This is a genomic window from Chryseobacterium sp. CS3K3.1, from assembly GCF_059515165.1.
Genome location: NZ_JCAKRV010000024.1, coordinates 1 through 57,671 on the forward strand (window position 1 = coordinate 1; position 57,671 = coordinate 57,671).

The following is a 57,671-nucleotide window of genomic DNA, read 5'->3' on the forward strand; positions in this document are numbered from 1 at the left end:
TCTGATAGTTCCTGCTCCTTTTGGAGGAGTTCCTTATAATTATAAGTACAATGGGAAGGAGCTCCAAGAGACGGGTATGTATGATTACGGAGCAAGATTCTATATGCCTGATATTGGAAGATGGGGAGTCGTAGATCCGCTCGCGGAGAAAATGAGAAGACACAGTCCTTACAATTATGCGTTTAATAATCCTATTAGATTTATTGATCCGGATGGAAGACAAGCAGATGATTGGCGAAACAAAAATGGACAGTTAGTTTATGACCCCAAAGCTAACGATGGAAAAGGAGCGTATACAAAGTTTGCTACTGATAAAGACAAAGCATATGGAGATGGTTTGAAAAATTCAGGTAATACAGGTGCCAAACAATTTGATCAATTAGTAACTTCAAAGTTACCCACTACTGTAGAATATAGTAAAGAAAACCACCCTTTTTCAATGGGAGAAACGCATCCAATTGAGAAAGATGGCAAACTTGTAGGTTTTGAGATTACAATTTATGAGGGATCTAGTGAAGATGCCTTTAAAAATCCAGACAAAGTTTTAAATTCTGACGAGGCAGATAATGTGAAGAAGGGAAATTTAAGTGCTTTTGATATATCAACTTCAACTTTTGGTCACGAGATTGGTCATGCAAATGAAAAAAATCACCAATTACATAAGAAACAAGAAGAAACTGGTATTGTTGACGCTAAAAATAACAGCGAAACAATGCCAACAGCTATAGGAGAACAGATTCTTAAAGAATTGAGAGATAATAAAATTAAAAATAAATAATTATGAATAAGTACTTTATTATTGCCTTACTCTTTTTAGCTACTTGTTGTAAATCTCAAAATATTACCACGTTTTCTCAATTAGAAAACAATATTAGAGAAGTTCTTTTTCAAAAAGGTTATATAACACAAAATTCGTATTCTCAAAAAAAAGGTTTTACTATTTATGGAACTTATCAAAGAAAAGTTGATGAAACAAAGTTACGAAATGGTATATATGATCTTTATTTAGGAAATCATAGTCCTCAATTCAAATTTATTTACGAGCGAAATAAAATTATTTTTTTAGATATTTATTCTTTCAAGAATTTTTTAGAATCAATGAGAACACAAATGATTTATTTATTTGAACAAAGATATTGTAGAGAAATTGTTGTTGATTATGTAAAAAGATTGATTAGAGCACATTACAGTTTTAATAGAAATCCAAGAGATCTGATTAATAAAAATTGTGAATTTCCAGAAAAAAGAATATCAAGTACATTTTATTTAAATGAAATTAAGAGTAAAATTGTTACCGAAATTGCGCAGAAAGAGGATTTAAAAGAAGAAAATTTGCAACCTGAAAAAATTGAAAACATTGCAGTTAGTGAGTTAAGTGTATATTTTGGTATTAATGAGAAAGAAAAATTGGAAGAAGGAATTTATAGTTATGTTAATATAAATTCTAGTGTTTCTAATAATAGTTATTTTATCCTAAATGGAAATGATATTAAGTTTTTGAAAATGGATTCAGATGAATCATTCATTAAATCAATTCAAGAAATAATTTTATTTGGAGAAAATAAAAATATATGTTCTGAAAAAACTATTTGGTATATCGAACAATTATTTTCAAATTATATGGAAAACTCTTGTCTTTCTAAAGTTACGAAAGATTTGCCGTAACCCTCGCTCGTGCCTACGAATAAATCAGAACCTCTGCAACAGCGGAGGTTTTGATTTATTTTGTCTTAAGAAGCTGTATTGATATATAATGATCCCAGCTGTGCAAAGTCTTCAGACTTTGTGAGATTGTTAAATAAATTTACCCGGTTAACGCGAGCGTCTCACTCGTCTCTCATGGCATATAATAAAGCCATTGCAATGCAAAATAGCAGTGGTTTTTGTGTTTATAAACAGGTTCAAATAATTATATTCCTCCATCAATATAATTATCTAAATTTACCACAAAAGATTACCCAGAACTCAAAAGTAACGGATTATATTTACAGAGCAGACGGAGTGAAGGTAAGAAAGGTTTTCGGAACAGAAACAACCGATTATCTGGATGGCTTCCGGTATACCAATTCTGTATCGAAATTCTTCCCAACGACGGATGGATATTTTAATATGGAGACCGGAAAGTATGTATATAATTATACTGACCACCTTGGAAAGGTTAGATTAAGTTATGCTAAAAATGGAGCAGGATTAGAGATCATTGAAGAGAGTAATTATTATCCTTCTGGATTTAGTGAAGGAAATTGGAACAAAGGAAATCCAACATTTGGCGTAGCATATAAAGATGGTGGTGATAAGGGACGTTCAAAAAGCAATAATGCAATATCTAAGTATGTTTATGATACATGGCTAAAAAATAACGGTGCAAATGATGGGTATGTAAAAATATAATTATAATGAAGCAGTATATACAGGAAAGAAAAAATAAATCAATCTAAATCTATGAAAAAAATACTTTTAATTACTCTTGTTTTCTTTTTTACATTTAATAAAAGTGCTATTAAAAAACAAGATTTACATAATATTATCAAAGGATATATAGAATATATTTCTAAAAAACGAAAAGTTGATAATAGGAATGAAATATTAGCAGTGAGTTTTCACGACCAAACAAAAGAGAAAAGTGAATATTCAATTGATGTAGCTTTTTTCAAACCTGAATTTATGGAAGGTATTCAATATAAGAATGTTTATATATTTGAAGGTTATAAACTTATACTACCTGATAATGAGTGTAAAAGCATAGAGAAAATGTTAAAAAAAACCAAATATGAAAATTTCAATCAAAAGAAAACAATGATTAATGATGATTTTGAAAATTAGCATATTGTTTTAAACAAAAAAAATGAAATAACTTTTTTATCACCAGTTCCGATTTCGGGGTGTATGAAATCAATTTTAATGAATAGAAAATTAAAATTCTCTGATACATACGAAGATATTACATTTTCTAATCCTTCTGCTGATTGCTCGACGCTTACACATTAATACTCTATACAATTATAACAAAAACCCCACCGCAATGCGGTGGGGTTTGTTTTACATAATAGATTGCAATTTAGTTTGTTTAAGAAAAGCATCTAGGAGAGCGAAGACATGCTGTCTATCGTTCTCTTTTAGTTTTTGTATATCTAAAATTTTAGCGATAATATTTTTATCCAGTAGAATATCCGTAGAACCTACAAGATAATCCAGAGACACTTCCAGTGCTTCTGCCAGTTGCGTGGCCATCTCAATAGATCGTTTTACTTCCTCACCTGCGCTCCCGCACGAATCCTTTCGTGTGGCAGATAATAAAAAGACCCGCAATTTGTGAAGTTTTTTGTTTATGGTCTTCTGTCTTCAAATGGAAAACAAAAAGGAAGAGGCATCAAGGTTTCAAAAAGACATACATTATCCAATCACTAAAATTAAACACCTGTTCAATAATTATTCTTAAACATTACCCCTATCTATTGAAAACCAAATATTAATTAACAAATTATATTGGCTTAAATTCAATGATAATCAGAAAATTATTAGTAACTTTAATGGGAACTTAAAACCAATTAACTATGTCACATATATTAGCTGGAGTATTTGGTCATCACAGCGACTACAAAAAACTGGAAAGTGATCTGGAAAATTCAGGATTTGAAAACTCAGATTATATTGTATACCTTACTGATGGTTCCGGTAATTCTCAATATCTGGCAAGTGTTACCGTAAATGACCTTAATCAGATTGATCTTGCACGGAATGCATTTATTCAGAATGCAGCATTGAAATCCTATTTATTTGAAAACATGAAGATCAATGAAACCAATTATGATACCATCAAAAGGTATATTGATGCAAGAAACAGAGCTGAAATCCACAGCAGCCCTGATATTAAAATCAAAACGTCAAGTGACGGTATGAATTCTGAAGTGAAATTCTAATCGATATAAAATCTAATAGCCGGAGATCCGTAGTGTTATACTGCGGATCTTTTATGTTTGAAAAAACTAAAAAATTTCGTATTTTCGTCTAATTATAGGCATGTGCACAAATGAGCTACGATTTAGAACAAGAGAATAAAGAGATCCTTGCCAGATATAAGGACCTGATCTCTAATACATACAGAACATTGGATGAGGAAAACAATAAGCTCATCCGAAAGGCATTCGATATCGCGCTGGATGCCCACAAGGATCAAAGGAGAAAATCCGGAGAACCTTACATCTACCACCCTATTGCTGTTGCTAAAATTGTAGCAACAGAGATTGGTCTGGGTGCTACTTCTATTGCCTGTGCACTTCTGCACGATGTGATTGAAGATTCTGATTATACTTACGAAGACCTGAAAAAAATATTCGGAGAAAAGATTGCCAATATCGTGAATGGACTGACGAAAATTTCCATCATGAACCACCAGAATATCTCTGTGCAGTCTGAAAACTACAGAAAACTCTTACTGACATTATCTGAGGATTTCAGAGTGATTCTGATTAAAATTGCAGACCGTCTCCATAATATGAGGACTCTGGAAAGCATGGCTCCGGATAAGCAGAAAAAAATTGCTTCGGAAACAGTATATATCTATGCTCCGATGGCTCACCGTCTTGGATTGTATAATATCAAATCTGAGCTGGAAGATCTTTCTTTAAAGTATAATAATCCCGAAGTCTATAACGAGATCACGGAGAAATTGGAACTGGCCAAGGAAAGCCGTGAAAGGTACATTGAAGAATTTAAGAAGGAAGTATCCGAAAGGCTTCATGAAGAAGGCTTAAACTTTAAAATCAAAGGCCGCGCGAAAGCTATTTCTTCCATTTACAGGAAAATGCTGAAACAGGGAGTTTCCTTTGAAGAGGTTTTTGATAACTATGCTATCAGAATTATTTATAAATCGGATGCGAAAAATGAAAAATTCCTGGCCTGGAAAATTTACTCTATCGTTACGGATGTATACCACAGTAACCCTTCCAGAATGCGTGACTGGATTACCCAGCCCCGCTCTACAGGATATGAAAGTTTACATTTAACGGTTTTAGGCCCTGATAAAAAGTGGATTGAAGTACAGATCCGTTCCGAAAGAATGGATGAAATTGCTGAGAAAGGAGTTGCTGCACACTATAAATACAAAGAAGGTTACAAACAGAGTTCTGATGACAGAAATTTTGAAAAATGGGTAACCGAGATCCGTGAAGTACTGGAACAGCAGCAGAATCTTTCCACTTCGGAACTTCTGGATAATATTAAGCTTAACTTATATTCCAAAGAAGTATTTGTCTTTACGCCAAAAGGAGAAATTAAAATCCTTCCGACTAATGCTACCGCTCTGGATTTTGCTTTCTCTGTTCACTCCGATCTGGGAATGAAATGCTTAGGTGCCAAGATCAATGGAAAACTGGTTCCTATCTCCTACATCCTTCAAAACGGAGATCAGGTAGACATCCTGTCTTCTCAGAACCAGAAACCTAAATCAGACTGGCTGGAATTTGTTGTGACCTCTAAGGCCAAATCCAAGATTAAAAGTTATCTGAACTCTCAGAAAAACCAGCTGGTAGAAGAAGGAAAAGAAATTCTGCAGCGAAAACTTCGTCACGCCAAAATCAATTTTAATGATGATGAAATTAATAAACTTCAGAAGTTCTTTAATTTAAAATCCTCCCAGGAGCTCTTCCTTAAATTCCAAAGTAATGAACTGGATGTAAGCAGCCTGAGAAAATATATAGAAAGTAAAAACGTATTCAACAACTTACTTTCAAGATTCAGAAAATCGCCCAATAAAAATCTGCATTTTGACGAGCCGAAAGAGGAAAACCTGGACATGATTGTGTTTGGGAAGGATGAAGAGAAACTTAACTACACGTATGCAAAATGCTGTACAGTGATTCCGGGAGACAAAATCTTCGGATTCATAACAATTTCAGACGGAATCAAGGTACACAGTGACAACTGTCCGAATGCGATCAATCTGAGGGCACAGTACGATTACCGTGTCATTCCGGCCAAGTGGGTGAATGCGGAAAGCTTCAAAAACAGAGTAAAAATTGAAATTGAAGGGCTGGACAGAATGGGTATGATTAATGATATTACGACTGTCATCAGCGGAAGTATGGGGATGGATATGAAAAGTATGTCTATTGAATCCAACAATGGTGTTTTCACAGGAAATATCAACCTCGAAGTCAAAAATAAAGGTCAGTTGGAAGAGACCTTTAAAAAACTTAAAAATATTAATGGTGTTTCCAGAGTGAGACGGGTACAATCGTAAACATGAATTTATCTCTTTATTTTAAAAAATTTTTCAACAACAGTCAGTCCTCAGGAATTATTCTTATTTTCTGTGTACTTATTTCATTGCTTATTGCCAATTCGTCTGCTGCAGAGAACTTTCAGCATTTTTTAGACAAAGTGGTGGGAACGCATCTTTTTGGATTGGAATATCCTGTCAGCATCTGGATCAATGATGGTCTGATGGCAGTTTTCTTCCTTCTGGTTGGCCTTGAAATAAAACGGGAATTGGTAGAAGGTGAACTTTCTTCTTTTAAAAATGCCTCCCTTCCTATTTTTGCAGCTGTAGGCGGAATGCTTATTCCCGCTGTTATCTACAGTATTTTCAATACAGGAACGGAATACAGCAATGGCTGGGGGATCCCTATGGCAACCGATATTGCCTTTTCTCTGGCTATCATTTCCATGCTAGGTAAAAAGATCCCCAATTCTATCAAGATATTTTTAGCGGCATTAGCTATTGTAGATGATCTGGGAGCGATCCTCGTGATTGCGATTTTCTATACAGAGCAAATTCACTGGAGCTATCTGCTCTTATCTTTTGGGGTAACAGCTTTACTTTTTATTTTAAACTTTTTAAAAGTAACTAAAACAATATTTTACATCATTCCGGGACTGTTTTTATGGTATTTCCTTCATCATTCCGGAATTCACGCAACGATAGCAGGTGTTTTACTGGCATTTTCCATTCCTACCAATGCTTCGAATGTAGAAATCTCACCTTTGGAAAAACTGGAGCATCAGCTTCATATTCCGGTAAGTTTTCTGATCATGCCAATATTTGCTTTAACGAATACCAATATCACCTTTTCCAGTGAAATGGTGGCAGGAGTTACAAGTACTTTAGGACTGGGAATTATCTGTGGATTGGTATTGGGTAAACTGATCGGGATCAATCTGTTTTCATTGATTGCTATTAAATTAAAACTCAGTTCCCTGCCTCAAAACAGTAACTGGCTTCAGATGATTGGTGTAGGATTGTTAGCCGGAATCGGGTTTACCATGTCTATTTTTATTGCATTGCTTTCTTTCAAAGGAGAAGTTCCTATCCAGGACGAAGCGAAGTTTGCGATTCTTATTGCATCTTTTATTGCTGCTATTGCCGGATTTACCATACTGAGCATAAGCTCAAAAGAAAACCCTGAACTGGAAGAGAATTAATCTTTCTTCCGGTTCTCCAATTTTCTTTTATGTTCCTCATCACTATCAAAGTCAGGTTCGGTAACCTGAGCATGATATTCTGAGGCCTCTTTCTTTATCTCATCAGACAGCAGCTTTTCTATTCTGAGTTTTCGGATTGCCATATTCAGCTCATTCCCGAATAAAAGGAGATATACATTGACATTTACCCAAACCATCAGTAGAATCATACTGCCAATGGATCCGTAAAGAACATTATATCGGGCGATATCCTTTACATAGATGGCAAAAATATACGTTGTAACCACAAACAATACTGTAGTCAGAATAGCTCCCGGAACCGCTTGTCGGAACCTTGTAATCTTCACGGTGCCCAACCAGTAAAACAAGGTCAGAAGTATAAAATAAAAAAGCGGAAAAGAAACAAATCCGATAATTTTAGAAAGGTTATCTACCAGCCAGGTTACATCATAAGCCGGCGTAAAAAGCTTCATTACAACCTCTGCGTAATACACACCAAACAGTGTTAAAAAAACGATGGTAATAAAGCCTATCGTAATAAAAAATGACAGGATAAACTCTTTTACGTCACTTAATTTTTCATCTGTATTTTCATTAAATCCGTTGATCAGGGAAAACGTACCGTTCGTTGCAAAAACAAGAGCCAGAAGAATCGTCAGGTTACTGATTCCTTTCATATTCGGGATGATATTGCTTACAATGTATCCTTTTACGTCGCCTTCCATGTTGGATGGAAAAACATTGTGCATCAGCACATCAAAAATATAAAACTGGAGCTCATCATAAAGCGGCATATGGGGCAGTACAGAAAGCAAAAACAGAATAAACGGAAACAGACTTATGGTAAAACTCCACGAAATAGCCGCCGCTTTTCTCCCTATTTTGCCTTTAAAAATCCCGGAGATATAAATCTGAAACATCTGCCAAAGTGATATTCCCAAAACAGGAATATGGATGCTGTCAAAAAAATCTTGAATCTTTAAAATAAATTTAGGAACCTTTACACTCATCGATCTGTTTGTCTTTATACAAAGGTAGGGGAATTAAATTAAATGGGAAAAGATATCAGGTGATAGGTGGCAGCTAGCAGGAATTTGAGAATTTAAAGTTTAAGGTTAATGAGAAAGTAATCACCTGCAATTCTTTATCACCTAACCCCGCATCCCGTATCCCGTATCCCGTAACCCGCAAAACAATCAACAACAATAACTCTAAACTTTAAACCCCTGAACTTTGAACTTTCCCCTGCGAAGCCCTATCTTTGCCCTCTGAAACTTCTTACAATGCGAATCAGCTTACTTTGTATCGGAAAAACGGATGATAAGGAAATTACCTCTTTAATCAATTATTATCTCAACCGTCTCCCCAAACACTGGAATTTTGAAATTACAGAAATTCCGGATGTGAAAAATGCCAAAAACCTATCCCCTGACCTTCTTAAAAAGGAAGAAGCCAAGTTATTCTTAAACCATATCGACAAAAACGATCTGGTGGTGATTCTTGATGAAAAAGGAAAACAGTTTACAAGCCGTGAGTTTTCACAGAAAATTGACACCTGGATGAATTCTTCTGTCAAGAAAATACATATTCTGATCGGAGGCGCTTATGGCTTCGCCGAAGAAATCTACAGCAGAGCCAATGAAAAAATGTCTTTATCCAAAATGACTTTTACCCACCAGATGATCCGCCTGTTTATTGTAGAACAGCTGTATCGCGCTGATCAGATTTTGCAGGGCAAACCTTATCATAACGATTAAAACAAAAGGTATTATCTCAAAAGTCAAATAATTGTTTTTTGTCATTCTGACAAAGGAAGAATCTCATTGACAAGCAGAAGCATGAGATTCTTCATTACATTTCTGAACTACGTTCGCAGACTTTCAGTCTGTGTCCAGAATGACATTCCTGAAACAATCTCTTTTTTATTTCAGACTCATCTGCCTCTTGGCTTCACCCACCACAAATGCAACGGAATTGGCAATATTAAAGCTCCTGATCAGTTTAGACATAGGAATGGTCAGATGATTTTCAAAACGGTCCAGAACCTCTTTACTCAATCCTACACTCTCCTTTCCGAAAACCAGCCAGTCTCCGTCCTGAAAATCAGTTTCAAGATATGACTTTTCGGCATGGGAGCTCATTAAAAAAACCCGTGACCTGTCAGGGATTGTACTGATCCATTCATCCACATCTGCATACTCAGAAACATCCAAATGCACCCAATAGTCCAATCCGGAACGTTTCAGGTTTTTATCATTAATGACAAATCCAAACGGATGAACCAGGTGTAATCTGCTTTCGGTTCCTACACACAATCTTCCGATATTTCCTGTATTATTGGGTATTTCGGGCTCTACAAGAACAATATTCAACATCTCTTTCTATCTCTTTATTTGTTTTAGTGTGGATTTATTTAATGATTTGGCAGAATTTTTTTTAATTTATTTTTTTTTGACATTTAGCATTATAATCAGTAAGGACTGCTTTTTCATAGCCTAAAGCCACTGCTTTATCCAGATTTTCGCAGGCTTCCTTAAGTTTGGAAGTGTCCATCAGAATCATAGCTTTGCTTACATAAGACTGGGCAAATTTCGGATCTATGGAAATTGCTTTATTAGCATCTGCCAGCGCTTCCTTATATTTTTTCATTTTAAAATAGACGTCTGATCTTCCATTATAAAGTAATGATTCCGGTTTTTCAGCAAGAAGTTGATTATAATCTTTCAACGCTCCATCCAGGTCACCATTATTTTTTTTCAGATTGGCAAGCCCTGTTTTTGCAAAAATGTTGTCCGGAGCAAAAGTGAGAATCTGATTAAGATCTTTAATGGCAAGATCTTTTTTCCCCTGGCTGTCGTAAATTTTGGAACGGGTAAGATACAAATCAGCTGTTTCAGGATTTACTTTGAGTCCTTTTTCTACATATTCCAATGCCTTTACTTTGTTTCCCTTCTGGCTGTAAAGCGATGACAGATTCACATATACAGAAATTGACAAAGGGTTTGCTTTTAAAGCAGAATCATAAGACTTAAAAGCCTGAGTCGTTTTTCCAAGCCTTCTTTGGGCCGTTCCCAGATAATCGTAATATTCTGATTGAAATTTTTGGATCTGTTCTTTTTCGGCCAGTTTTAAATATTGTTCTTCTGCACATTTATAATCAGCTTTTTGGAAACATTCTTCCGCCAGTTTTTTATTCTGGGCATAGAAATGAAGAGCGAAAAAGAGGGAAATTACTGCTGGTAAAGTTTTTTTCATGAGTTTATAGTTTGTTTGTTGATCACTTTTTTGGCGAGTGCACCAAATATCACTCCCAATAAAGATCCAACAAACGCCCCCACCAAAATATCTATCGGGAAATGCACTCCTAAATATATCCGGCTGTAGGAAACCACCAGAGCCCATACAAATATAGCATATGGAAACCATTTAAGCTTATTTTTTAATAAAATACTTAAAAAGGATGCCAAAAAGAATGTATTGGAAGCATGAGCAGAATAAAAACCATATTGCCCACCGCATTTCACGATTCTCATATGATGTTCCAGCGTAGGGTCATGACAAGGTCTCAACCTTGCTACACCATATTTGAAAACACTGGCCAGCTGATCAGAAACCGTCGCACCGATGGCCAGAAATATAAGGATAAAAACTAATGATCTTAGTTGATGGTTTTTGTATAAAAAATAAAGAAATATAATATAAAGAGGTACCCAGATCCAGGTACTTGAAATCAGCATCCAAAACTGATCAAAAGATGAATCCCCCAAATTATTAAGGTAAAGAAATACCTTCTTATCTTCCTGAATGATTTCCTCCATGATTATCTGCTTACAGGTCCTTCATAAGTCTCATCATCTGCAGGCTTCGGTTTTGGCGGCTCATTGGAAGCAACAGAAGAAGAAGGTTCCGTCAGAATATCTTTTTGAATATCATTCATCGGATTGAAATCTTTTGCAGCATCTTTTACCTTCTCAATCTCACGTTTGATTTCAGAAACAGGGTTATCTGTTTCTTTCATAATTTCAGTTTTAATATCTTCCACTGCTCCACGCATCTTTCTTACGCCTGCACCTAAGTCACGCGCAATCTGGGGCAGCTTATCCGGACCGAATAATACAACGATTGCAATGGCAATGAGTGCCATTTCTCCAATGCTTAATTCCATGGCGTAAAATTACGAAAGATTATTGCATTTATGGACTGTAAACTAAAAATTTAAACAAATTTTAAGATTTTATAATGAAGTGCAGGATTCAAGGTTCAAGGTTCAAAGTTTAATGTTTTGTAGACGGGTTGCAGGTTTCGCGATTATTTTGGTGCAGGTTCCTTGGTAGCGAGTTTTGGTGTTATTATGAGGGGCGAGCTGCTGGTTCTTTTTATTCCTGTTACCCACAAAGTTAAACTTAGAACCCTGAACCCTCAGACTCTTCCACTCTCAAACTTAGCTCCTAACATCTGCAACCTCCACTTATTAATTAACAAATATTTAATTCAAAACAATGAGAATTAAATAATATTTATGTATATTTATAATACACAACCAAATCAATATTAATTATGAAAAAACTAGTAACTACTTTTAAAGTTTTTGCCGTGTTGTCGGTGTTGGCACTTCAAAGCTGCCGGAATGAAAACAATGAGGTGAACCAGCAGGAAAAGATTCAAGCTAAGGTAACCGTAGACGATCTGAAAAAAGAGATCACTCCTGCTTCTTCCCAGATGGTTCCTGAAGCAGTACAACATCAGTTGAATGAGTCCGGCAAAAATCTCGACACCTATTTAAAAAATGATTTACAGATTACCGGAGTAACGGTGTTGGGAAAAATTTCGACCCAACAGGGTGTTGAACTTTCCAAAAGCCTTATTACCGATAAAAATCAGTTCATTGCTTCCGGGAACATAATGGATCCATCCTCTGTAAAAATCGGAAAAATCGGAGATTTGTATAACGGAGAGGATTTGACAACTGCACAACAGGGATTAAAAGAAGCCATCACCGAAGAAGTAAAACCGGGCACTCAAGTTATGGAAGTAACATGGAACGGAAAAAGCGGAAAATTTACCACTTTGTGTTTTTATGGGGACTCAGGAATTATCTGGGACAATATCTTCGGAGGTCTTGTGATGATGGATACCCGGGGAAATTCAGAAACATCTGACAGCGAAGCTTCAAAAGTAGCTTCTACATGGTATAAACAGTGGTGGACAGCCAATTGGCTTTGGGGTTCTAAACGAGGTGAAGCCGGATATAAGATTACCATTTATTATTCAGGATCCACCGTTTCCAATGCAGATGTAAGCGATTGGGGGTACATCAGCTTAGGAAAAGCGAAAAGTGAGAGTAAAATTATAAAAAGAACAGGTGCCTACGGACAATGCCGTTATGCCCTTGGACTTTGTACTCCTACAGGTTCTTTAAGCTTTAATTCCACTAATTTCTCTGTGTCATTCTCCGGATTGGGCAGCAATATTGTAAGTAACGGGACAAAATCCCTTTATCCATAGTTATTTTCATAAAAATCAGATTTTAATCAAAACGGGAAGCTCAGTGAGCTTCCCGTTTATTGTATTGATAAATTCTACCAGATTCTGACTTTAGATTTCAATGCTTCTATTGCATTTTCTTTAAGGCCGAAAGTATTCATCAGTATTTCATAGAGCTGTATATCATTTTCTATCGTTACAGCTTCTTTTTCACCATCGCCGGAGCGTATATTCAGCACGTGATCCGTATAGGTATAGCGGGCATTTTCATCTACTTTTGAAAGAATCAGTCTGTTTTTAAAATGGGAATCCGGATGGGTAGACAGATACCAATTGGAAATATCCAGATCAATAAGTTCTACATGCTCAGGAATAAACCGGTACACCGGAAGCCACTCCTCTTTCCACATCCAAAGTGTATAGGTTTCTTCCTTGTGGGAAACTTTAAATATTCCGTTGGGTGTTTGCTGCTGATCTTCTTTATTTAAAAGTATGGGTGAAGTAAGCGTAGCTGTTCCAAATCCGCAATCTACCACATATTGATCACCATCAAAATCCACAATAAGTAAAAGATGAGTCTGTGCCGCCATACTGTCTTCCTGTCTTCCCCACACTACCCTTCCAAGCTGAAGCTTTACATTGAAACCTAATGTTTTCAAAACTTCACTTAAAAGCAGATTCTGTTCATAGCAATATCCGCCTCTGGATTCGATCACCAGTTTTCTGAAAACATCATCTAACTTTAAAGAAGGAACCGTCCCTGTATAAGGATCAATATTCTCAAAGGGTATATGTTTCGGATGGAGCTGATGGATCCTTTTTAATGTTTCCATGCTCAATTCAGGAGTTCCGGAGAAATGAATCCGTTCCAAATACTTTTCCAGATCTGATGTATTCATAATTTGGTTTTTTGTTTCAAAATACATAAAAAAGACTTGTAAAATTATTGAAAGATAACCCGAAAGTCAATTATAGCTCATCAATAGAACTATGACTTATGAAAATCCTTTTCCGAGGTTACATCAACTAAATTTTTATTTTTTTTCTGAAAAGCAGAATACGTAATCACAACACTGACCGCCATTAAAATAAATGCTAAAAAGAAAGGCGCACCGGAAAATTTGAACGGTGCTTCATCATGCGTGAAATAGTAAAACAAGTTCGTCATCATCGGAGGTCCGATAATGGATGTAGCACTCATTAAGCTCGTTAATGCTCCCTGAAGTTCTCCCTGTTCATTAGAGGGAACACTTTTCGTGATAACCGATTGTAAAGCCGGTCCACAGATTCCTCCTAAACAGTAAGGAACCAGAAACACAAACATCATCCAGCCTTCTGAAGCAAAGGCAAACAACAACATTCCTACTGCATAGAAAGCCAATCCGTAATAAATACTTTTCTGCTCGCCCAGCCTGGGTGTTGTATATCTGATAAGCCCGCCCTGTACAAGACCTACCAGCAAACCTACTACTCCCAATGAGATTCCTACCATTCTTTCTGTCCAGCTGAATTTATACATTGTAAAGAAGCTCCAGTTACTCTGTACCGCATGGCCTGCAATATAGATCAATATCAACGAAACAATCAAACCTGAAATTTCAGGGTGCTTACCTAAAAACTTAAATGAACCAATAGGGTTGGCACGTTTCCAATCAAATTCTCTTCTTTTATCTTTATCCAAACTTTCAGGAAGGATGAAATATCCATACAAGAAGTTAAGCAGACAAAGACCTGCTGCGGCATAGAAAGGAACTCTGGCTCCATAATGTCCTAGAACTCCACCCAGAACAGGTCCTATGATAAATCCGAGCCCAAAAGCAGCACCTATCAGTCCGAAATTCTTGGCACGGTCTTCATCAGTGGAAATATCGGCAATATAAGCACTGGCCGTAGTGACACTTGCTCCTGTAATCCCTGCAATGATTCTTCCTAAAAACAGCCACCAGATCGTGGGTGCCAATGCAAGGAAAATATAATCTACTGCAAATCCGAAAAGAGAGATCAGAATGATGGGCCTTCGTCCGTATTTGTCACTGAGGTTTCCTACTAACGGAGAGAAAATAAATTGGGTAAATGCATAGGCAAATCCCAGCCAGCCTCCATATTTTGCTGCCTCACTGATATCTGCGTGAATAAGTTCCTCTATTAATTTGGGAACAACAGGAATGATGATCCCCCATCCCGTAATATCGATCAGTAAAGTAATAAATATGAAGCCTATAGCCGCTTTTTTCTTTGAATTTTCCATGATGGTGCAAAATTAATCAAATCTGAAAAATAATGATTCTAAATTATGATATGAATAGTTAATATGAATACTAAAAAATTGTAAAGCCAACATGATCATGAATAGCTGATCGTGATATTTTTTGACTTTAACTTTAAAAAAAAGGCCGTCTCTTTCGAAACGGCCCTTACTAATTTATTGTAGTTTGTATTACTTTGAAGCAAGCTCTTCTTTAGCAGAAGTGGATTTTCCATGTACCTCTTCTTCTTTTCCTGTTTTAAGGAAGTCGTAAGCAATTGCAGACGCAATAAAGATGGATGAGTAAGTACCGAATCCAATACCGATTAACATCGCAAACATGAATCCTCTTAAGTTATCTCCACCGAAAATGAAGATCGCAAGGATCACCAGAATCGTAGTGAATGAGGTGTTGAATGTTCTACCCAATGTACTTGAAATAGAGTCATCAAACAGACCTGCCAATGTTAAAGATTTTTTCTCTCTCAGGTATTCTCTGATTCTGTCGAAGATAATTACCGTATCGTTGATTGAGTAACCTAATACAGTAAGAATCGCAGCGATGAAATCCTGGTTGATCTCCATGTTGAACGGCATATATTTGTGAAGCAATGAATAGGCTCCTAAAATAATTACCGCATCGTGGAATAGAGCAGCAACCGCTCCAAGAGAGAACTGCCATTTTCTAAATCTTACAAGAATATAGATGAAGATCATTGCTAATGCAGCTAATACCGCATAGATACCGTGAGTCTGGATATCATCAGCCACAGAAGGTCCTACTTTCTCGGAAGAAATGATTCCTGCGTGGTCTTTATCAGCAGATTTGAAATCTTTCAATGTAGTTCCTGCCGGTAAGTTTGATTTTAAACCTTCAAATAATTTCTGTTCGATAATCTGGTCAGCTTTTAAAGATTCATCTTCGATAAGGTAATCTGTAGAGATCTTTAATTGTTTGTTGTTTCCGAAAGTTTTAGCTTCTACAGAAGAGTTTTTACCATCTTCCGTTTTGAATAATGCTACTAATTTTTCTTCAACATCTTCAGCTTTTACATCTTTATCAAATCTAACGACATAGTTTCTACCACCGGTAAAGTCGATACCGTATTTGAAACCGTGTGTTGCGATAGAAATAATACATACAACTGTAAGAACAGCAGAAATGATGTAAGCATATTTTCTCTTTCCGATGAAATCGATCCAGGTATTTCTGAACAGGTTCTTGGTTGCCGGAGTCCATACAGAAAGTCCTTTTCCTTTATTTAATCTTGAGAAGATCATTACTCTTGAAAGCAATACAGACGTGAATAATGTCATTAAGATACCGATCATCAACGTCAATGCAAAACCTTTGATAGGTCCTGTTCCGAAGAAGAACAATACAACTGCGGTTAGGAAAGTCGTAGTGTGACCGTCAATAATCGCATTTAATGCATGTTTGAAACCATCTTTGTAAGCTTCAAGAATACTTTTCCCGGCGAATAATTCTTCTTTGGTTCTTTCATAAATGATAACGTTCGTATCGACCGCTACTGCCATCGTAAGAACGATACCCGCGATACCTGGAAGCGTAAGCGTAAAGTCTCCCGAATCCATGATACCGAAAATATAGAATAAGTTGATCACCATCGCAATTACCGCGTAAACCCCAGCTCCACCGTAGTAGAAAATGATATAAACAATGATAATCGCAAATGCAATGATGAACGACATTAAACCAGAATCAATAGCCTCTTGTCCTAAAGACGGACCTACAACGGTAGCCTGAACTACTTTTGCACCTGCAGGCAATTTACCGGCACCTAACACGTCTACCAGTTCTTTAGCTTCTTCCTGAGAGAAATTACCAGAGATCTGAGTTCTACCGTTAGGGATAGCATTAACAACGTTAGGAGCTGTGTATACTCTGTTATCAAGAGTTACGGCAACTGGTTTTCCAACGTTTTTCTCAGTTAATGTTTTCCACTCTTTTGCCCCTTTAGAATCCATCTGCATATCTACCACTACTCTGCTTAGTTCATCGTAGCTGATGTTTGCAGTTTCTACAGCACCGTCTACCGGAGCTTTTTGGTTGATGTTACCTCTGATCGCATACAATACTAAACTTTCAGTATCGGTAGCTTCAGGCTTGTAACCCCACATAAACTGTGTATATTTAATGTTAGCCGGACGTAAAGACTGACCTACTTTGCTGTTTAAGATTTTGTTTACAACAGCAGTATCGGATAATTTTACATTGGCAACACCATTTGTTCTTAATTTGTCAAGCTGTAAAAGGCTCATGAAGTTCACATTCTTTGCAACTCCCATAGAATCTCCTTTTGTAGCAACCATAGTTGTCAAAGTCTGGAAATAAGGTGCAATTTCAGGAACCTGCTGTACTTCCCAGAACTGAAGTTTTGCAGAAGTCTGAAGCATTTTCTTCACTTTATCGATGTCCTTCATACCAGGCATTTCTACAGAAATTCTCGCAGTACCAGGTACTCTCTGAACGTTTGGCTGGATCGCTCCAAGCTTGTCAATTCTCGTTCTGATTACCTCGAAAGCGGTTCCTACAGATGCATCGATTTTTCTTTTAACAATGCTTTTTACCTGATCGTCAGGCGTGTTGTACTTCACTTCAGTAAGCGTTGTATTTCCGAAAATTTCCGGATCAGCCAACTTCAGGTTGGTACCTTTAGCTTTGTTAATTACATCGAACTGCTCGAAGAAGTTGTCGATGTAAGGTTTAGTAGAATTCTTCTGTGCTTCATCAGTTTTGTTTAAAGCCTCAATAAGGATAGGATTTGTAGAATAATTGGTTAAATCATTCACAAGATCTCTTTGGTTAATTTCCAAAAGAACGTTGATCCCTCCTTTCAGGTCAAGACCAAGTTTCATTTCCTTGTCTTTGGCTTTAGTGTAATAAAGTTTTGTGAATCCTAAGTTCAAAGTATCCTTAGAAAGTCTTGCGATTTCTTTCTGATACTTCTCCGGATTGTCTCCTGCAAAAGCAGTCGCCTGCTTTTCAATTTTGCTGGCGTACCATGTTGGTAATAGCTCGTTTAAGCAAATCAACCCTAGTACAATAGCGACAATTGTAATAAGTCCTTTTCCTTGCATTTTGTTATAACTACGTTAAATTAAGTCGGCAAATATAATGATTTTCTTGTATTTTATGAATTTTTAACAACAGAAATGGTTTATTTCCAGATATATTGGTGTGGTGATTTCTATTTAAGATTTAACAATTTTTTCATACGATTATAATGAAGTCTTCAAAATCGATTGGTATAAAATTTTCATTTACTTTTCCAACACACTAACTCTCAAAATATTATGAAAAAATTACTTTTTTGCATCAGTATTTTTTCTTCCTTAATTGTTAATTCTCAAAGCATTAATTTGGAAGAATTTGCCACAGGACTGACGAGTCCTGTAGAGATTACGAATGCCAATGACAGCCGTCTTTTTGTGGTTCAGCAGAACGGTATCATTAAAATTATTCAACCCAATGGGACAATTAACGCTACCGATTTCCTGAATATCGGAACAAAGATTATTTTTGGCGGCGAAAGAGGTCTTCTTGGTCTTGCATTTCATCCTCAATACTCTGCTAACGGGTATTTTTTTGTGTACTACAACAATCCTTCTGGGAATATTATTGTTGCAAGATACAGTGTAAGTTCAACAAATCCGGATGTAGCGGATCCCGCTTCTGAAAAAATTCTGCTGAACATTCCTAAGCCATTCGACAATCACAATGGAGGAAGTATCCATTTTGCCCCTGACGGAAAACTCTGGATTATCACCGGAGACGGAGGAAGCGGTGGTGACCCGAATAACAATGCTCAAAACAAAAATTCACTGCTGGGGAAAATGCTGAGAATAGATGTAGATGCTACAGGCCCCTATAACATTCCTCCTGACAATCCTTTTGCAGGAGCCGGAGTGGATGGTGCAGACGAGATCTGGGCTTACGGACTCAGAAATGCCTGGAAGTTTTCTTTTGATCTGCCAACAGGAAACGCCATGATTGCAGATGTTGGCCAGGGAGCCATAGAAGAAATCAACAAAATGCCCATTACTACAGCCGGATTAAATTATGGCTGGCGATGTTATGAAGGGAATAATGCGTACAATACTGCAGGATGTGCCGCACAGTCCACCATGACCTTCCCTGTTGCCGTATACGACCATTCCGGTGGCAAATGTTCCATCACGGGTGGTTATGTCTACAGAGGAACGCAGTACCCGTCACTTCAGGGAAAATATTTTTTTGCCGATTACTGCTCTACCCAGATCGGAATTCTGGATAGCAATAATGCCATCACATGGACAACTCCTTATTCCGGAAATAACTTTTCCACTTTCGGAGAAGATTACCAAAAAGGATTGTACGTAGCTGCCGTAAACAGTGGAAAGATTTTTAAAATAACCACAGGTACTTTGGGAACCCAGGAAAGTAGTCCGGGAACCATAAAAGTTTATCCAAATCCGGCTTCCAAAGAAATTTTCATTGATGGGGTGAAAGATAAAAAAGCAACCCTGGAAATCATCAGTGCAGAGGGAAGAAAAGTGATGGAAACGGATAAAGTCTCTAATGGTAAAGACATCAATATTTCAGGGATTCCTGCCGGAGTGTATTATATTAATCTGAAATCCGGGGAACTGAAATCATATAGTCAGAAATTGATTATCAAATAGTAATAGCAGGTTTTAAGCGCAGACGAAACGCTAAGGCTTTTAAATTCTATAAAAAAGGGTGGCAAAGGCGTTTCACTAAGCAAAAACATTGAATATTTTTTAAACCATTAAGAAGGATTTAAGGAGTAAAGCATCGTTAAGTTAAGATAAATCATTCTGATTTTTAAGCTTAAAGCGAAGCTCATCTTAATACTCTAAACACCTTACGACAATCTTAATGTTTCAAAAAAATTTAAACAAGTTCAAAATAAGCCCACGGGTCAATAAAAAAGCGGTTCAGAACTGAACCGCTTTTGCTTATATTGTCATGGAGAAAATCCTTGTTTCAGGTTTATTTCTCATCATTCTCAGGTCAAAAACCATGGCTACATTCCTTGTGAATGCTCTTCCGGCTTCTGTGATTTTAACTTCAGTTCCATTGATTTCAACCAAACCGTCATTTTCCATCTCTTTCAGCATTTCCAGTGCATTTTCAAGCTCAGGGAAAGAGTTGTTGATATCAAAAGTGGTTTCAAGCTGGCACATCAGATTCAGAATATGTCTTCTTACCGTAAGATCCTCATCGCTCAGAACATGTCCTTTTACTACAGGAATTTCACCTTCTTCAACCATTTTCTGGTATTCTTCCACTGTTTTTACATTCTGGGCAAAAGCATACCATGAATCTGAAATAGCAGACATTCCAAGTCCTACCATCAGCTGGGTTTTGCTTGATGTATATCCCATGAAATTTCTGTGAAGTTTTTTATGAATCAGAGACTGATACAGATCATCATGCTCAAGAGAGAAGTGATCCATCCCAACCTCAATATATCCTAAATCCTGAAGAAGCTTTTTCCCATCTTCATACAAACGGCGTTTTTCTTCACCGCTTGGAAGATCATTTTCATCAAATCCTCTTTGTCCGACACCTTTCACCCATGGAACGTGGGCGTAAGAATAGAATGCTAACCTGTCCGGCTTCAGTTCCATTGTTTTTCTGATGGTATGTTCCATTGCTTCCCAATTCTGGTGTGGCAATCCGAAAACCAGATCATGACTGATTCCTCTGTACCCTATTTCCTTTGCCCATTCCGTAACGTTTTTCACATTTTCAAAAGGCTGGATTCTGTTGATGGCTTTCTGAACTTTAGGATCATAATCCTGAACTCCAAAGCTCACTCTTCTGAAACCAAGGTCGTATAAAGTCTGAAGATGTTCTTTCGTTGTATTGTTTGGATGTCCCTCAAAAGAAAATTCAGGATGCTCTGCAATATCCACTGATGAAAAGATACCTTCCAGCAATGTCCTTAAATTTTCAGGAGAGAAGAACGTAGGGGTTCCTCCTCCAAGGTGTAGTTCTTTCAGTTTAGGTCTTTCACTGAAAAGATCAAGATATAATTTCCATTCTTTTAAAACACTTTCAAGATAAGGAACTTCAACACTGTGCTGTTTGGTGATACGCTTATGGCATGCACAAAATGTACACAATGCCTCACAGAATGGCAAATGGATATAAATAGAAATTCCCTCCTCTGCATTGCTTTCATGAAAAGACCTGATTACGGTTTCCTTCCATTTTTCCGGTGAAAATGTTGATTCATCCCAATACGGAACGGTAGGATAAGAAGTGTAACGCGGTCCGGGAATATTATACTTATCTATTAAAGAATTCATTGTGAAAATTAAATTTTATAAGGGTATGAAATTTAACATAATTAAAATTCATCTTACAAAATTAACCATTAGTTATGAATTTTAACCTATGAATTATATTAGGTTCTATTTTATAATGAGTCTAAATACGTATGATCAGGCTTTTGGCCAATAGTGATAAATTCTATTCCTGATATTTAAAATTTTAATTTCATCACCGCAATTTTGCTATTTCCTGCAAGAACCACTTTATTAGCATCAATCCACTGGCAGACAAAGAATCCTTTTTCATCAGAAATTGTAGTCCATGTTTTTCCAAAATCTGAAGAATAGCTGATATGCTTATCTCCTACGGCAATGATTTCTTTTCCTTTTGATCCCGGTTTAATTTTCACACAGGTTGTATATCCTGCGTTCTGCCCTGAAGCCTGAATCTGCCAGGTCTGGCCGGCATCAATTGTGGTTGCGATATTATTGATATTAGCATCCTGTTTGGTATAATCTCCTCCTGCTGCTATTCCGAAACGGTCTTCATAAAAATCTATGGAATACATTCCCTGAGAAGATTCTCCTTGTATGATTGGGGTATTGAACACTTCTATTTTATCATCTTTCAGATTCATTCTTAAAATTCTTGAAGCTTTTCCTCCAGTCGCAATCCATAAGTATTTTTTAGAGGATGAAATATTGGTATTGCTGGCGGCAAAAGCAGCTTCGCCATCATTTAACGTTACATTATTTTTAAACATGTTCCATTTCCCATCCTTATACACTGCCAGTTTAAGCAGGTGATCTTTATCTGCGTCACTGAAGGTATAGGCAAGTTTATCATTCACGAAATGCAAAGCATCATAAAACGCTGTTTTTGCAGTATCTTTAAAAATCACCTCTGATTTCAGATCTTTTTTATCAATTTTGAAAAAACGTGCCGGACTTTCAATATTGATTGCATAAAAAGACGTTTTGTCCTGGGCTAATGTTCTGAACTGAAGTTTTTCCTCAGACAGCCTGATCTGTTTCTGTTTTTTATAGTCTTTAAGATCTACAAACCCGAATTTGGAATCCGTACCGCTGTACCAGACCTTGTTATCATATAATTCCAGCGCTCTGATACTGATTTTATCATTAAGAATGGTTTCAAGGCTTTCTACCTGCTGGGAAAACGCGGCAAGACCTACGGATAGGAATAAAATGGAAAAAAGTTTTTTCATATACTGATATTGGGACAAAAAAAACCGCCGAAGCGGTTTATAATATTATTAATCCTGATTCTGATATTTTTCAGGGTTGTTAAGCTTACTGTTTGATTTTCCGTAAAGGAAGTATACCAAACCTCCTAAGAATAACCATACTGCAGAAAGTTCCAATGCATGAGCACTTAGGTTAAAGATCAAATATAGGTTGATAATTACCCCTAATGCCACCACGATTTTATAAGCAGGAACTTTGAAAGGTCTGATCAGATTAGGTTCTTTCTTTCTCATTACCCAAACTGCGATACAAACCAGTGTAAATGCAAACAGGGTTCCGAAACTTGTCATATCTGCCAATGTAGAAATTGGTGTAAATGCAGCGATTAAAGCCACCACAATTCCCAACAGGATAATTCCTTTGTAAGGTGTTTTTGTTTTTGGGTGAAGCTGTCCGAAGAATTTAGGAATCAAGCCGTCTTTTGCCATACCGATGAAGATTCTGGACTGCCCCATCATCATTACCATTACAACAGAAATCAACCCTACAGTAGCAGCAATCGTTACGATATTACTCGCCCAGTGCTTTCCTGCAATTTCAAAAGCATATGCTACAGGCGCTTTGATGGCATCCGGATATCTTCCTTCAGGATTAAAATCTGTATAATGCATCATCCCTGTCAATACAAGGGATACACAGATATATAAAGCTGTACAGATCAATAGTGAAGCGATGATGGCGAAAGGTACATCTTTTTTAGGATTAATAGCTTCTCCTGCCTGAGTAGAGACAGCATCAAAACCGATATAGGCAAAGAAAATAGCTGCTGCTCCGGAAATGATCCCTTTAATACCATATGCGGAGACCATATCGCCCTCGGAATTCTTGATCTTTATCGGATCCGGAATAAAAGGTTTCCAGTTTTTAACCCCATCTACAGCATTATAAAGATCTGTATTAGAGAAAATGATATATACTCCGGCGATAATTACAAAGATAACCGCTGAAGTTTTCATTAAAACGATCAGGTTATTTGCTCCTGCAGCTTCTTTAGTTCCTTTTACCAATAATGCAGTAATCAAAAGAACAAGAATAAATGCAGGCAGGTTCATTGAAAATCCGTCTCCGGTATAACTTGCAGGATCTGAAGTAAGATAAGCAGGGAGATGAATATTAAATATTTTCAAAAATTTATTAAAATATCCGGACCAGCTCACGGAAACGGCCATACTTGCCATGGCATACTCGAGGATGAGACACCATCCCATGGCCCACGCAAAAATTTCTCCTACAGTTCCGTATGCATAAGCATATGCTGAACCCTCTACAGGAATAATGGATGCAAACTCTGCATAGCATAATGCAGCAAAAACGCAGGCGATCCCTGCGATAATAAAGGAAATTGCAAGTGCTGGCCCTGCATGATAATAGGCTCCTGTTCCGGTCAGAACAAAGATTCCACCACCGATGATAGCACCTACTCCAATTGCTGTTAAACTCCATTTTCCAAGGACTTTTTTCAGCTCACTTTTCTTCATATCTGCCTCATAGGCACTTAGTGGCTTTTTAACCCAAATTTTCGACATGTTTTTTTATTTATTAAGGATTTACGAAAATATAAAAAATTTAGAAACTCTCACGTTAATCGTTAAAATTTCATCATTTATTTTACATTAAAGACTTTAAAAACCTGACCAGCACCTTATTCATAGTATTCTACAGACATGAAGTATTCCCGTTCTGATTTTGATCCACAAAATCAGGAAGTCAGTAATAATACAAATATGCCGTAATCCGTAGTTTTATAAAAAAAATATTTGTAGGGATAAATAATGACGCTTATAGTTAAAAAACTACATCGTTCTGATGATGATTTGACAATAGCCTTAGAATCAGGAACAAGCAGATTATTTGATCAGACAGCGCTTCCCTTTGGATCTTCAAAAACCGGGAAACTTTACAGGAACATTGCTATTTTTTGATAAACTGTAACGAAGTTCTTTAAAAAAAGTAAGATTTCTCTATTTTTGATGGTATGAATTTATATGATCTTTTCATAAAGCCCTATGAAGGCTATGATACTTTACAGATTATGCTGGAAACTTCGGGTGCCGTCTTAGGAACTCTGAGTGTTTATTTTTCGATTAAAAAAAATATCTGGGTATATCCTACCGGCATTGTTTCTACGCTGATCTATGTTTATATTCTTTTCAACTTCGGGTTACTCGGGGACTGCCTGATCAACGTTTATTATACTGTAATGAGTATCTACGGATGGATTTTATGGGCCAGAAACTCTGAAGATCATATTCATGTAGATGTTACCTGGGCCTTCAAAAAAGAGTGGATTTACGCCAGCCTGCTTTTTATACTGAGTCTGGCTCTTGTTACCCTTATCTATTATTATAAACCTTATATTGATAATCAGTTTTCGATGGAAGGAACCAGTTTTGGATTGTATCATCTGGATTGGGCCAACTGGATGGATGTTTTCACAACTTCAATATTTTTAGTGGGCATGTGGTTGATGGCTAAACAGCGCATTGAGAGCTGGATTTTCTGGATTATCGGAGATTTGATTTGCATCCCAATGATGATTTTTAAGGGACTTGGAATCACTTCGGTTCAATATTTGGTATTTACTATAATGGCGATCTTAGGATATGTCAATTGGAAAAAAAGTTTTAAAGAAAAAAAAGTACAATAAAGTCATGAAAAATTTATTTAAAATAGCATTCAGTATTTTTGCTATTACCAGTTTAACCTCTTGTTTAGCATATACCGACGGATACGGAAGCAACGGAAGCTATGGGTATGGAGATCCGTATTATAACAACGGATATTACTATGCTCCGTCAGGATATTACGGAAGTGGTGGATATTGGGGTAATGACGGCTACTATTATAGAAACAATATTAATTATTACTATGATAATGGTATTCCTTATTACTATGATAGCTATAATAACTCCAGAAGAAAAGTATACGTAGAAAGAAGATCTTCTTCATCGTCGAGACCTGAAAACGGATTCCAGAATACGCGTACAACGAACAGTAACGGTTCATACAACAATAACGGAGGATTTAATAACAACAGAAACTCCAACAGCAACAGTGGATTCAGAAACCAGAATAATGGTAATCAAAACAATCAGGGTAACCAAAATAACAGCGGGTTCAGAAATTCCAATGGTAACAGCGGATTCAGAAACCAAAACAATGGTAATCAGAACAGCCAGAGAAACCAGAATAACAGCGGGTTCAGAAACTCCAATGGTAACAGCGGCAGATCAGAATCTTCCGGCGGTGGATTCAGGAATAGTTCAGGCAGCCAAAGCAGCAGTTCAAGCAGACAGCAGAGCAGCGGAGGCGGCTTTAGATAAAACGATTATAAATAAGAAAACGAACAGCTAACACTGTTCGTTTTTTATTTAAAATATAGTAATTTTGCTTCTTCATTTAACAAAAAAATATGGAATTTTATAAATATCAGGGAACAGGGAATGATTTTGTAATGGTAGATAACCGGGATCTGCAGTTTACCAAAGATAAAGACAGTATTGAAAAATTATGCGACAGACGTTTCGGAATAGGTGCTGACGGTCTTATTCTATTGGAAAACGATCCTCATTATGACTTCAAAATGGTGTACTACAATTCTGATGGCGGAGAAAGTACGATGTGTGGAAACGGAGGAAGATGCCTTGTCGCTTTTGCTTTTTTCCTTGACATCTTTGAAGACAAATGCAAATTCATTGCGACAGATGGTGAACATGAAGCTGAAATCCATAACGGAATCATTAAATTAAAAATGATTAATGTAAACACCGTTTCACAGGACGGAAATGACTTTGTGCTGAATACCGGATCTCCACACTACGTAAAATATGTAGACAATCTGAAAGATTATGACGTTTATGACGAAGGATATGGCATCAGAAATTCTGAAAAATATAAAGAAAAAGGAATCAATGTGAACTTTGTAGAAAAAATTTCAGATAACGAAATTTTTGTAAGAACCTATGAACGAGGCGTTGAGGACGAAACTTACAGTTGTGGAACAGGAGTTACAGCTTCCGCTTTAACTTTTCTGCAAAAACATAATCTAACCTCTGTAAAAGTTAAAACTTTAGGCGGAAACCTTAAGGTATATGCTGAAAAAAGCGGTGATGCATTCCAGAATATTTGGCTGGAAGGTCCTGCAAAGCAAGTTTTTAGAGGTAAAACAGATCTTCTTTAAAACAAAAAACTTTTAATCAACATTTAAGAATGAAAAAAGCTATTCTCATTATCATTCTGCTGGTTTTTGTAGTGGCAGGATTTTTTGGTTTGAGATTTTATAATAAATATTTAGGAAACAACGTAGAAAAAGATGGTTATGTTCTGATTCCTCATAGAGCAGGTTTTAAACAGATCCTGGATTCTATTGCTCCATATATTAAAGACAGGGAATCTTTTGAAGCTGTGGCTAAAGAAAAAGGTCTTGATACCAATTTCAAAGCAGGACGTTATCACATCCAGAGCGGAACAGGCAACAAAAACCTTGTCAATATGATCAAAGCAGGTAACCAGACAGCCAACTCTTACAGAATCGGGGATTTTGGAGATATGTATCAGATGATTGGTAAGGTGACCAAAAAAACGGAAATTGATTCATTACATTTTGTGAATGATCTGGATGCCGTGGCACAGGAGAAAGGCTATAAAAATGTTGAAGATTTAAAAAAATATTTTTTCATCGATACGTATAATTTTTTCTGGACAGTAAGTCCGAGAGAATTTTTTGCGAAGTTCGAAAATCAGTATAATGATTTCTGGACCAGTGAAAGAAAGAACAAGGAGCAGCAGTCCGGGCTTACAAGAGATCAGATCTATGCTTTAGCTTCCATTGTTTATAAAGAATCAGGAGGGAAAAAGGATGAAATGAAAACCATTGCAGGATTATATTTAAACCGTTACAGAAAAGGAATGAAGCTTCAGTCCGATCCTACGGTGATCTATGCGATTAATAAACAGACGAATTTTAAAGAACCTATAAAAAGAGTATTATATAAGCATTTATCGACACCTTCACCTTATAACACTTATGCCAATGCAGGTATTCCTCCGGGGCCCATCTGTGTAGTGGATAAAAACTCGATAGATGCTGTTTTAAATGCTGAAAACAACAATTATATATTTATGTGTGCTGATCCGGCAAGATTTGGATACCACAAGTTTACGGCAAGTGCAGAAGAACACGCTGTAAATGCGAAGGCTTATCAGGATTGGCTTAACTCGAAAAATATAAAATAAGCTTAGAAAGCACCAGGAAACTTATACAGTTAGAAAACAATAAACAACCATAATGTTTTGGCTATCAAATTGATATGGATATTCAAAATATTAAGGGTTATTCTCTCACGATCTTATACAAAAAAATAACCTATGAAGAATAAGACAGAAATTGTCACTATTTTCACCAGAAAAACTTTAGGACTTACATTAGTACTTTCAGCGGCAGCAATGGCTTTTGCACAGGAGAAGGCTGGAGTTTCGGGAATCATTGTCAACAAAAAAAATCAACCCGTTCCTTACGCTTCTGTAACTTTCAGCAATAAGACCAACAAAACTTTAAGTGATGCGGTGCTGACTGATGAAAAAGGACAGTATCAGCTGCAACTTATGCCCGGCGATTACGAAATTACAGTGGAAGCTATTGATTACAAAAAAAGTGTAGTCAGCAAAAATATTGCAACAGCAGGTAACATCGGTGCATTATCTATTGAAGCAGAGCCCTCTTCTACGGTTGATGGCAAAACAAAAGAAATTCAGGGTGTTGTTATTACTGCTTCAGCAGCAAAACCTTATAAAGTAGAGCTTGACAAGAAAACATATGATCCTTCGCAGGACATTGTGAGCAAAGGAGGAAATCTTCAGGATGTTTTAACCAATGTTCCTTCAGTGTCTGTGGATACGGACGGAACAGTTTCGATGAGAGGAAATTCAAATGTAAAATTTCTTATCAACGGAAAGCCATCTTCTCTTCTTGGAATAGATGATGGCGCCAATGCTTTACAAAGTATTCCCGCTGATCAAATTGAAAGAATCGAAGTAATTACCAATCCTTCTTCTAAATTTGAGGCAAGTGGAACTGCCGGTATTCTGAATATCATTCTTAAAAAGGATAAAAAAATGGGATTCAATGGTAGCGTAACCGGAACTATAGGTTATCTTCCAAGAACCAACCTTAACGCTAACTTAAACTGGAGAAAAGGTAACTGGACCTGGTTTTTAAATGGCGGAGGTGGTTATCAGAAGAATGAAAGTACTATGAAGAATACAACCACCAGAAAGGATGATATTAGCAGCCTGGCCTCAACCGCATTCCCTTTTACTCAGTATTCGCAACAAAATGGTAAAACAACCAGAGAAAGTGATACTTATAATGTGACTGCTGGTTTTACTCATGACTTCAACGATAAAACTTCCATTAATTTCTCGGGAATGATCAGAAGTTTTGATACGGATCAAACCGGAATCAACGCTTACAATGAAAGGGTTTATAAAGATGCCTCTACTGTAAATGATGTTGTAAGAGAAAGAAACAGCTACGGAAATAACAAAAACCTGGCCACTCAGTTTGATCTTGGGCTTGATCAGAAAATTGGAGATAATGGACAGTTATTATCCGCATCTGCAAGTTATCAGACGAATAAGACAGACGGAACCAATCAGATTATACAGAGAACTTTTATCAATAATCTTTTACAGCCTAATGGTAATGTTATTAATAATGTAAGTACAGATTCTAAAACGGATACCTTCATTGGAAAAATTGATTACGAACTTCCTATAGGTGAAAAGTCAAAATTAGAAGCCGGAGCACGTTATGATTATAACAGAAACACATACGATTATTTTGTAGACCAAAGTAATAACGGACAGCCTTACTTTACAAGATTTGATTTTACAAGTAACACGGTATATTCTGAAAATATTCTTGGAGTGTACGCACAGTTTAAAAGTAAGATTGGAGAAAAATTTGCTTATCAGTTAGGATTAAGAAGTGAGACTTCAAAAATTGACGTTAACTTTCAGAATTTTGATGTTAACGGAAATCCGGCCAATACTCCGGAAGTTAATAAAAACTATACAAAGTTCTTCCCATCTGTATTTTTAAGCTATGACCTTGCCAAGAACAATCAGATCTTGTTAAACTATTCAAGAAGAATTAACCGTCCGAGAGCTTTCTCACTGATACCTTTTATGTCTTTTGATGATGACAGAAACTACTTCAGAGGAAACCCAGATCTTAATCCGACGTATGAAAACTCTTTCGAAATTGGATACAATCTTTCAAACAAAAAGATCACGTTTAATCCAACTTTGTATTATAAAAAGTCTGAAGACGAACAAAACAGATATCAATACATCGATGAGACCGGAGCTGTCAACACAATTCCTTTCAACGTAGGAACAGAGACCAACTATGGTTTGGATCTGAACGGAACTTATGATCCTTACAGCTGGTGGAAAATAATGCTTTCTGCTGACCTTTACGGATATAAAAATACAGGAAGCTTTAACCTATTCCCTGACAATCCGCGAACTGTAAATGATTTCTCGGGTTCCGGCTTCTCATACAGAATTCGTTTTAACAATACATTTAAACCGACAAAAAACTTAAGTCTTCAAGTCCAAAGTTTCTACAGAGCTGCTGAGAAAACGGCTATGAATAACAGAAAGGCAATGTATGGTATAGATTTAGGTGTAAGCCAGACCATCTGGAAAGGTAATGGAATTATAGGATTCAATATCAGAGATATCTTTAATACCAGAAAAATGAAAAACTTCTCCGATAATGCTCAGTTTACCCGAGAAATGGAAATGCAATGGCAGCCAAGACAATTTGCTTTATCCTTCACTTATAAATTCAAGCAAGGTGAAAAAATTGATGCCAAACCTAAAATTAAAAAAGATATTAATTCCAATACAAAAGGCGACGAAGAACAAGGCGGCCCAATGTAATACAACAAAAATCCCGAAAGTTACTTTCGGGATTTTTTATTTCTGTTATTTTACAGGTTCTGCTTTCGAATATTTTTCTTTTTCAGCTTCATAGATCCTTCTTCTCAGATCACTGGTGGAAAACCTATGGTCTCTCTTGTTGAAAAAAATTTCAATTCCTTTTTCTTCACAGTATTTTTTACCTGTAAAGTCTTTGTCCATATAATCATCTCCTATGATTCTTACATCAATTACAAATGATTTAAGAATATCCAAAAGGTCTTCTTCCGTGTAATAAGGAATGATCTCATCCACAGCATTCACAGCTTTCAGTTGAATATATCTTTCAACAATAGTCTGGCTTGGCTTATTTTTAGTAGGACGGTCGTGGGACGGATCAATTTGAAGTCCGACGATTAAATAGTCACATACCGTTTTAGCTTCTTCAAGCATTTTGATGTGACCCGCATGTAATAAGTCAAATGACGAAAATGTAATACCTATTCTCTGTGTCTTCATACTAATTTAAAATTAAAGCTTCACTGAATTCAATGTTTTAGGATAACACTTACTCTTCAGGAAAATGTTTTGTAATTTGTTTTATGATCGTTTAAATTGTTGTTTTGATGCAATTATTTCTCAATGCTAATTTACGAATTTCTGGTATTCAGATATTTCTGCCATTCCCAAACTGTTCTCAAAGCCTCTTCCAGAGACGTTTCAGACTTCCAGTTGAGTTCTTTCTCTGCTTTTCCGGGGTTGGCGTATGCTATAGTAATATCCCCCTCTCTTCTCGCACAGATCTGATAGGGCACTTCTACATTATTGGCTTTTTCAAATGCTTTTACCACCTCCAGTACGGATGAACCTTTTCCTGTTCCCAGGTTGTAGGTATCAATCACCGCATCAGATGAAGAATCTTCTATCAGTTTCTTTAATGCTGCAACGTGCGCTTTTGCCAGGTCAACAACATAGATATAATCTCGAACAGCAGTTCCATCCTCTGTAGGGTAATCATCGCCCCAGATATTCAGTTTCTCACGCACTCCTGAAGCCGTCTGCATTACATAAGGCACTAAATTATTAGGAATCCCGATTGGCAATTCCCCCAGCTTTCCGGAAGGATGTGCTCCGATTGGATTAAAATACCTTAACAGTGATATTTTACTTTGATAGGCTTTGGCAAAATCAATAAGGATCTGTTCGCCCATTTGTTTTGTTTTCCCATAGACACTTTCAGGGGTTTTCAACGGGGTATCTTCATCGATCGGCATTACATCTGCCTGTCCGTATACCGTACATGATGAGCTGAAAATAAAGTTGGAGATCTTTCTTGTTTTAAATTCCTGAAGAATATTAATCAAGGAAAACAGATTATTCTCATAATAATCTACAGGTATTATCTGACTCTCTCCTACTGCTTTAGAGGCAGCAAAATTGATACAACCATCAATCTGGTGAGCATCAAAAACCTGAGTAAGAAGCTCTTTTCTTCTCAGATCAAAAGGATAAAAAACAGGTTTCTTACCCGTAATTTCCTCAATATTATTTAAAATAAACCTTTCTGTATTGGATAAATCATCAACAATAACCACTTCAAAGCCGTTATTAATAAGTTCTACCACTGTGTGAGAACCAATATATCCAAGTCCGCCGGTAACAAGTATTGCCATTTTTATTTTTTAATCTTCGTGTTTTCCTATGTGTTCTATTTCCTTTACTCCGTCATTTTTTTTCACCTTAAATACATTTACAATTAATAAACACAATATAAATATGATTAACAATCTAAAAGTAAAATGTTTTAAAACAGAATATCCGTTTAAAAATCCAAACAATAAAGGATAACCTAAAACAATTATGGATAATAATAAACTGAGATTCAGAAACAAAATTGCTTTATCATATTTTTCAATCAGATTAACAAATGCAAATGCATTAATAACTAACGAAATAACAATAAATAATATTTTAAATAGGCTAAAGTCATTAAATATATCAAGAATCCAAAATGCAGATATTATAAAAAGTAGTAAGCTGGTTATTACCGCTATATAGTATACCAGCTTATATTTAAATATCTTTCTTTTCATTAATTATCCCATAAACTCAAGCACTGCATCCGTAATATACTTCAGCTGCTCTTCGTCTAATTCCGTATGCATTGGTAAAGAAATTACCTGATCCAAAAGCTTATCTGTATTCACAAAATCTGCAGCATTACTTTCCTGGAAGTACGCTTTTTGCTTTCTTAATGCTACCGGATAATAGATCATTGCAGGAATATCTTTTTCTGATAAAAACTTCTGAAGCTCATTACGCTTTCCGTTCAGAATTCTTAACGTATACTGGTGGAATACGTGAGTAGAGTTTTCCGCTCTTTTTGGAGTCAGGATATTCGGATGACCAGCAAATGCTTCATCATAGAAATCTGCTGCTTTTCTTCTTGCTTCGTTGTAAGAATCCAGGTGAGGAAGTTTTTTTCTTAAAACTGCGGCCTGAATGCTGTCCAGACGTGAATTTACCCCTACCTCGTCATGGTAATATCTTTCATACATTCCGTGGTTTACAATTCCTCTTAAACGGTGAGCTAATTCATCATTATTGGTAAAAATGGCACCTCCGTCTCCGTAGCATCCCAGGTTTTTGGAAGGAAAGAAAGAAGTTGTTCCCACTGTTGCCATTGTTCCTGCCTGTTTTACTGTTCCGTCGGAGAAAGTATATTCTGAACCGATTGCCTGGGCATTATCTTCAATAACATATAAATTATGCTCTTCAGCAATTTTTAAAATTTCTTCCATATTGGCACACTGTCCGAAAATATGTACCGGAATAATTGCTTTTGTTTTGGGCGTAATTGCTTTTTTAATCTGTTCTGTAGAGATTGTGAATGTATCATAATCTACATCTACCAATACAGACTTTAATTTAAGCAAATGAATTACTTCTACTGTTGCAGCAAAAGTAAAATCAGCCGTGATAATTTCGTCTCCTTCTTTCAGGTCCAAAGCCATCAGGGCAATCTGTAATGCATCTGTACCATTGGCACACGGAATCACATGTTTTACGTCTAAATAAGACTCCAATTCATTCTGGAAAGACTTTACTTCAGGACCGTTAATAAATGCCGCAGAATCCATTACATTCAAAACTGCATTGTCTACATCATTCTTTATTTTGTAATACTGACTTTGCAAATCAACCATCTGAATTTTTTTCATATACTAAATATTTCTGTAAAAATAAGGAATTTAAAATCCTATCAAAAATTTTATTGATTTTGTTTTTATCTTTATACAAATAAATTTTATGAAAAAACTTTTACTCTTTTGTTTCCTAACAGGTTACCTAACCATTTCCGCACAAACGGAGCTCGTTTTTGTTTACTTCACGGATAAGCCTAATAAAACTGCTTTTTACGCCAATCCGCTGTCAGAACTCAGCCAGAAATCACTCAACAGACGCACTGCGCTGGGAATTCCGCTTAATGATCAGGATGCCCCTATTGAACAGTCTTACCTTCAGAATCTTCAAAATCTAGGATTTGTTGTGACCGATTATTCAAAATGGCTTAATGGTGCGGCAGTCAATGCCACTCCTGTACAAAAAACATTACTTCAGGCTCAAACTTATGTTTCATCTGTTGAAAGTTTTGCTAGAAACAGCTCTACTACTGTGAAAACAACACCAGGAAAATGGAAGGACGATGCCAGCATCAATAAAACACTTACCAATTTTAATTACGGTTCCGGAGCCGGACAAATAGACCAGGTGAATATCCGCCCGCTTCATCTGGCAGGCTATACAGGAACAGGAGTTTCCATAGCGGTGATTGATGCCGGATTCCCAACGGTGAATACAGGAACTGCTTTTGCAAGATTATGGACCAATAATCACATCAAAGCTTCCTATGATTTTGTTACCAAAACCGGAGATATTTATAATACTTCACTCAGCACACATGGCTCTGTTGTGTTAGGAGTTATAGGAGGATATCTACAGAATGTTTTTGTAGGAGCGGCACCGGATGCTGATTTTTATCTTTACCGCAGTGAAAATGCGGCTGTAGAAATTCCCGAAGAAGAGCTATACTGGATTGAGGCAGCTGAGGAAGCAGACCGTAAAGGGGTTGACATTATCACCTCATCATTGGGATATAATGTTTTTGATGAAAGCCGTTACAATTATACGTATGCCAATATGGATGGTAACACGTCCTTCATTGCCCGCGGAGCCGGTATTGCTGCTGAAAAGGGTATTTTTGTCCTTGCCGCTGCCGGTAACGCCGGACAACAGCCGTGGCATTACCTTATGACTCCGGCTGATAACGCTAAAGTATTTTCTATCGGATCTGTAGATTCAGCCGGAAATGCTTCAGCTTTTTCTTCTTTCGGACCTAATGCTCTCGGGGTGGTAAAACCGGACGGAAGTACCCAGGGAACCGGTACGACAACCGTTTATGATAATGCTACCTTAATTGTGAATGGAACTTCAATTGCTACTCCTATTGCTGCCGGCGGTGTTGCATGTCTTATTCAGGCATTTCCAGCGATGAACAGAGAGCAGATGAGAGCAAAGCTGAGACAAACGGCTTCACTATATCCTTCCCATACCGATCAGATGGGATATGGTATTCTTAATTTCGGAAGTTTATATAATCTTGTTCTGAATACTTCTGAAACTGTAAAAAAAGACAGGTTCTCCATATTCCCGAATCCTGCAAAAAACATCCTGAATATTGCGTCAGAGCAAGAAGTTCAGACGTTAGAAATATATGATAACCTGGGAAGACTCATCAGAAAAAGCAACAACCAGAAATCAATAAAAGTGGAAGATTTTTCCAAAGGAACTTATTATCTGAAGATTCAGATGAAGGACAAGGTTTTCTACGAAAAATTCTTAAAAGAGTAATTTTTTATTTCCCTCAGATTGTGCAGATTGATTACAACATAAACATCTGTGCAATCTGTGGGAGATATATTACTATTTTGGGTCTTACTACAAAATAAATTTGAGCTAAAGCTCATTGAATGGTTTATAATAAAAAAACGGGCTAAAGCCCGTTTCTATTGATATGGATTATCATTTCGTTATGATCATTCTTGTTTTAAAAATAGCTTATGCCGAATTTCTGCTGGCATTAATATTCCCAAATAAAGAACGGGTCACCAGCTTTTCATACGCTTCTTTATTTCCTTCTCCTTTCTGGATTTTCATTAAGGCATATTGCTGAATACTTAACAACGGAAGTACAATCTTTTCACGGATCTTCACAGATTTTCTGGATAACGGATCTTCTTCCTGAAGCATTTTAAATCCTGTCAGTTCCAGCATAATATCTCTGGAAAGCTCATATTCATCAAAAAGCACATTCCAGAAAGCACCGAACTTCGGATTATTTTTGATATAGTAAGTCAATGGGAAGTAAGACTTGTTCATACTCATCATGGAGTTCAGAACTAAAGTTTTAAAGAAATCTGAACCTTTATACAGCTCTCTTACTTCTTCAAATCTCCCCTGTTCTTTCATCTTTTGCATCGCATATCCAAAACCGAAGAACCCTGGTACGTTTTGCTTCAGTTGCGACCATGATCCTACAAACGGTATGGCTCTCAGATCTTCAAATTTCAGTTCGCTGCCATTTCCCCTTTTGGATGGACGGCTTCCGATATTCGTTTTTCCGTAGTATTCCAGTGTACTCATTTCCTGAAGGTAAGGAACAAACATAGGGTGCGCTTTCAGATCTGAATATTTTTTATAGCTGATATCCGCCAACTCAATAATCAAAGCTCTTTCTTTTTCAGTAAGTTCTTTTTTAGAATTTTTGAATACATCATTTTCAACACCAGCGGTCAGAAGCTGTTCAAAGTTGTATTTTGCCTGCTCTTTGTTTCCAAAAATACTGGTAATCGTCTGCCCCTGAATGGTTAATTCAATCTTATTATTGGCAATCGTTTTCCCCTGGGAAGCATAGAAATCGTGGGTTTTTCCACCTCCTCTTGCCGGCGGGCCTCCTCTGCCATCGAAAAATACGACTTTGATATTATTCTGCTCGGAAAGTTTTGTCAGTACTTCTTTGGCTTTATAAATTTCCCAGTTGGCTTTTAAATAACCTCCGTCTTTGGTTCCATCAGAGAATCCAAGCATAATCGTCTGCTGATTTCCTCTTTTTTCAAGATGCTTTTTATAAACAGGATTATGATATAGCTCATTCATTACATTTTCTGCATTGGCAAGTCCTTCCATGGTTTCAAAAAGCGGAACAATATCCATATTGATCGCTTCATCCTGATAACCGCAGATTTTAAAGAAGGCATATACATTCATAACATCCTTTACGGCATCAGAATTGGAAATAATATAGCGGTTCATTCCTCTTAATCCGTTCAGATGCTGGATATCCTTAACCTGTGAAACCGTTAACAAAGTATCTTTCACAATGTCTTCAAAATCTTCGGCAGCTACCGTTTCTGAAATCTGAATAAGCTTATTGAATTTCTGTTCGTAATCAGCCTCTTCATTTCCGTATACTTTCGCATAAACCTCATCAATCACTTTCTGATGAATTCTGCTGTCCTGGCGGATATCCAGCGTAGCAAAGTGAGTTCCGAAGATCATCACACGATCCCTGAAATTCACCAAAAGATCTAAAAACAAAGAGTTATGTTCGTTGACCAATATTTTTTCTGCCTCAGCAGCTTTATTTAAAATATCTTCTGCTTTAATGCTCTTTCCGTCAAAAATGGCTGCGTACAATTCTTCACTTAATTGGGTTAAGACTTCAGAAACACCTCTGAAACTCAATCTTCTCCTGATAAATTTCAAATGGCTGTAGTATGATTTCAGAATCGCTGAACGAAGTTCTTCCGCTACTCTTCTCGTTACTTCCGCAGTTACAAAAGGATTTCCGTCCCTGTCTCCTCCCGGCCAGAAACCAAGCTGGATAATATCTTCATGAAGATGAAAATGACCGTTTCCGAAAGTCTTTTTGATCTTCGTAAACAATTCGCCAATGGTATCATAATATACATATCTCAGGTAAGAAATAATGCTCAGCGCTTCATCTATCGGAGTAGGTTTTTCTTTATTGACAAAAGGAGTTTTCCCCAGCTGCTGCAGGAGCATATCAATCTGCGTCACCGAGTCACTGGTAATAGCCCCTCTCAGATCCTGAATAATTCTTTGTACCGAACTTGGATAAAACTGAGTCGGGTGTGCCGTAAATACGACCTTAACGCTAAAGTCCTTTAATTTCTCGCGTACTTTTTCAATTTTATGATCCTGAAAAGAACGTTCAAAAAGATTGGTTACTGTTCCATTATCACTTTCTGAATGAAGATTAGGAAATGCAGCATCCTCAATACTGTCAAACAAAACAACCTGTCTTTCTATATATTGTATGATCTTGAAAAGCAATTCCAGTTTCTGCTCTTCCGTCTGAAGATCGGTATGGTTTTTAAAGAATTCTTCGACGATATTTTCAGGAGTTTTTCCTGCTTCATAGCCGGTCCTGCTTTCCTCATAAAGAAATGGAAGCAGCATTCCGATATTCGTCATTTTATCATAAGGCAGGCTCATAAATAATGAATTATAGATCTGGAACTTATTTTCCACAATCTGCCTGAATTTTTCTGCGCGTTGGTCATGTATCATACTAACAAATGTAAGCGATTTTCAAATTAGTTGAGTTGACAAATGGCAAAAATTAAGTACGAAAATCAAAAAAAAGATATTTACATTTTATAAGTACTTTTCAGAATAAACGAACGATTAATTATAAATATTTGTGCAGTTTTAAATTCATAGAAATCTGTTTTACTCATTCAGGATTAATATAATTTTGATTAACTTTACTTTCAACGCTATCCATAATCCATGAAAAAAATATTTACTTTTTTACTCGTAGCCCTTCTTTTCATCTCATGTGAAAAAGATTGTTACAATCCACCATTACCAGTCATTTTTGAGTTCGTCAATTCCAATAATGAAAATCTTATCACCAATGGAACATTAACAACGTATTCTGTTCAGGATGAAAATAATGTTGGTGTACAATTATCCAAAACATCCGAGAACAGAATTCTTTTAGAAAATGTAGGTGCTTTTAACGGAACAAAAAATTACAAATTTTATTCTAATATTAAAGATATCGACTTTTCCATCCAGTCATCGGAGTTTAATGGAGGCTGTGATGGCTATCAAATTAATAAATTAACGTTTACAGGTATAGATATTGATGTAACTGCTGAAAAAGGATATTATAAAATTGTACTGGAATAATTCTCTTTCTTACATTTGCACCGGAAACCCACTCTTTATGAAAGTAATCATCGCATTTTCCCTGATTCTCTCCAATCTGCTTTACAGCCAGATCAAGGTTCCCGATGATTATAAAAAAATTCCCGATATTCTTGATACTGCAGAATACCTCTACCCTTTCATTATTCCTGATAAAGGGTATGCATACTGGCGTGTTCTCAGCAATGATATGGATTATGAAAAAGCAATTATCTATGAAAGCCAGGCTCCTGATTTTATGACCATCAATGAACCTGTTCCTGAAAGAGGCTTTTTCCAGAAATGTATCGGGAACAACTGTTTTTCATACATTCTGGCGTGTAAGAATGAAAGATCAGTATATTTTTCCAATGAACAGCAACTGAGAGATTTTATCGGAACAGTAGACAATCTTCCGGAGGCTATTTTACTGGCTAAAACATATGGGTATTCTGTGGATACAGGCAATCACTTTACCGGATCATATAAAATTGAAGACCGTCATATTTCAATGTACCTTATGCAATCTAAGGGTTGTCCCGCTGTGAAAGAATCTTTTTGGGTTAAAATCAACAGAAAGACAGGAAAAATGGAGGCAAAAAGCAATGGAGTTTATGCCAAGGATGAAAACTGTACTTCTTTGTAACTGAATTAAAAAAACGCCAAGGCGCAAATTAATTTATCAACATACAGCTTTAAGGCGCGAGGATTTTATCTGCGATAAAATTTACAAACTGCTAATGTAAACCATTAAGATTTTTTAAGTTGATAAGGATAGTTAAGGGAATAGCTAAAGCTATTTTTTAGCAAGATTTTTTTCTTCATCTAAGATGAATCTTAATTATTCTTATGCTCTTCACAGATCTTAATGGTTTAAATTTTAGCATGACTTCTTTATATATTAATGGCGCCTTGTCCGGAGGCAATCAGGTAAGCTTCCTTCAACGTTTCGGAATAGGTTGGGTGCGCATAGGAAATACGGAACATATCCTCGGCGGTCACTTCATATTCCTGAGCTATGACACCCTGTGCAATCAAATCGGCAGCTCTGGCTCCAATGATGTGAACTCCCAGCACTTCGCCATATTTCGGGTCCACCAAAACTTTCGCAAAACCTTCCATATCCATTGAAGCACGGGCTCTTGCACTGGCAGAAAATGGAAATTTCCCTACATTGTACGCAATGTTATTTTGTTTCAGATATTCTTCGGTGTAGCCTACTGAAGCTACTTCCGGCCAGGTATACACCACTGAAGGAATACGGTTATAATGAATATGACGTTTTTGTCCATTGATTGTTTCCGCCACAAAAACGCCTTCTTCCTCAGCTTTGTGAGCCAGCATTGCTCCACCAATAACATCTCCTATTGCATAGATAGCAGGCACTGATGTCTGATTATTTTCATTTACTTTAATAAACCCTCTTTCGTCCAGCTGTACTGCTGTATTTTCAAGACCCAAATCTTTTACATAAGGACTTCTTCCCACCGCTACCAATACATAATCTGCTTCCAGCTCACCTTCTGTTCCGTTTTTATCTTTAAAAAACACTTTAGCAGCAGATCCGGTATTCTCGGTTTTATACACTGCATGATTAAGGCGGATATCAATACCTCCTTTTTTCAGGATTTTCTGAAGGCTTTTCCCCAATTCATGATCCATAGCAGTGATCAGATGATCAGCATATTCAAGGATAGTGACTTTCGTTCCGATGCGGTTGAAAATAGAAGCCATTTCCACCCCGATTACTCCCCCGCCTATGATTACCATAGATCCCGGTTTTTCCTTTAATGACAATGCTTCTGTAGACGTAATAATTCTTTTTTTATCAATCTCTACTCCTGGAATAGTTGATGGTTTTGAGCCTGTAGCAATGATATAATTTCGGGCAGTTATTTCTTTAACTTCAGATCCGTTTACAACTCTGATGGTAGAATTATTGATAAATCCAGCCGTTCCCTGTAATCTTGTAATATTATTTTTACTCATTAAAAAATCCAGGCCTCCTGTATTTTTTGAAACTACATCTGCTTTTCTTCTGTACATCTGAGAAAAGTCCAGTTCTATATGATCCAGCTTAATCCCATGTTCATTGAATTGATGCTGTGCTTCTGAATAATGATGTGTACTGTCCAATAAAGCTTTAGTCGGAATACAGCCCACATTGGTACATGTTCCTCCCAGAGTATCATATTTCTCGATAATCACGGTTTTATATCCCAGCTGAGCGCTTCGTATTGCCGCTACATATCCGCCGGGTCCTGAGCCGATTACGGCAATGTCATAATGATCCATTTGATTTATTAATTTTTTATGATTAAATTTACTTGCAAAACAAAAGCAAATTTAAATCAAACACTTTCAATTTGCAAGTATTATTTTTTTTAAATTAACAAAATGAGTAAAAAAAGATCAGACTGCCCCATCAGCTGCTCACTTGAAATGTGGGGAGACAAATGGTCTCTGTTGATCATAAGAGATCTCATGCTGAAAAAGGAATGTACTTACGGAGACTTCCTCAAAGCTGATGAAAAAATTGCAACAAATATTCTGGCTGCAAGACTTCAAAACCTTTTGGACCATGGAATCATTGATAAAAAAAAACATCCGGACAGTAAGCTGAAGATTCTTTATTTTCTGACTCAGAAAGGAATTGACCTGATTCCTGTAATCGTTGAAATCAATCTTTGGGGTGATCAGTATCTTACGATTCCTGATGACCGGAAAAAATTGCTGGACGAGATTAAAAAGGATAAGGAAGCTTTTATAAAAAGAGCAAAGGCCTTTCTTTCTTCTTAGACATAATACATGTTACAAGAGAATCGGAAATAGGAATCGGAAAAGCTGAAAGCAATAGCTTTCATAAAATGGAATAATAGCAATTTTAAAATTTCATTAACCTACTTTTCTTTTTTCATTCCGTAAATTTGACTTAAATAAATTTAGAACAATGCTTAATTTCGAGTTTAAAAACCCTACAAAAATACTTTTCGGGAAAGGCGAAATCGCTAAAATTTCCAAAGAAATTCCTCAAGACGCAAGAATATTAATGATTTATGGTGGCGGAAGCATCAAAAACAATGGTGTTTACGATCAGGTAAAAGAGGCTTTAAAAGATCATGAATTATACGAGTTTGGCGGAGTTCCTGCCAACCCTGAATATGAAGTTCTGATCAATGCTTTAAGCTTTATTAAAGAGAAAAACATTACTTACCTTCTTGCTGTAGGCGGCGGATCTGTCATTGATGGTACAAAATTCCTTTCTGCAGCAGCCAATTATGACGGTGAGCCATGGGATATCCTGAGAAAATCGGTAAGAACTTTTGAAGGAGAAGGAATGCCTTTCGGAAGTATTTTAACACTGCCTGCAACGGGATCAGAAATGAATTCCGGGTATGTGATCTCCAGAAGGGAAACCCATGAGAAATTATCTTCAGGAGGACCGGGACTTTTCCCACAATTTTCTGTACTGGATCCGGAAGTAATAAGATCTATTCCAAAAAATCAGATTGTGAACGGAATCACAGATGCCTATACTCACGTATTGGAACAATATATGACTGCTCCTTCTTCTGCCGACCTTCAGGAAAGAATTGCAGAAAGCATCCTGATCAGCCTGCAGGAAACGGCTCCAAAAGTATTGGCTGATGATTTCAACTACGATGCTGCAGGAAACTTTATGTGGTGCTGTACCATGGCGTTAAACGGATTGATCCAGAAAGGAGTTATTACAGACTGGGCCGTGCATGCAATGGGACATGAGCTGACCGCTTATTTCGGACTTGATCATGCAAGAACACTGGCCATTATTGCTCCATCCCATTACCGTTACAACTTTGAAGATAAAAAAGGAAAACTGGCTCAGTATGCTGAAAGAGTTTGGGGAATCAAAGACGGAAGTGTAGAGGAAAAGGCTGAACTGGGCATTAAAAAACTGGAAGAATTTTTCCACAGTCTTCATATCAAAACCAAGCTTTCTGAATATACGGAGGACTTTAAAGGAACCGCTGAAAAGGTTGAAAAAGCCTTTACAGACAGAAACTGGCTAGGCCTTGGAGAATATAAAAAACTGACTCCGCAGGATGCTTATAAGATTGTAGAGATGAGCTATTAAGGGATTCGGGGTGCGGGATTCGCGGTACCAGGTTTGAGCTACGCTATTTCGAGATTTGGGTGAATGGGTTTGTAGTAAAACGAAAATGTTTATATTCATTTTCAAGTTGAAAATATATAACCCAAAACTCGTATCTCGTATCGCGGCATTCATAAAATTATTTAATTTACAAACATTCGTTTAAAAATTCATTATTTCATTACATATATTTCAAATTTATTTATATTTTAGCATATTCTTAAATTTGTGAAAATGAAAAAACAGCTACTTTTATTTGCCTTTTCTGCCTTGGCGCTTACTTCTTGTAAAGATGACAATCTCGAAGCTTATGATATGGAAATCATGAAGGGAGATTGGAAGGAAGTTAAAAGGGAAGTAATTTCCGGAAAAGATAATAAAACAGTGCTTTATACTGAAACTTTAACAGGATGTGCAGCTAAAAATACTCTTTTCTTCAGAACAGATTATTATGTAAGCTATACAGCGTATACGGGAGAAGGTGCAGACTGTACCCCATCGCCAAAAACTGAAGGAACATTTACCTACGATGCCGATTCAAAAATCATTGGAATTAAACTTGGTGATGAAGGATCAGTAAACTACAGAATTGATATTCTGACAGCCAAAGATCTTAAACTTGCCCAGCAGTCAGGAATCTTTGATATGGATGGAGATAAAATACCGGATGTACCTTACGTTACCTACAAAAGATAAATTATAACTCCCGCTAATCGGGAGTTTTTTATTACTTTTATATCTAATTTAAAACTGAATATAATGAAGAAGATTCTATCAGCATTTCTATTGCTGTATTTTGCTATTGCCTTTTCACAGGAGAAAAAACCGATGTTCTGGCAGGACATCCAGGAGTTTAAAAAGCTGGACCAGCAAAACCCGCCTCAAAAGGATGCTATTTTATTTATCGGAAGCTCATCATTCACAAAGTGGACTGATGTAGCAGATTATTTTCCTGGTAAAACAATCATTAACAGAGGGTTTGGAGGATCCAGACTTACAGATCTTAATGATTTTGCGAATGACCTTTTAGCGCCTTATCAGCCCAAACAGATCATCATTTACTGTGGTGAAAATGATTTTGCAGATAATCATAAGCTAAAAGCCAAAGTAGTCGTTGACCGGTTCAAAGCTTTCTACAAAAAAATCCGTGAGCGGTTTCCTGATATTGAAGTAGATTATATCTCCATCAAATATTCGCCGAGCCGAGAAGTGATCTGGCCACAGATGAAAGTTGCCAATAAAAAAATTGCTGCTTTTATGAAAAAGGAACCAAACGCAGAATTTATTGATGTTACCAAGGCAATGGAAGATGCTAACGGAAATGTAAGAAAAGATATTTTTGTGGAAGACATGCTTCATTTTAAGCCGGAAGGATATAAAATCTGGGCTGAGGTGATCACTCCTTATATGAAGTAAGCTCAATCCATGATAAAAACAATAATATCAAATTCGATTAAAAATAAAAAACGATTCCTGAAATCGGAATCGTTTTTTTATTTTATTTCTTTCTTTTCGATTTGGATTTTGCCTTCTGCTGCGCTCTGTTGGCTCCAAACTTCTTAGGAGCTTTTCTTTTGGAAGGACCACCCCAGTTCTCTTTGGTATTTTTAGCCTTTTTCTCGTGGAAAGCTCCTCCTCCTTCGTTCAGTTTTACCTGTACAGGATTTTTCATAACTACCTGATCTTCTTCGGCAGCAATCTTTTTAGGATTGATTTTAACTTCCTCAGGGAATTCATTAAATTTCAATTCCTTATCCATCAACAGTTCAATATCAAGAAGCAAAGGTTCTTCTTTTTTTGTTACAAAAACCAAAGCTTTCCCTTCTTTGTCTGCTCTACCTGTTCTCCCGATTCTGTGGATATACTGCTCCGGAATATCAGGTGTTTCAAAATTGATGACGTGTGTAATGTTCGAGATATCGAGACCTCTTGCCATGACATCTGTAGTAATCAAACCTCTGATCTCTTCGTTCTCAAACCTCTTCATCGCTTTCAGTCTGTAATTCTGCGATTTATTAGAGTGAATCACATCAAACTGTTCAGGGAAAAGCTCATCGATTTTAGTAAAGAGAAGGTCTGCATGTCTTTTATTGTTATTGAATATCAATACTTTGGACATATCTGCATCACTTTTAAGCAAATGCTCCAGTAAATTGATCTTGGTATTAAAGTTTTCTACTTTGTAACCAATCTGCTCGATTTTCTCAAGTGGTGTTCCTGATTTAGCCAATGAAATTTCAATCGGATTGGCAAAATAAACATCCAGCATTTCGTCTACCGCTTCCGTCATGGTTGCAGAGAAAAGAATATTCTGTCTCTTCTCCTTCATCATTTCAAAAATGTGGGTAAGCTGTGGTCTGAAACCAAGGTTAAGCATCTCATCAAACTCATCGATGATCAGCTTCTGAACTTCTTTCAGAGAAATTGCGTTGTCTATGGAAAGATCCATCACTCGTCCCGGTGTTCCTACCAGAATATCACAACCATCATTAAACAATAGTTTTTGAGTATTGATATTTTTTCCACCGTATATTCCGATTACTCTTGCCGTAATATTTTCTGTCAGTTTTTCAAGGATTTCTGTTACCTGTACCACCAGTTCTCTTGTAGGAACAAGCACCAAAACAGTTGGATTTCCTGTCTTGCTGTATTTCCATGTTTTAAGAACAGGTAAAAGATAAGCTAATGTTTTCCCGGTTCCTGTCTGCGCAATTCCCATTACATCTCTTCCCGAAAGTATAGGCTTTAAGCTCTTCTCCTGAATTGGAGTAGGTTCAAATAATTCCAGATCCGCTAAAACATCGAGAATTTTAACCGGAAGGTCAAAATCCGCAAAAGTGAGTTTTTCCATTTTGCAAAGATAGGTATTTAATTTTGTAGTATGGAAGCACGAAGTCTGAAGCTGGAAGATTATCAAGCGTTCTTTTAATTTTTTGAATGTACAATGAAACAGATTAATGTATTAACACAGGTCATTTCCTTCCCTCTTCCAGCCTCAAGCGATTGTAATCAGTTCACTTTTACACTCTTACTACTGATTTTAATATCATCATCTTCCCATTTGCTGGAGGTAACAATAACATATCCTTTCTTTTTCGGATCTTTTTTAATAGGAAACTGATCTTCTTCCCACTGATTACAATGGGTTGAGATAGAAGGCAATAATGGCTTCCAACCCGTTTTACCTAAAGTGTACACATAGAACGGATGCCAGCAGCTGGTGCACCAATTGGGATAAAAACCGATCTCTTCTTTTCCGTCACCATTAAGATCTCCTAAGTTATACAGACTTCCCTGGTTTGCAGGAGTAATAGTGATCGGCTGTATATTTTTATCGCTGAAATAAATGGTGGTTTCACACTTTCCTTCACATTCGTCGCCACAGTCGGTGACTTTTGTGTAAACGTATTCTTTTGTTCCGTTTCCGTCAAAATCTCCCTGAAGTTTTTCTTCATTTCCTTGTTGAGCCATACAAAGTGAACTGAATAAGGTGATGGATGTTATAATAAGTGTTTTCATTGTTTTTGGTTTAAATACGGGGTGGCGGGATTGGAGTTACGGGGTGGCGGGATTCGGGTTGCGGGTTACGAGGTGTGGGATTTGCGTTTATACATTCTTCCAGTTCAAAGTCAACTTCCTTTTTATTTTCTGGTTACTCTTAGCAGAAGGATAATGACTAAAAGAATTGAAAAAATAAAACCTAGAACTGCAACTAACGACAGTTCTCCGATTCTTGGTCCGGATTCTGAGGAAAAAACGATAGCCGTGGCAATGATATTCGCTCCTAAAACCATGGCCAGAATCAGATTGATGACACTGGATTTGATGAGCTGGTTGGTCTTCTCTATATTTTTGATTTCGCTGGAAACAGTGAATTTATTATCATCCAGTTTTTGAAGAACGGAACGAAGTTCTTTCGGAATTTCATCTACATTATCCGTGAAATTCATCATACGGTCCATCCCTGTTTTTAAAAGATTTTTAGGGCTGATTTTCTTGGTAAAAATCTTTTTGGTGTAAGGATGAAGACTTTTAACAATATCAAGATCAGGATTAATGCTCCTTCCCACTCCTTCTATCAGGCTGATTCCTTTGAACAGAAGATAGAAATAATCCGGCATATAAAGCCTGTTGTCTTTTAAAATGTCTTTCATCTTATTGATGATTACCTGTACATTAATGTCCTGTAATGATGAACTGTGTACAAAATTCAGAATTTCTTCCACATCATTTTCAAAGCGTCTTTCGTCCGGAATTTCATAGCTTATGGCCATTTTTTTGAGTGAACGGACTATTTTATGCGAATTTTTAGCAACAAAACTGACAATAAGATTTTCAAGAATTTCTTTATCGTTTGGCTGAATTTTCCCTACCGCTCCAAAATCAATGAAAACAATTCTGCCATCTTTTTTTACCAGAATATTTCCGGCATGAGGATCGGCATGGAAAAATCCATAATCTAAAATCTGCGATACAAAAAGCCTTAGTCCTTCTTCCGAAACTTTTACAGGATCAATACCATTGGCCAGCAAAACAGATTTGTCGGTTACTTTGATCCCATCGATAAATTCCATACAAAGAATATTGTTGTTGGAAAATTCTTCGTACACTTTGGGAACATAAGTTTCTTTATTGTTCTTGAAATTCACACGGAACTGCTGGATATTGTTTTTTTCATTGATCAAAGAAACTTCTTCCAGTAAAGATTTTTCAAAGGTAGAAATGGCCTGTTTCAGATTCAGTTTTTCTCCTATTTCCGAATAAGCGGATATCAGTTTTTCAATATCTTTAATCAACAGTAAATCATCTTCAATGACGGACTGTACATCGGGTTTTCTCAATTTTAAAATCACAGGGCTGCCATCCAGCAGAACAGCTTTGTAAACCTGAGCAATAGAAGCTGTAGCCAAAGGTTTTTTCTGAATTTCACGGAAATAGTCTTTCACGGAAATATTAAATTCACTTTCCAGTGCTTCCTCCACATTCATATCTACTGTTTCCACTTTGTCCTGAAGTTTCTGCAGTTCCTGGATCATTTCCGGCGGCAATAAATCTTCCCTGTTACTGAATGTCTGACCCAATTTTACAAAGGTAGGCCCCAGCTCTTCAAGAGCCAGTCTAATTCTTTCGTAAACGGTTCCTTTTGAGATGATTTCATCTGAATGACCGGAAGTTTCTTCCTGCTTATTCCCGTTCATTCTGGCCAGAAGATCTTTGAATCCATATTTACTGAGTACGGAAATCAGTCTTGCGGATCTTTTCAGTTTTCTTTGAGGTTTATCAAACATAGTGTATCAATAGTAGGTGCAATTTACTCCAAAAATTGTTCCTTTATGAAAACAATTATGACAACAACGCCAACAAATAAAATTAAAAATAACAACACATAATCAGCATTTTAAAGAATAAAATACACCAATATCAATAAAAACACATCATATATTGTAAAAATTAATATATTTACAACGTACAAATTAAAACAAATCAAAAGTATTAGAACATGAAAAATTTACGTAACAACAAACTTTCAAGAGAGCAATTAAAAGGAATTGCAGGAAGCGGAATCATTATCGGAAACTGCTCAAACCAATGCTGCCCTACAGACGGAAGACCAAAATGTCCTGGACTGATCTGCCCTGCTGTAGTATGCCCTCAGTATATGTAAGATCAGATTTTATACAGAATTATACAGTACCCGAAGAAATATTCTTCGGGTATTTTTTTTGCCCTAAAAAATGCCTACGTACCTCAATTTCTGGCACATTATTTCTATCTGGAAGAACAAAAAAAATTTATAATATTTAAATACAACACTATGTTAAAAAAAATTATTTCAGCTGGTCTTATTGTATCGGCAGTTCTGTTTACAACACAAATAAAAGCTCAGGTAGCATCAGCTCGTTCTATTGCCGAAGTAGCCACAAAAGAAATGAGTTATTTGGGACTTACAGAGTCGCAGGTGAATAAAGTTGTAGAGATCAATAATACTACAGCAGATGCACTTATTGCTCTTGATAACAAAGCCGGTAACAATAACAGCCCTGAAAACAACAAAATTATTGCTGACGAATTTGTAGGCATCATTGCCCAACGTCATCAGGCGATGGAACAGATCCTTACTCCTGAGCAGATGGCAATTGTAAAACAAGACAGAGCAGAAAAGATTGCTCTTTTCAGAACATTGATTATGATCCCTATTCTGGATCTGACTGAAAGACAGGTTGAGCAGGCCTATGAGATCAACTTTAAAGGAGTACAGAAGGTTCAGAAAGATTTTGGAAAGCGTCTCAACAAGAAAAATGCAGGTCCTGAAGATGCTGACAGCAATAAGGCAAAAAAGGTTATCATCAGTGATTTTAAAGCACTGGATAAAGATTTTAAAAAGGTACTAAGTCCTGAGCAATATGAAGTGTATAAAAACAACCAGGATTTAATCAGGGAATCTGTTAAGAAAGGATAATTCAGTTTGTGTTAATACTTAAAACTTCGGGGCGGCTCCATAGGAGCCGCCCCGAAGTTTTATTATTTAAGATAAGTTTCGTAAAGGTCTTTTCTACGGTCTTTCATAACCTGAACAGAACCGTTGTGATGGAGATCTTTCAGGAGGTTCAGATCTACATCCACAATCAGGGTCATTTCTGTATTGGGAGTTGCTTCTCCTTTCACGGCATTGGATGGGAAGGCAAAATCTGAAGGGGTAAATACGGCAGCCTGTCCGAACTGAATATCCATATTATTGACCTTCGGAAGGTTTCCTACGCAACCGGCAATGGCAACGTAACATTCATTTTCAATGGCTCTTGCTGCGGCACAGTGGCGCACTCTCATATACGCATTCTGAGTGTCTGTAAGATAAGGAACAAACAGAATTTTCATTCCCTGATCGGCCAGAATTCTTGGTAACTCCGGAAATTCCACGTCATAGCAGATGACAAGACCTATTTTTCCGCAGTCGGTATCAAAAACTTTGATTTCATTTCCGCCTTTCATTCCATAATATCTCTTTTCATTCGGAGTAATATGAATTTTTCTATATTCATCCATACGGCCGTCACGGTGAAGAAGATAGCTTACGTTGTACAGTTCATTATTTTCAAAAACAGGCATACTTCCCGAAATAATATTGACGTTGTAACTGATGGCCAGCTCTGAAATTTTTTCTTTAATTTCCTCTGTCAGCTTAGCCAGTTCTATCATACTGTCCCTTTCGGAAAGATTATTGAAGGGTGCCAGCAAAGGTGTGTTGAACAGCTCCGGGAAAAGGACAAAATCAGATTTGTAATCTCCCATTACGTTTACAAAGAATTCTACCTGCTCGTAAAAAGCTTCAATATCTTTAAAATGCCTCATCTGCCATTGCACCAATCCGAGACGGATAATGCTGTCCTGCATGGTATTCGGTTTTCTGCTGTAATAAATATTGTTCCATTGCAAAAGAACTGCATTTTCTCTGGAAGCTTCATCTTCCGGAAGATATTTTTTCAGGATTTTTATCGGAAGAAAATTATTGGAAAGCTGGAAAGACAATACCGGATCATAGATCTCTTTATCTCTTACTTTCCGGATATAATTTCTTGCAGAAAGTTCGTGGCTGTATTTGTGATAATTGGGGATTCTGCCTCCAAGAATAATCGATTTCAGGTTTAATAACTCACAAAGTTCTTTTCGTGCATCGTAAAGCCTTCTTCCCAAACGTAACTCACGAAACTCAGGATCTACAAAAACTTCAATTCCATAGAGAACATTCCCCGTTGAAGTATGGGTATTGAATGTATAATTTCCTGTAATATCACTATAGGTATGATCGTCCCCGAATTCTTCATAATTGACGATAATGGAAAGCGCTACAGCAGCGAGTTTTCCATCAACCGTGATACAAATTTGTCCGTTAGGGAATATTTTGGTCAGTTTATCAATACTTTTTTTGGACCATATAGACTCCGACATCTGTGGGTAGGCCCTTTTCATCGTTTCCGCCAGTTCATCATAATCCTGAAGGGTCAGGTTTCTTGTTTCTATTTGCATTTGATGTAATTTTACTTAAATTTAGTGAAAATATTTTACTTAAATCCCTATAGATAAGTACTTCCCCAACTATTTATACAAAATTTAACAGTGGATATCACCGAAACTTTACAAGCAGCAGTTCACTCAAATAATTACTGGAAACATTCTGATTTCAGTTCTGTAATCGAGGTACTTTCATTTCCTTATCACACTGATATAGAAAAGGAAACAGAAAAAATTGCTATTCTGAATTTGGGAAATAAAACTGTGGGATATATCTGTCTGAATTATCCTCTGATTTTTATAGAAAAGCTATATGCTTTACAGGTAAAAAATATCCTGCATACATTTCATGATATAGAATACATTATTGTCGATACACTATCTAATTCATATTTGACTGTAGATCCTGATATTTATAATGCTTTATTTTGATTTTATGGAAAACCTGAATGTTTTTTCTGCTGAAGATTTTTATTTTTACAATGTAAATTAAAAATCATTCTTATCCGATTAAAATTAAAGCGTAATTAACAGGTCGCTCCTAGTAGAGCTGGATTTGATCCCATCGGGATCTGTTGTTAATAGAAAAAAGAAGTTCTCATAAAAATAAAGCTACGGAGGAGCGACCTGTTAATTCATGATATGAGTATTGATATTTCCAATGTATTTATACTTTTTATCGGACTAAAATGATTACATTAAATTTTTTATTAGCTAATGAAACCATACGCAGTAATTTTACTCATAAGCGTCACCATTATGTTTATTTTAAGAATCTTTTATGCTGATACATTAGTCAATGTTTCGCATAATTTAAACTTGTTTTCAGCATCTGAAATAAAACCCCAGGAAGCAAAAAGTTTTATTTACTTTTATTTAATAGGTACTATGTTAACAAGTTATGTCATTTTCCATAAACATATACTCTTCAAGCTGATATATTGCTTATTAATTGCTTTAAATATCTTATTGATCGTTTTTTCATTAAAACAGTTTTAACGAAAAAATCCCACCCAAAGCGGGCAGGATTTATATAAGTAAATTCAAGTTAAAAATTATTCCCACTCAATCGTTGCAGGCGGTTTGCTTGAAATATCGTAAGCTACTCTGTTGATTCCTCTTACTTCGTTGATGATTCTGCTGGAAACGGTATCCAGGAACTCGTAAGGAAGTCTGCTCCATGTTGCTGTCATGAAATCGATGGTGTTAGCAGAACGAACTACCGCTGTGTATTCGTAAGTTCTTTCGTCACCCATTACTCCTACAGATTTTACAGGAAGAAGGACTACAAATGCCTGAGATACTTTTTCGTAAAGGTCATTTTTGTATAATTCTTCGATGAAGATATCATCAGCTTCCTGAAGGATTCTTACTTTCTCAGCATCTACCGCTCCCAATACTCTGATTCCTAATCCAGGACCAGGGAAAGGGTGTCTGTATACCAGGTGATGAGGAATACCCAATTCTTCTCCTACTTTTCTTACTTCGTCCTTGAAAAGCTCTCTTAAAGGCTCCAATAACTCGAATTCCATATCTTCAGGAAGTCCTCCAACGTTGTGGTGAGACTTGATTACTGCAGATGGTCCGTTGACAGACTGGCTTTCAATTACGTCAGGATAAATGGTTCCCTGAGCTAAGAACTTAGCGCCCTCAATTTTATGAGATTCTTCGTCAAATACGTGGATGAATTCGTTTCCGATGATTTTTCTCTTCGCTTCAGGATCGTCTACTCCGGCTAGTTTTGAAAGGAATCTTTCTTTAGCATCTACCATTTTAATGTTCATATGGAAATGCTCTCCATACTGATCCATTACTTTTTTCCCTTCATCCTTTCTCAATAATCCCGTATCTACGAAGATACAAGTTAACTGATCACCGATGGCTTTGTGGATCAAAACAGCGGCTACAGAAGAATCTACACCTCCTGAAAGTCCAAGGATTACTTTGTTATCTCCTACTTTCTCACGGATTTCCTCAACTGTTTTTTCGATATAGTTAGTCAGTTTCCAGTTTTTCTCTGAGTTACAGATTCCGAAAACAAAATTTTCAAGCATCTTTCCACCTTCTTCTGTATGAGAAACTTCCGGGTGGAACTGAACGCAGAAGATTTTTTTATCTTCATTGGAGATAGAAGCAATTACGCCTGATTTTGCATTTAATTCAAAACCTGCAGGCAATTCTCCTACTTCATCAAAGTGGCTCATCCAAACGACAGAGTTCTGAGTTACCCCTTTTAATAAAGAGCTTTCTTTAACGATCTCTAAATTGGCTTTACCGTATTCTCCTTTCTCTCCTTTGTTTACTTTTCCTCCTAAAAGGTGAGCCGTCATCTGCATTCCGTAGCAGATTCCCAATACAGGAACTCCCTGCTCATATAATTCTTTTTCAACCAGGTGGGCATTTTCTGCATTTACAGAACTTGGTCCACCGGAAAGGATGATCCCTTTTGGCTGTTTTGCTAAAATATCTTGTAATGGTGTATTGTAAGGCAAGATTTCAGAGTACACACCCATCTCACGGATTCTTCTTCCGATAAGCTGGTTGTACTGGGATCCGAAATCTAAAATAATAATACCGTTGTTCATTTTTGATAATTGATAAATGATTAAATTAAAAGCTTTAAGCTATAGGCTTCATGCTATAAGCTTTCTATACTGCACATATTGCCTCTAGCCTAAAGCTTATCGCTTACTTAACTGTTTTACAAAAAAAGACTTGGAATGACTCCAAATCTTTTTTCGCGATTTTTATTAAAACTTTCCGATGTCTTCTCTGTAGAAGCCGTAATCGAAATGTACGTGCGCTGCATCTTCGTAAACTTTTTTGCGGGCATCTTCGTAGGTAGCTCCTGTAGCCACAATGTTCAGTACTCTACCGCCATTGGAAACCACTTTATCACCTTTCGTGACTGCTCCTGCATATAAAAGTTTACTATGTTTCAGTTTGTCTTCTCCTGTAATTTCGAAACCTATTTCGATATTTCTCGGATACCCTCCTGAACACATAACAAGGCAAACTGCTTTTTCGTCTTTAAACTTAAGCTCAATGTCTTTCCCTTCCATACAGTCCTGGATAACATCTAAAAGATTGTTTTCCATTAATGCCATCAACACCTGAGTTTCAGGATCTCCGAATCTCATGTTGTATTCAAGAAGGTAAGCTCCGTTTTTCGTCACCATCAATCCGAAGAAGATGATTCCTTTAAATCCGAAACCTTCAGCTTTAAGACCTTTAACAGTAGGTTCCAGAATATTTTTCTCAAAATCTGCGTAGTGCTCCTGAGTAAATTCCGGGCTTGGCGCTACTGAACCCATACCTCCCGTATTAGGTCCTGTATCTCCGTTTCCAGCTTTTTTATAATCTTTTGCCGCTACACAAGGGAACAATTTTTCCCCGTTAGAGAAAGCAATGATTGAAGCTTCAAAACCTTGTAAATATTCTTCAATAACTAAACGAATACCGGCATCACCATAGATTCTTCTGATCATGAAATCGTGGATTGTAGCTTCAGCTTCTTCAAGGTTGTCACAGATAACCACCCCTTTTCCGCCTGCTAAACCACTAGCTTTGATTACCAAAGGATACTGCTGTGTCTGCACATATTCTTTAGCATCATTGTATGAATCAAATACGACAGCCTTAGCTGTTTTGATATCATAGGTCTGCATAAATTTCTTAGAGAAAGCTTTACTTCCTTCCAGGCTCGCTACTTTCTGAGTAGGCCCGAAAACTTTAAGATCATGCTTTTTAAATTCGTCCTTGATACCCGCTACAAGAGGAGCTTCAGGACCTACGATCGTAAGATCAATTTTTTCTTTAATCGCGAAATCTCTAAGTTCTTTGATTTCTGATAAATGAACATTTTTCCCTATTACATCGGTAGTAGCATTCCCGTTGGCAAAAAACATTTTAGAAATTCTTGGGTCATTCTGAAGCTTTGCCGCTAAAGCAGATTCTCTACCGCCTTCACCTATGATTAATATTCTCATACTTTATTTATTATCTAGTCTTATTTTACAAATATATAATTTTGAATGCTAAAAATACAATCCCTAATTATTTTTTAATTCTATTTTAATTAGTGGAAAAAGTGTCTGACACCTGTAAACATCATCGGGATTTTGTGCTCGTTGGCAGCCTCTATACTATCCTGATCTTTTACACTTCCACCCGGCTGAATAATCGCCTTGATACCTTCCTGAGCGCAGAAATCTACCACATCACGGAAAGGGAAAAATGCATCTGAAGCCAGTACTAAATCTCCGGAGAATTTTTCTTTTGCTCTTTCGATAGCCTGCTGAGTTGCCCAGATTCTGTTTACCTGACCGCCCCCGATACCGAATGCCTGAATTCCGTTGGAAACTACAATCGCGTTTGACTTCACATATTTTACGACTCTCTGAGAGAAAAGTAATGCTTTTTTCTGCTCTTCTGTAGGCTGTACTTCAGTTACCACTTTGATATCATCTGAGAAGTGAAGGTCATTATCCTGAACAAGGATACCTCCGTCTACTTTCACCCAGGTCTGTTTGTCTGAAACAGGGTTTACGATTTTGATGATTCTCAGGTTTTTCTTTTTTCTTAAAATTTCAAGGGCTTCTTCATCAAATTCAGGAGCCATTACAATTTCAAGGAAAGTTTTATTTAATTCTTCAGCTGTAGCTGCATCAATTGTATAGTTCATTGCAACAATTCCGCCAAAGATGGAAACCGGATCACATTCGAAAGTTTTCTGATACGTTTCCAAAGCTGAAGTTCCGATCGCAACGCCACAAGGGGTAGAGTGTTTTACGGCACAACAAGCCATTTCTTCTTTGAACTCCGTTACCACTTTCCAGCAAAGGTCCATATCACGAAGATTGTTGAAAGAAAGTTCTTTACCTCCAAGCTGCTCGAAATCTTTCATTGCTCCGTTTTCGAAAGTAGAAACGTAGTAAGCTGCTGTCTGGTGAGGATTCTCTCCATATCTTAGATCTGCTACTTTTTTATAAGAAGCATTCAGGTAAGTAGGATATTCTTCATCTAAAAGCATTCTGGAAATAGCCGCATCATACGCAGAGGTAAGGTTGAATACTTTTCCTGCAAGTTTTTTACGGGTTTCGATGTATGTATCACCGTTTTGCTCCATTTCAATTTTCACTGCTGCATAGTCTTCCACATCAGTGATTACCGTTACAGAATCAAAGTTTTTCGCTGCAGAACGAAGCATTGAAGGACCTCCGATATCGATAAACTCTACTTTTTCATGTAAAGAAATGTCTTTGTTTACATTTTCAAAGAAAGGATAAAGATTTACGATCACCATGTCAATCAGACCAATTCCGTGTTCCTGAACGGTTTTCATGTGCTCTTCATTGTTACGAACAGCCAGCAATCCACCGTGAACTTTCGGGTGTAGAGTTTTCACTCTTCCATCCAACATTTCAGGGAAATTGGTAACCTCATCAATCTGAATAGGATTTAAACCAGCGTCTTTCAAATGTTTGAACGTTCCTCCTGTAGAAATCAACTCATAATTCTGAGCTTCCAAAAACTGCGCGAATTCAATTAATCCACTTTTGTCAGAAACACTGATTAAAACTCTCTTTTTACTCATTTTACTTTCAATTTTTTACTTTTTACAGCTATTTCAAACTGTGTCCGGGTCTTTCACCTCCGAACTTACTTTTATTTTACTTAGATTATTTGCTAATGCAGCAATGTATCAGTCTAGCAATGTAACAATACCTTTAACATTGGTAAATTGGTACACTGGTACATTGGTTATATTTATTAATTTCCCAGGACCTTATTGATCGCGACTGGGAATATTTCATATTCAATCTGGTGAACTTTCTGAGCCAGCGTTTCAGGAGTATCCTCTGCGGTTACTTCGAAAGACTTCTGAAGAATAGCTTCTCCTTCATCAATCCCTGGTGTCACAAAATGTACAGTTGCCCCACTCTCTACTTCTTTGGCTTCAATAACTGCATTGTGAACGTTCATCCCCCACATTCCTTTTCCTCCGAATTTCGGAAGCAAAGCCGGGTGAATATTGATTATTTTACCATTCCAGTTTTCACAGAATTCAGATTTTAAGATGGATAAGAATCCTGCCAATACGATTAAATCTGTATTTTCAGGGATTACTTTAGCCAACTCACTGCTGAAGTTCTTTCCTCTCGGAATCAGTATGTTTTCTATATTGTGATTCTTTGCTCTTTCCAGTCCGAAACATTCTCTGTCTGCTACCACCAGAGTTACTTTTGCATTCTGGATTTCTCCTGAGTCAATAGTGTCAATGATTCTCTGCAGATTGGTTCCTGAACCGGATACGAGTACAACGATATTCTTCATTATTCAGATGTTAGATGTCAGATTAAAGATTACAGACTTACGTCCGATATCTAAGATCTGAAATCTGATGTCATTTAAAATTTCAAATTGATTTTCTCTGCTCCTTCAGTGATTTCACCGATTTCGTAAGCGTCATCTAAAAGGTGTAATACTTTTTCAGCATGTTCTGCATCTACAACAATTACCATTCCTACACCCATATTGAATGTTCCGTGCATTTCTTCACGTGCCACTCCACCTCTTTTTTCAAGTTCAAGCATCACA

Annotated in this window: 52 protein-coding genes (1 of these 52 running past the window's edge); 25 read left to right on the top strand and 27 right to left on the bottom strand. The window is 36.8% G+C overall.

Annotated elements, in window-relative coordinates; all coding sequences use genetic code 11:
• From AC5YGI_RS19160 to AC5YGI_RS19175, 4 genes are all read left to right on the top strand, one after another.
• On the top strand, positions 1-778 hold a 778-nt coding region (locus AC5YGI_RS19160; protein WP_496169302.1), incomplete at its 5' end, for an RHS repeat domain-containing protein.
• Positions 779-780: 2 nt separating this feature from the next.
• Complete coding sequence (locus AC5YGI_RS19165; protein ID WP_330745833.1) at positions 781-1,665, top strand: hypothetical protein; 885 nt, start codon at positions 781-783, stop codon at positions 1,663-1,665.
• Between the two features lie 174 nt (positions 1,666-1,839).
• On the top strand, positions 1,840-2,391 hold the full coding sequence (locus tag AC5YGI_RS19170; RefSeq protein WP_496169303.1) for a hypothetical protein: 552 nt from the start codon (positions 1,840-1,842) through the stop codon (positions 2,389-2,391).
• A gap of 51 nt (positions 2,392-2,442) precedes the next feature.
• Entirely contained in the window at positions 2,443-2,823 is a 381-nt protein-coding gene (locus AC5YGI_RS19175; RefSeq protein WP_496169304.1) for a hypothetical protein, read from the top strand.
• Between the two features lie 216 nt (positions 2,824-3,039).
• Here the strand turns inward: AC5YGI_RS19175 and AC5YGI_RS19180 are convergent, their stop codons facing one another.
• Positions 3,040-3,231 (bottom strand): hypothetical protein, encoded by a 192-nt coding sequence (locus AC5YGI_RS19180; RefSeq protein ID WP_330745830.1) that lies wholly within the window; start codon positions 3,229-3,231, stop codon positions 3,040-3,042.
• A gap of 323 nt (positions 3,232-3,554) precedes the next feature.
• On the opposite strand from AC5YGI_RS19180, the gene AC5YGI_RS19185 reads away from it, so the two are divergent.
• The 3 genes from AC5YGI_RS19185 to nhaA all read left to right on the top strand — a co-directional run bounded on the left by AC5YGI_RS19185 (position 3,555) and on the right by nhaA (position 7,422).
• On the top strand, positions 3,555-3,920 hold the full coding sequence (locus AC5YGI_RS19185) for a hypothetical protein (RefSeq protein WP_330745829.1): 366 nt from the start codon (positions 3,555-3,557) through the stop codon (positions 3,918-3,920).
• 110 nt (positions 3,921-4,030) lie between these two features.
• Positions 4,031-6,241, top strand: coding sequence for a RelA/SpoT family protein (locus AC5YGI_RS19190; protein ID WP_110011121.1), 2,211 nt, complete (start codon positions 4,031-4,033; stop codon positions 6,239-6,241).
• A gap of 2 nt (positions 6,242-6,243) precedes the next feature.
• Positions 6,244-7,422 (top strand): Na+/H+ antiporter NhaA, encoded by a 1,179-nt coding sequence (gene nhaA / locus AC5YGI_RS19195; RefSeq protein ID WP_496169305.1) that lies wholly within the window; start codon positions 6,244-6,246, stop codon positions 7,420-7,422.
• Here the strand turns inward: nhaA and AC5YGI_RS19200 are convergent.
• Entirely contained in the window at positions 7,419-8,432 is a 1,014-nt protein-coding gene (locus AC5YGI_RS19200) for a YihY/virulence factor BrkB family protein (RefSeq protein WP_110011123.1), read from the bottom strand. The genes nhaA and AC5YGI_RS19200 overlap by 4 nt on opposite strands.
• A gap of 273 nt (positions 8,433-8,705) precedes the next feature.
• On the opposite strand from AC5YGI_RS19200, the gene AC5YGI_RS19205 reads away from it, so the two are divergent.
• Positions 8,706-9,179 (top strand): 23S rRNA (pseudouridine(1915)-N(3))-methyltransferase RlmH, encoded by a 474-nt coding sequence (locus AC5YGI_RS19205; RefSeq protein WP_496169306.1) that lies wholly within the window; start codon positions 8,706-8,708, stop codon positions 9,177-9,179.
• Between the two features lie 165 nt (positions 9,180-9,344).
• Here AC5YGI_RS19205 and AC5YGI_RS19210 read toward each other — a convergent pair whose 3' ends face one another.
• The 4 genes from AC5YGI_RS19210 to AC5YGI_RS19225 form a co-directional block, all read right to left on the bottom strand.
• Positions 9,345-9,797, bottom strand: a complete 453-nt coding sequence (locus AC5YGI_RS19210; RefSeq protein WP_496169307.1) for a tRNA (cytidine(34)-2'-O)-methyltransferase — start codon at positions 9,795-9,797, stop codon at positions 9,345-9,347.
• Positions 9,798-9,858: 61 nt separating this feature from the next.
• Positions 9,859-10,677, bottom strand: coding sequence for a tetratricopeptide repeat protein (locus AC5YGI_RS19215; protein WP_496169308.1), 819 nt, complete (start codon positions 10,675-10,677; stop codon positions 9,859-9,861).
• Positions 10,674-11,240 (bottom strand): phosphatase PAP2 family protein, encoded by a 567-nt coding sequence (locus AC5YGI_RS19220; RefSeq protein ID WP_110011127.1) that lies wholly within the window; start codon positions 11,238-11,240, stop codon positions 10,674-10,676. The genes AC5YGI_RS19215 and AC5YGI_RS19220 overlap by 4 nt, the downstream gene beginning before the upstream one ends.
• Positions 11,241-11,242: 2 nt before the next feature.
• On the bottom strand, positions 11,243-11,587 hold the full coding sequence (locus tag AC5YGI_RS19225; RefSeq protein ID WP_110011128.1) for a Sec-independent protein translocase subunit TatA/TatB: 345 nt from the start codon (positions 11,585-11,587) through the stop codon (positions 11,243-11,245).
• A 392-nt stretch (positions 11,588-11,979) separates the two neighbouring features.
• Here AC5YGI_RS19225 and AC5YGI_RS19230 point away from each other — a divergent pair, with 392 nt between their 5' ends.
• A complete protein-coding gene (locus tag AC5YGI_RS19230; RefSeq protein ID WP_496169309.1) occupies positions 11,980-12,927 on the top strand; it encodes a hypothetical protein in 948 nt (315 codons plus the stop codon).
• Between the two features lie 74 nt (positions 12,928-13,001).
• Here AC5YGI_RS19230 and AC5YGI_RS19235 read toward each other — a convergent pair whose 3' ends face one another.
• The 3 genes from AC5YGI_RS19235 to secD all read right to left on the bottom strand — a co-directional run bounded on the left by AC5YGI_RS19235 (position 13,002) and on the right by secD (position 18,253).
• On the bottom strand, positions 13,002-13,805 hold the full coding sequence (locus tag AC5YGI_RS19235; protein WP_496169310.1) for an arylamine N-acetyltransferase family protein: 804 nt from the start codon (positions 13,803-13,805) through the stop codon (positions 13,002-13,004).
• A gap of 89 nt (positions 13,806-13,894) precedes the next feature.
• A complete protein-coding gene (locus tag AC5YGI_RS19240; RefSeq protein ID WP_110011131.1) occupies positions 13,895-15,154 on the bottom strand; it encodes a TCR/Tet family MFS transporter in 1,260 nt (419 codons plus the stop codon).
• A gap of 189 nt (positions 15,155-15,343) precedes the next feature.
• Positions 15,344-18,253 carry a protein translocase subunit SecD gene (gene secD, locus AC5YGI_RS19245; protein WP_330745825.1) on the bottom strand — a complete coding sequence of 970 codons (2,910 nt, stop codon included), beginning with the start codon at positions 18,251-18,253 and terminating at the stop codon, positions 15,344-15,346.
• 216 nt (positions 18,254-18,469) lie between these two features.
• On the opposite strand from secD, the gene AC5YGI_RS19250 reads away from it, so the two are divergent.
• Positions 18,470-19,837 (top strand): PQQ-dependent sugar dehydrogenase, encoded by a 1,368-nt coding sequence (locus AC5YGI_RS19250; RefSeq protein WP_496169311.1) that lies wholly within the window; start codon positions 18,470-18,472, stop codon positions 19,835-19,837.
• Positions 19,838-20,134: 297 nt separating this feature from the next.
• Here the strand turns inward: AC5YGI_RS19250 and hemN are convergent, their stop codons facing one another.
• The 3 genes from hemN to AC5YGI_RS19265 all read right to left on the bottom strand — a co-directional run bounded on the left by hemN (position 20,135) and on the right by AC5YGI_RS19265 (position 24,249).
• Positions 20,135-21,493: an oxygen-independent coproporphyrinogen III oxidase gene (hemN, locus tag AC5YGI_RS19255; RefSeq protein WP_330745823.1), complete on the bottom strand. Its 1,359-nt coding sequence runs from the start codon at positions 21,491-21,493 to the stop codon at positions 20,135-20,137.
• A 176-nt stretch (positions 21,494-21,669) separates the two neighbouring features.
• The gene (locus tag AC5YGI_RS19260) at positions 21,670-22,683 is read right to left on the bottom strand and encodes a WD40/YVTN/BNR-like repeat-containing protein (RefSeq protein ID WP_330745822.1); all 1,014 of its coding nucleotides are present in this window, start codon (positions 22,681-22,683) and stop codon (positions 21,670-21,672) included.
• A 48-nt stretch (positions 22,684-22,731) separates the two neighbouring features.
• On the bottom strand, positions 22,732-24,249 hold the full coding sequence (locus tag AC5YGI_RS19265) for an amino acid permease (RefSeq protein ID WP_110011136.1): 1,518 nt from the start codon (positions 24,247-24,249) through the stop codon (positions 22,732-22,734).
• Positions 24,250-24,698: 449 nt separating this feature from the next.
• Between AC5YGI_RS19265 and pnuC the strand changes: the two genes are divergently transcribed.
• From pnuC to AC5YGI_RS19290, 5 genes are all read left to right on the top strand, one after another.
• Complete coding sequence (gene pnuC / locus AC5YGI_RS19270) at positions 24,699-25,370, top strand: nicotinamide riboside transporter PnuC (RefSeq protein ID WP_330745821.1); 672 nt, start codon at positions 24,699-24,701, stop codon at positions 25,368-25,370.
• A gap of 4 nt (positions 25,371-25,374) precedes the next feature.
• Positions 25,375-26,046 (top strand): hypothetical protein, encoded by a 672-nt coding sequence (locus AC5YGI_RS19275; RefSeq protein ID WP_330745820.1) that lies wholly within the window; start codon positions 25,375-25,377, stop codon positions 26,044-26,046.
• 89 nt (positions 26,047-26,135) lie between these two features.
• Positions 26,136-26,903, top strand: coding sequence for a diaminopimelate epimerase (gene dapF / locus AC5YGI_RS19280; protein ID WP_330745819.1), 768 nt, complete (start codon positions 26,136-26,138; stop codon positions 26,901-26,903).
• 29 nt (positions 26,904-26,932) lie between these two features.
• Positions 26,933-27,958, top strand: coding sequence for an endolytic transglycosylase MltG (gene mltG / locus AC5YGI_RS19285; RefSeq protein WP_110011140.1), 1,026 nt, complete (start codon positions 26,933-26,935; stop codon positions 27,956-27,958).
• Between the two features lie 132 nt (positions 27,959-28,090).
• Entirely contained in the window at positions 28,091-30,673 is a 2,583-nt protein-coding gene (locus tag AC5YGI_RS19290; RefSeq protein WP_330745818.1) for a TonB-dependent receptor domain-containing protein, read from the top strand.
• A 45-nt stretch (positions 30,674-30,718) separates the two neighbouring features.
• Here AC5YGI_RS19290 and AC5YGI_RS19295 read toward each other — a convergent pair whose 3' ends face one another.
• The 4 genes from AC5YGI_RS19295 to AC5YGI_RS19310 form a co-directional block, all read right to left on the bottom strand.
• Positions 30,719-31,171 carry an adenylyltransferase/cytidyltransferase family protein gene (locus AC5YGI_RS19295; protein WP_110009329.1) on the bottom strand — a complete coding sequence of 151 codons (453 nt, stop codon included), beginning with the start codon at positions 31,169-31,171 and terminating at the stop codon, positions 30,719-30,721.
• Positions 31,172-31,302: 131 nt separating this feature from the next.
• On the bottom strand, positions 31,303-32,325 hold the full coding sequence (gene galE / locus AC5YGI_RS19300; protein WP_330745817.1) for a UDP-glucose 4-epimerase GalE: 1,023 nt from the start codon (positions 32,323-32,325) through the stop codon (positions 31,303-31,305).
• A gap of 9 nt (positions 32,326-32,334) precedes the next feature.
• Complete coding sequence (locus AC5YGI_RS19305) at positions 32,335-32,745, bottom strand: hypothetical protein (protein WP_330745816.1); 411 nt, start codon at positions 32,743-32,745, stop codon at positions 32,335-32,337.
• Between the two features lie 3 nt (positions 32,746-32,748).
• A complete protein-coding gene (locus AC5YGI_RS19310; RefSeq protein ID WP_330745815.1) occupies positions 32,749-33,873 on the bottom strand; it encodes a DegT/DnrJ/EryC1/StrS family aminotransferase in 1,125 nt (374 codons plus the stop codon).
• 88 nt (positions 33,874-33,961) lie between these two features.
• Here AC5YGI_RS19310 and AC5YGI_RS19315 point away from each other — a divergent pair, with 88 nt between their 5' ends.
• Positions 33,962-35,563, top strand: a complete 1,602-nt coding sequence (locus tag AC5YGI_RS19315) for a S8/S53 family peptidase (RefSeq protein ID WP_496169312.1) — start codon at positions 33,962-33,964, stop codon at positions 35,561-35,563.
• 207 nt (positions 35,564-35,770) lie between these two features.
• Here AC5YGI_RS19315 and AC5YGI_RS19320 read toward each other — a convergent pair whose 3' ends face one another.
• On the bottom strand, positions 35,771-38,305 hold the full coding sequence (locus AC5YGI_RS19320) for a phosphoenolpyruvate carboxylase (RefSeq protein WP_330745813.1): 2,535 nt from the start codon (positions 38,303-38,305) through the stop codon (positions 35,771-35,773).
• A gap of 222 nt (positions 38,306-38,527) precedes the next feature.
• Between AC5YGI_RS19320 and AC5YGI_RS19325 the strand changes: the two genes are divergently transcribed.
• Both AC5YGI_RS19325 and AC5YGI_RS19330 read left to right on the top strand, forming a co-directional pair.
• Positions 38,528-38,932, top strand: coding sequence for a hypothetical protein (locus tag AC5YGI_RS19325; RefSeq protein WP_330745812.1), 405 nt, complete (start codon positions 38,528-38,530; stop codon positions 38,930-38,932).
• A gap of 37 nt (positions 38,933-38,969) precedes the next feature.
• Positions 38,970-39,575, top strand: a complete 606-nt coding sequence (locus AC5YGI_RS19330) for a hypothetical protein (protein WP_330745811.1) — start codon at positions 38,970-38,972, stop codon at positions 39,573-39,575.
• A gap of 248 nt (positions 39,576-39,823) precedes the next feature.
• Here the strand turns inward: AC5YGI_RS19330 and lpdA are convergent, their stop codons facing one another.
• Complete coding sequence (gene lpdA, locus AC5YGI_RS19335) at positions 39,824-41,224, bottom strand: dihydrolipoyl dehydrogenase (protein ID WP_330745810.1); 1,401 nt, start codon at positions 41,222-41,224, stop codon at positions 39,824-39,826.
• Positions 41,225-41,326: 102 nt separating this feature from the next.
• Between lpdA and AC5YGI_RS19340 the strand changes: the two genes are divergently transcribed.
• From AC5YGI_RS19340 to AC5YGI_RS19355, 4 genes are all read left to right on the top strand, one after another.
• A complete protein-coding gene (locus AC5YGI_RS19340; RefSeq protein WP_330745809.1) occupies positions 41,327-41,728 on the top strand; it encodes a winged helix-turn-helix transcriptional regulator in 402 nt (133 codons plus the stop codon).
• Positions 41,729-41,879: 151 nt separating this feature from the next.
• Positions 41,880-43,043, top strand: a complete 1,164-nt coding sequence (locus AC5YGI_RS19345; protein WP_496169313.1) for an iron-containing alcohol dehydrogenase — start codon at positions 41,880-41,882, stop codon at positions 43,041-43,043.
• Positions 43,044-43,295: 252 nt separating this feature from the next.
• Positions 43,296-43,757 (top strand): lipocalin-like domain-containing protein, encoded by a 462-nt coding sequence (locus AC5YGI_RS19350; RefSeq protein WP_110009340.1) that lies wholly within the window; start codon positions 43,296-43,298, stop codon positions 43,755-43,757.
• A gap of 63 nt (positions 43,758-43,820) precedes the next feature.
• Positions 43,821-44,477: a GDSL-type esterase/lipase family protein gene (locus AC5YGI_RS19355; protein WP_330745807.1), complete on the top strand. Its 657-nt coding sequence runs from the start codon at positions 43,821-43,823 to the stop codon at positions 44,475-44,477.
• 82 nt (positions 44,478-44,559) lie between these two features.
• Here the strand turns inward: AC5YGI_RS19355 and AC5YGI_RS19360 are convergent, their stop codons facing one another.
• The 3 genes from AC5YGI_RS19360 to AC5YGI_RS19370 all read right to left on the bottom strand — a co-directional run bounded on the left by AC5YGI_RS19360 (position 44,560) and on the right by AC5YGI_RS19370 (position 48,349).
• Positions 44,560-45,912, bottom strand: a complete 1,353-nt coding sequence (locus AC5YGI_RS19360) for a DEAD/DEAH box helicase (RefSeq protein WP_330745806.1) — start codon at positions 45,910-45,912, stop codon at positions 44,560-44,562.
• 158 nt (positions 45,913-46,070) lie between these two features.
• Positions 46,071-46,580 (bottom strand): hypothetical protein, encoded by a 510-nt coding sequence (locus AC5YGI_RS19365; RefSeq protein WP_330745805.1) that lies wholly within the window; start codon positions 46,578-46,580, stop codon positions 46,071-46,073.
• 122 nt (positions 46,581-46,702) lie between these two features.
• Complete coding sequence (locus tag AC5YGI_RS19370; RefSeq protein WP_330745804.1) at positions 46,703-48,349, bottom strand: ABC1 kinase family protein; 1,647 nt, start codon at positions 48,347-48,349, stop codon at positions 46,703-46,705.
• A 212-nt stretch (positions 48,350-48,561) separates the two neighbouring features.
• On the opposite strand from AC5YGI_RS19370, the gene AC5YGI_RS19375 reads away from it, so the two are divergent.
• On the top strand, positions 48,562-48,726 hold the full coding sequence (locus tag AC5YGI_RS19375; protein ID WP_167497813.1) for a hypothetical protein: 165 nt from the start codon (positions 48,562-48,564) through the stop codon (positions 48,724-48,726).
• A gap of 150 nt (positions 48,727-48,876) precedes the next feature.
• A complete protein-coding gene (locus tag AC5YGI_RS19380; protein WP_330745803.1) occupies positions 48,877-49,521 on the top strand; it encodes a DUF4890 domain-containing protein in 645 nt (214 codons plus the stop codon).
• A gap of 62 nt (positions 49,522-49,583) precedes the next feature.
• Here the strand turns inward: AC5YGI_RS19380 and AC5YGI_RS19385 are convergent, their stop codons facing one another.
• The gene (locus AC5YGI_RS19385; protein WP_062670801.1) at positions 49,584-51,086 is read right to left on the bottom strand and encodes a carbon-nitrogen hydrolase family protein; all 1,503 of its coding nucleotides are present in this window, start codon (positions 51,084-51,086) and stop codon (positions 49,584-49,586) included.
• A gap of 90 nt (positions 51,087-51,176) precedes the next feature.
• On the opposite strand from AC5YGI_RS19385, the gene AC5YGI_RS19390 reads away from it, so the two are divergent.
• The gene (locus AC5YGI_RS19390; RefSeq protein WP_330745802.1) at positions 51,177-51,503 is read left to right on the top strand and encodes a hypothetical protein; all 327 of its coding nucleotides are present in this window, start codon (positions 51,177-51,179) and stop codon (positions 51,501-51,503) included.
• 623 nt (positions 51,504-52,126) lie between these two features.
• On the opposite strand, the gene guaA is transcribed toward AC5YGI_RS19390, so the two are convergent.
• The 5 genes from guaA to purM all read right to left on the bottom strand — a co-directional run.
• Entirely contained in the window at positions 52,127-53,656 is a 1,530-nt protein-coding gene (guaA, locus tag AC5YGI_RS19395) for a glutamine-hydrolyzing GMP synthase (protein ID WP_330745801.1), read from the bottom strand.
• Between the two features lie 165 nt (positions 53,657-53,821).
• Positions 53,822-55,060: a phosphoribosylamine--glycine ligase gene (gene purD / locus AC5YGI_RS19400; RefSeq protein WP_137904208.1), complete on the bottom strand. Its 1,239-nt coding sequence runs from the start codon at positions 55,058-55,060 to the stop codon at positions 53,822-53,824.
• Between the two features lie 89 nt (positions 55,061-55,149).
• On the bottom strand, positions 55,150-56,667 hold the full coding sequence (gene purH / locus AC5YGI_RS19405; protein ID WP_202843950.1) for a bifunctional phosphoribosylaminoimidazolecarboxamide formyltransferase/IMP cyclohydrolase: 1,518 nt from the start codon (positions 56,665-56,667) through the stop codon (positions 55,150-55,152).
• Positions 56,668-56,843: 176 nt separating this feature from the next.
• The gene (gene purN / locus AC5YGI_RS19410; RefSeq protein ID WP_330745800.1) at positions 56,844-57,407 is read right to left on the bottom strand and encodes a phosphoribosylglycinamide formyltransferase; all 564 of its coding nucleotides are present in this window, start codon (positions 57,405-57,407) and stop codon (positions 56,844-56,846) included.
• Between the two features lie 74 nt (positions 57,408-57,481).
• Positions 57,482-57,671: the final stretch of a phosphoribosylformylglycinamidine cyclo-ligase gene (gene purM / locus AC5YGI_RS19415; RefSeq protein WP_330745799.1), read on the bottom strand. 803 nt of this gene lie beyond the right edge of the window; only the last 190 of its 993 coding nucleotides appear in the window; the start codon falls outside the window, past its right edge; its stop codon occupies positions 57,482-57,484.

Bases quoted from the DNA above. Each gene is read 5' to 3' on its own strand.
- AC5YGI_RS19185 (WP_330745829.1), top strand. From the start codon at position 3,555: ATGTCACATATATTAGCTGGAGTATTTGGTCATCACAGCGACTACAAA.
- AC5YGI_RS19385 (WP_062670801.1), bottom strand. From the start codon at position 51,086: ATGCAAATAGAAACAAGAAACCTGACCCTTCAGGATTATGATGAACTG.
- AC5YGI_RS19275 (WP_330745820.1), top strand. From the start codon at position 25,375: ATGAAAAATTTATTTAAAATAGCATTCAGTATTTTTGCTATTACCAGT.
- AC5YGI_RS19190 (WP_110011121.1), top strand. From the start codon at position 4,031: ATGAGCTACGATTTAGAACAAGAGAATAAAGAGATCCTTGCCAGATAT.
- purH (WP_202843950.1), bottom strand. From the start codon at position 56,667: ATGAGTAAAAAGAGAGTTTTAATCAGTGTTTCTGACAAAAGTGGATTA.
- mltG (WP_110011140.1), top strand. From the start codon at position 26,933: ATGAAAAAAGCTATTCTCATTATCATTCTGCTGGTTTTTGTAGTGGCA.
- AC5YGI_RS19165 (WP_330745833.1), top strand. From the start codon at position 781: ATGAATAAGTACTTTATTATTGCCTTACTCTTTTTAGCTACTTGTTGT.
- AC5YGI_RS19290 (WP_330745818.1), top strand. From the start codon at position 28,091: ATGAAGAATAAGACAGAAATTGTCACTATTTTCACCAGAAAAACTTTA.
- dapF (WP_330745819.1), top strand. From the start codon at position 26,136: ATGGAATTTTATAAATATCAGGGAACAGGGAATGATTTTGTAATGGTA.
- AC5YGI_RS19235 (WP_496169310.1), bottom strand. From the start codon at position 13,805: ATGAATACATCAGATCTGGAAAAGTATTTGGAACGGATTCATTTCTCC.
- purN (WP_330745800.1), bottom strand. From the start codon at position 57,407: ATGAAGAATATCGTTGTACTCGTATCCGGTTCAGGAACCAATCTGCAG.
- AC5YGI_RS19250 (WP_496169311.1), top strand. From the start codon at position 18,470: ATGAAAAAATTACTTTTTTGCATCAGTATTTTTTCTTCCTTAATTGTT.
- AC5YGI_RS19355 (WP_330745807.1), top strand. From the start codon at position 43,821: ATGAAGAAGATTCTATCAGCATTTCTATTGCTGTATTTTGCTATTGCC.
- AC5YGI_RS19350 (WP_110009340.1), top strand. From the start codon at position 43,296: ATGAAAAAACAGCTACTTTTATTTGCCTTTTCTGCCTTGGCGCTTACT.
- AC5YGI_RS19230 (WP_496169309.1), top strand. From the start codon at position 11,980: ATGAAAAAACTAGTAACTACTTTTAAAGTTTTTGCCGTGTTGTCGGTG.
- AC5YGI_RS19305 (WP_330745816.1), bottom strand. From the start codon at position 32,745: ATGAAAAGAAAGATATTTAAATATAAGCTGGTATACTATATAGCGGTA.
- AC5YGI_RS19375 (WP_167497813.1), top strand. From the start codon at position 48,562: ATGAAAAATTTACGTAACAACAAACTTTCAAGAGAGCAATTAAAAGGA.
- AC5YGI_RS19365 (WP_330745805.1), bottom strand. From the start codon at position 46,580: ATGAAAACACTTATTATAACATCCATCACCTTATTCAGTTCACTTTGT.
- AC5YGI_RS19225 (WP_110011128.1), bottom strand. From the start codon at position 11,587: ATGGAATTAAGCATTGGAGAAATGGCACTCATTGCCATTGCAATCGTT.
- AC5YGI_RS19315 (WP_496169312.1), top strand. From the start codon at position 33,962: ATGAAAAAACTTTTACTCTTTTGTTTCCTAACAGGTTACCTAACCATT.
- AC5YGI_RS19200 (WP_110011123.1), bottom strand. From the start codon at position 8,432: ATGAGTGTAAAGGTTCCTAAATTTATTTTAAAGATTCAAGATTTTTTT.
- AC5YGI_RS19175 (WP_496169304.1), top strand. From the start codon at position 2,443: ATGAAAAAAATACTTTTAATTACTCTTGTTTTCTTTTTTACATTTAAT.
- guaA (WP_330745801.1), bottom strand. From the start codon at position 53,656: ATGAACAACGGTATTATTATTTTAGATTTCGGATCCCAGTACAACCAG.
- pnuC (WP_330745821.1), top strand. From the start codon at position 24,699: ATGAATTTATATGATCTTTTCATAAAGCCCTATGAAGGCTATGATACT.
- AC5YGI_RS19330 (WP_330745811.1), top strand. From the start codon at position 38,970: ATGAAAGTAATCATCGCATTTTCCCTGATTCTCTCCAATCTGCTTTAC.
- AC5YGI_RS19345 (WP_496169313.1), top strand. From the start codon at position 41,880: ATGCTTAATTTCGAGTTTAAAAACCCTACAAAAATACTTTTCGGGAAA.
- galE (WP_330745817.1), bottom strand. From the start codon at position 32,325: ATGGCAATACTTGTTACCGGCGGACTTGGATATATTGGTTCTCACACA.
- hemN (WP_330745823.1), bottom strand. From the start codon at position 21,493: ATGAATTCTTTAATAGATAAGTATAATATTCCCGGACCGCGTTACACT.
- AC5YGI_RS19180 (WP_330745830.1), bottom strand. From the start codon at position 3,231: ATGGCCACGCAACTGGCAGAAGCACTGGAAGTGTCTCTGGATTATCTT.
- AC5YGI_RS19340 (WP_330745809.1), top strand. From the start codon at position 41,327: ATGAGTAAAAAAAGATCAGACTGCCCCATCAGCTGCTCACTTGAAATG.
- lpdA (WP_330745810.1), bottom strand. From the start codon at position 41,224: ATGGATCATTATGACATTGCCGTAATCGGCTCAGGACCCGGCGGATAT.
- AC5YGI_RS19360 (WP_330745806.1), bottom strand. From the start codon at position 45,912: ATGGAAAAACTCACTTTTGCGGATTTTGACCTTCCGGTTAAAATTCTC.
- secD (WP_330745825.1), bottom strand. From the start codon at position 18,253: ATGCAAGGAAAAGGACTTATTACAATTGTCGCTATTGTACTAGGGTTG.
- AC5YGI_RS19295 (WP_110009329.1), bottom strand. From the start codon at position 31,171: ATGAAGACACAGAGAATAGGTATTACATTTTCGTCATTTGACTTATTA.
- AC5YGI_RS19370 (WP_330745804.1), bottom strand. From the start codon at position 48,349: ATGTTTGATAAACCTCAAAGAAAACTGAAAAGATCCGCAAGACTGATT.
- AC5YGI_RS19265 (WP_110011136.1), bottom strand. From the start codon at position 24,249: ATGTCGAAAATTTGGGTTAAAAAGCCACTAAGTGCCTATGAGGCAGAT.
- AC5YGI_RS19210 (WP_496169307.1), bottom strand. From the start codon at position 9,797: ATGTTGAATATTGTTCTTGTAGAGCCCGAAATACCCAATAATACAGGA.
- AC5YGI_RS19325 (WP_330745812.1), top strand. From the start codon at position 38,528: ATGAAAAAAATATTTACTTTTTTACTCGTAGCCCTTCTTTTCATCTCA.
- AC5YGI_RS19310 (WP_330745815.1), bottom strand. From the start codon at position 33,873: ATGAAAAAAATTCAGATGGTTGATTTGCAAAGTCAGTATTACAAAATA.
- AC5YGI_RS19220 (WP_110011127.1), bottom strand. From the start codon at position 11,240: ATGGAGGAAATCATTCAGGAAGATAAGAAGGTATTTCTTTACCTTAAT.
- AC5YGI_RS19260 (WP_330745822.1), bottom strand. From the start codon at position 22,683: ATGAAAAAACTTTTTTCCATTTTATTCCTATCCGTAGGTCTTGCCGCG.
- AC5YGI_RS19380 (WP_330745803.1), top strand. From the start codon at position 48,877: ATGTTAAAAAAAATTATTTCAGCTGGTCTTATTGTATCGGCAGTTCTG.
- AC5YGI_RS19240 (WP_110011131.1), bottom strand. From the start codon at position 15,154: ATGGAAAATTCAAAGAAAAAAGCGGCTATAGGCTTCATATTTATTACT.
- AC5YGI_RS19205 (WP_496169306.1), top strand. From the start codon at position 8,706: ATGCGAATCAGCTTACTTTGTATCGGAAAAACGGATGATAAGGAAATT.
- AC5YGI_RS19215 (WP_496169308.1), bottom strand. From the start codon at position 10,677: ATGAAAAAAACTTTACCAGCAGTAATTTCCCTCTTTTTCGCTCTTCAT.
- AC5YGI_RS19170 (WP_496169303.1), top strand. From the start codon at position 1,840: ATGGCATATAATAAAGCCATTGCAATGCAAAATAGCAGTGGTTTTTGT.
- nhaA (WP_496169305.1), top strand. From the start codon at position 6,244: ATGAATTTATCTCTTTATTTTAAAAAATTTTTCAACAACAGTCAGTCC.
- purD (WP_137904208.1), bottom strand. From the start codon at position 55,060: ATGAGAATATTAATCATAGGTGAAGGCGGTAGAGAATCTGCTTTAGCG.
- AC5YGI_RS19320 (WP_330745813.1), bottom strand. From the start codon at position 38,305: ATGATACATGACCAACGCGCAGAAAAATTCAGGCAGATTGTGGAAAAT.